At 44.2% G+C, this 56,841-nt stretch carries 48 protein-coding genes and 1 tRNA gene (1 of these 49 running past the window's edge); 13 read left to right on the plus strand and 36 right to left on the minus strand.

Annotated elements, in window-relative coordinates:
* A protein-coding gene (ettA, locus tag MN199_RS08930) for an energy-dependent translational throttle protein EttA (protein ID WP_335739165.1) crosses the window boundary here: on the plus strand, positions 1-368 show its 3' portion. Its footprint begins 1,294 nt before the window's first position; the window shows 368 of its 1,662 coding nt (coding positions 1,295-1,662); its start codon lies off the left edge, out of view; the stop codon is at positions 366-368.
* Positions 369-396: 28 nt separating this feature from the next.
* Here the strand turns inward: ettA and MN199_RS08935 are convergent, their stop codons facing one another.
* On the minus strand, positions 397-1,140 hold the full coding sequence (locus tag MN199_RS08935) for a substrate-binding periplasmic protein (protein WP_335739166.1): 744 nt from the start codon (positions 1,138-1,140) through the stop codon (positions 397-399).
* A gap of 228 nt (positions 1,141-1,368) precedes the next feature.
* Entirely contained in the window at positions 1,369-1,521 is a 153-nt protein-coding gene (locus MN199_RS08940) for a hypothetical protein (protein WP_165907396.1), read from the minus strand.
* A 420-nt stretch (positions 1,522-1,941) separates the two neighbouring features.
* Here MN199_RS08940 and MN199_RS08945 point away from each other — a divergent pair, with 420 nt between their 5' ends.
* A complete protein-coding gene (locus tag MN199_RS08945) occupies positions 1,942-2,781 on the plus strand; it encodes an alpha/beta fold hydrolase (RefSeq protein WP_335739167.1) in 840 nt (279 codons plus the stop codon).
* Between the two features lie 51 nt (positions 2,782-2,832).
* On the opposite strand, the gene MN199_RS08950 is transcribed toward MN199_RS08945, so the two are convergent.
* Both MN199_RS08950 and MN199_RS08955 read right to left on the minus strand, forming a co-directional pair.
* Positions 2,833-4,029, minus strand: a complete 1,197-nt coding sequence (locus tag MN199_RS08950; protein ID WP_132584518.1) for an amino acid aminotransferase — start codon at positions 4,027-4,029, stop codon at positions 2,833-2,835.
* A 40-nt stretch (positions 4,030-4,069) separates the two neighbouring features.
* Positions 4,070-4,777: a GAF domain-containing protein gene (locus MN199_RS08955; RefSeq protein WP_335739168.1), complete on the minus strand. Its 708-nt coding sequence runs from the start codon at positions 4,775-4,777 to the stop codon at positions 4,070-4,072.
* 149 nt (positions 4,778-4,926) lie between these two features.
* Between MN199_RS08955 and yciH the strand changes: the two genes are divergently transcribed.
* Complete coding sequence (gene yciH, locus MN199_RS08960) at positions 4,927-5,325, plus strand: stress response translation initiation inhibitor YciH (protein ID WP_132584520.1); 399 nt, start codon at positions 4,927-4,929, stop codon at positions 5,323-5,325.
* Positions 5,326-5,437: 112 nt separating this feature from the next.
* On the opposite strand, the gene MN199_RS08965 is transcribed toward yciH, so the two are convergent.
* From MN199_RS08965 to MN199_RS08980, 4 genes are all read right to left on the minus strand, one after another.
* Positions 5,438-7,120, minus strand: a complete 1,683-nt coding sequence (locus MN199_RS08965; RefSeq protein WP_335739169.1) for a M28 family metallopeptidase — start codon at positions 7,118-7,120, stop codon at positions 5,438-5,440.
* Positions 7,121-7,184: 64 nt separating this feature from the next.
* Positions 7,185-8,489 carry an amidohydrolase family protein gene (locus MN199_RS08970; RefSeq protein ID WP_335739170.1) on the minus strand — a complete coding sequence of 435 codons (1,305 nt, stop codon included), beginning with the start codon at positions 8,487-8,489 and terminating at the stop codon, positions 7,185-7,187.
* An 11-nt stretch (positions 8,490-8,500) separates the two neighbouring features.
* Positions 8,501-11,611, minus strand: a complete 3,111-nt coding sequence (locus MN199_RS08975) for an amidohydrolase family protein (RefSeq protein ID WP_335739171.1) — start codon at positions 11,609-11,611, stop codon at positions 8,501-8,503.
* Between the two features lie 21 nt (positions 11,612-11,632).
* The gene (locus tag MN199_RS08980; protein ID WP_207903075.1) at positions 11,633-14,590 is read right to left on the minus strand and encodes a bifunctional diguanylate cyclase/phosphodiesterase; all 2,958 of its coding nucleotides are present in this window, start codon (positions 14,588-14,590) and stop codon (positions 11,633-11,635) included.
* 109 nt (positions 14,591-14,699) lie between these two features.
* Between MN199_RS08980 and MN199_RS08985 the strand changes: the two genes are divergently transcribed.
* Complete coding sequence (locus MN199_RS08985; RefSeq protein WP_132584528.1) at positions 14,700-15,149, plus strand: c-type cytochrome; 450 nt, start codon at positions 14,700-14,702, stop codon at positions 15,147-15,149.
* A 20-nt stretch (positions 15,150-15,169) separates the two neighbouring features.
* Here the strand turns inward: MN199_RS08985 and MN199_RS08990 are convergent, their stop codons facing one another.
* Positions 15,170-15,817 carry a cytochrome b/b6 domain-containing protein gene (locus tag MN199_RS08990; protein WP_335739172.1) on the minus strand — a complete coding sequence of 216 codons (648 nt, stop codon included), beginning with the start codon at positions 15,815-15,817 and terminating at the stop codon, positions 15,170-15,172.
* A 55-nt stretch (positions 15,818-15,872) separates the two neighbouring features.
* On the opposite strand from MN199_RS08990, the gene MN199_RS08995 reads away from it, so the two are divergent.
* Complete coding sequence (locus MN199_RS08995; RefSeq protein ID WP_335739173.1) at positions 15,873-18,218, plus strand: penicillin acylase family protein; 2,346 nt, start codon at positions 15,873-15,875, stop codon at positions 18,216-18,218.
* Positions 18,219-18,402: 184 nt separating this feature from the next.
* On the plus strand, positions 18,403-19,557 hold the full coding sequence (locus MN199_RS09000) for a chorismate mutase (RefSeq protein WP_335739174.1): 1,155 nt from the start codon (positions 18,403-18,405) through the stop codon (positions 19,555-19,557).
* Between the two features lie 57 nt (positions 19,558-19,614).
* On the opposite strand, the gene MN199_RS09005 is transcribed toward MN199_RS09000, so the two are convergent.
* On the minus strand, positions 19,615-20,070 hold the full coding sequence (locus MN199_RS09005) for a hypothetical protein (protein ID WP_335739175.1): 456 nt from the start codon (positions 20,068-20,070) through the stop codon (positions 19,615-19,617).
* A 139-nt stretch (positions 20,071-20,209) separates the two neighbouring features.
* Positions 20,210-21,616: an MBL fold metallo-hydrolase gene (locus tag MN199_RS09010; protein ID WP_335739176.1), complete on the minus strand. Its 1,407-nt coding sequence runs from the start codon at positions 21,614-21,616 to the stop codon at positions 20,210-20,212.
* 87 nt (positions 21,617-21,703) lie between these two features.
* On the opposite strand from MN199_RS09010, the gene MN199_RS09015 reads away from it, so the two are divergent.
* Positions 21,704-22,585, plus strand: coding sequence for an LOG family protein (locus tag MN199_RS09015; RefSeq protein WP_335739177.1), 882 nt, complete (start codon positions 21,704-21,706; stop codon positions 22,583-22,585).
* Between the two features lie 56 nt (positions 22,586-22,641).
* Here MN199_RS09015 and tyrA read toward each other — a convergent pair whose 3' ends face one another.
* The 8 genes from tyrA to ffh all read right to left on the minus strand — a co-directional run bounded on the left by tyrA (position 22,642) and on the right by ffh (position 29,217).
* On the minus strand, positions 22,642-23,775 hold the full coding sequence (tyrA, locus tag MN199_RS09020; RefSeq protein ID WP_132584540.1) for a bifunctional chorismate mutase/prephenate dehydrogenase: 1,134 nt from the start codon (positions 23,773-23,775) through the stop codon (positions 22,642-22,644).
* Between the two features lies 1 nt (position 23,776).
* Entirely contained in the window at positions 23,777-24,835 is a 1,059-nt protein-coding gene (locus tag MN199_RS09025) for a 3-deoxy-7-phosphoheptulonate synthase (RefSeq protein WP_132584542.1), read from the minus strand.
* Positions 24,836-25,011: 176 nt separating this feature from the next.
* Positions 25,012-25,623: a DNA-J related domain-containing protein gene (locus MN199_RS09030; protein WP_335739178.1), complete on the minus strand. Its 612-nt coding sequence runs from the start codon at positions 25,621-25,623 to the stop codon at positions 25,012-25,014.
* 57 nt (positions 25,624-25,680) lie between these two features.
* Positions 25,681-26,040, minus strand: a complete 360-nt coding sequence (gene rplS, locus MN199_RS09035; protein WP_132584546.1) for a 50S ribosomal protein L19 — start codon at positions 26,038-26,040, stop codon at positions 25,681-25,683.
* Positions 26,041-26,062: 22 nt separating this feature from the next.
* Entirely contained in the window at positions 26,063-26,851 is a 789-nt protein-coding gene (trmD, locus tag MN199_RS09040) for a tRNA (guanosine(37)-N1)-methyltransferase TrmD (RefSeq protein ID WP_132584548.1), read from the minus strand.
* On the minus strand, positions 26,851-27,378 hold the full coding sequence (gene rimM / locus MN199_RS09045) for a ribosome maturation factor RimM (protein ID WP_335739179.1): 528 nt from the start codon (positions 27,376-27,378) through the stop codon (positions 26,851-26,853). Before rimM ends, trmD begins: the two co-directional genes overlap by 1 nt.
* Positions 27,379-27,407: 29 nt before the next feature.
* Positions 27,408-27,659 carry a 30S ribosomal protein S16 gene (gene rpsP, locus MN199_RS09050; RefSeq protein ID WP_132584552.1) on the minus strand — a complete coding sequence of 84 codons (252 nt, stop codon included), beginning with the start codon at positions 27,657-27,659 and terminating at the stop codon, positions 27,408-27,410.
* Positions 27,660-27,849: 190 nt separating this feature from the next.
* On the minus strand, positions 27,850-29,217 hold the full coding sequence (gene ffh, locus MN199_RS09055) for a signal recognition particle protein (protein WP_132584554.1): 1,368 nt from the start codon (positions 29,215-29,217) through the stop codon (positions 27,850-27,852).
* A gap of 149 nt (positions 29,218-29,366) precedes the next feature.
* On the opposite strand from ffh, the gene MN199_RS09060 reads away from it, so the two are divergent.
* Both MN199_RS09060 and MN199_RS09065 read left to right on the plus strand, forming a co-directional pair.
* The gene (locus MN199_RS09060; protein ID WP_132584556.1) at positions 29,367-30,173 is read left to right on the plus strand and encodes a cytochrome C assembly family protein; all 807 of its coding nucleotides are present in this window, start codon (positions 29,367-29,369) and stop codon (positions 30,171-30,173) included.
* Positions 30,174-30,238: 65 nt separating this feature from the next.
* Positions 30,239-31,507, plus strand: coding sequence for an HlyC/CorC family transporter (locus MN199_RS09065; protein ID WP_132584558.1), 1,269 nt, complete (start codon positions 30,239-30,241; stop codon positions 31,505-31,507).
* Positions 31,508-31,548: 41 nt separating this feature from the next.
* Here the strand turns inward: MN199_RS09065 and MN199_RS09070 are convergent, their stop codons facing one another.
* Both MN199_RS09070 and gshA read right to left on the minus strand, forming a co-directional pair.
* A complete protein-coding gene (locus tag MN199_RS09070; RefSeq protein WP_132584560.1) occupies positions 31,549-32,181 on the minus strand; it encodes a transglycosylase SLT domain-containing protein in 633 nt (210 codons plus the stop codon).
* Between the two features lie 75 nt (positions 32,182-32,256).
* On the minus strand, positions 32,257-33,861 hold the full coding sequence (gshA, locus tag MN199_RS09075; protein WP_132584562.1) for a glutamate--cysteine ligase: 1,605 nt from the start codon (positions 33,859-33,861) through the stop codon (positions 32,257-32,259).
* A 220-nt stretch (positions 33,862-34,081) separates the two neighbouring features.
* Here gshA and MN199_RS09080 point away from each other — a divergent pair, with 220 nt between their 5' ends.
* Complete coding sequence (locus MN199_RS09080; protein WP_335739180.1) at positions 34,082-35,626, plus strand: methyl-accepting chemotaxis protein; 1,545 nt, start codon at positions 34,082-34,084, stop codon at positions 35,624-35,626.
* A 91-nt stretch (positions 35,627-35,717) separates the two neighbouring features.
* Here the strand turns inward: MN199_RS09080 and pssA are convergent, their stop codons facing one another.
* The 4 genes from pssA to rluD form a co-directional block, all read right to left on the minus strand.
* Positions 35,718-36,596: a CDP-diacylglycerol--serine O-phosphatidyltransferase gene (gene pssA, locus MN199_RS09085; protein ID WP_335739181.1), complete on the minus strand. Its 879-nt coding sequence runs from the start codon at positions 36,594-36,596 to the stop codon at positions 35,718-35,720.
* Positions 36,597-36,729: 133 nt separating this feature from the next.
* A complete protein-coding gene (gene clpB / locus MN199_RS09090; protein ID WP_132584568.1) occupies positions 36,730-39,318 on the minus strand; it encodes an ATP-dependent chaperone ClpB in 2,589 nt (862 codons plus the stop codon).
* 93 nt (positions 39,319-39,411) lie between these two features.
* Positions 39,412-40,152, minus strand: coding sequence for a peptidoglycan editing factor PgeF (gene pgeF, locus MN199_RS09095; RefSeq protein WP_132584570.1), 741 nt, complete (start codon positions 40,150-40,152; stop codon positions 39,412-39,414).
* 6 nt (positions 40,153-40,158) lie between these two features.
* Entirely contained in the window at positions 40,159-41,133 is a 975-nt protein-coding gene (rluD, locus tag MN199_RS09100) for a 23S rRNA pseudouridine(1911/1915/1917) synthase RluD (protein ID WP_132584572.1), read from the minus strand.
* A 123-nt stretch (positions 41,134-41,256) separates the two neighbouring features.
* Between rluD and MN199_RS09105 the strand changes: the two genes are divergently transcribed.
* Positions 41,257-42,003 (plus strand): outer membrane protein assembly factor BamD, encoded by a 747-nt coding sequence (locus MN199_RS09105; RefSeq protein ID WP_132584574.1) that lies wholly within the window; start codon positions 41,257-41,259, stop codon positions 42,001-42,003.
* Between the two features lie 58 nt (positions 42,004-42,061).
* On the opposite strand, the gene radA is transcribed toward MN199_RS09105, so the two are convergent.
* Complete coding sequence (gene radA, locus MN199_RS09110; RefSeq protein ID WP_132584576.1) at positions 42,062-43,423, minus strand: DNA repair protein RadA; 1,362 nt, start codon at positions 43,421-43,423, stop codon at positions 42,062-42,064.
* 120 nt (positions 43,424-43,543) lie between these two features.
* Between radA and MN199_RS09115 the strand changes: the two genes are divergently transcribed.
* Complete coding sequence (locus MN199_RS09115) at positions 43,544-46,066, plus strand: PilZ domain-containing protein (protein ID WP_335739182.1); 2,523 nt, start codon at positions 43,544-43,546, stop codon at positions 46,064-46,066.
* Here the strand turns inward: MN199_RS09115 and MN199_RS09120 are convergent.
* Positions 46,037-46,930: an alpha/beta fold hydrolase gene (locus MN199_RS09120; protein ID WP_335739183.1), complete on the minus strand. Its 894-nt coding sequence runs from the start codon at positions 46,928-46,930 to the stop codon at positions 46,037-46,039. The two genes, MN199_RS09115 and MN199_RS09120, sit on opposite strands and share 30 nt — an antisense overlap.
* A 2-nt stretch (positions 46,931-46,932) precedes the next feature.
* Positions 46,933-48,015: a phosphoserine phosphatase SerB gene (serB, locus tag MN199_RS09125; RefSeq protein WP_335739184.1), complete on the minus strand. Its 1,083-nt coding sequence runs from the start codon at positions 48,013-48,015 to the stop codon at positions 46,933-46,935.
* Positions 48,016-48,078: 63 nt separating this feature from the next.
* Here serB and MN199_RS09130 point away from each other — a divergent pair, with 63 nt between their 5' ends.
* Positions 48,079-48,681: an AhpA/YtjB family protein gene (locus tag MN199_RS09130; RefSeq protein ID WP_207903080.1), complete on the plus strand. Its 603-nt coding sequence runs from the start codon at positions 48,079-48,081 to the stop codon at positions 48,679-48,681.
* Here MN199_RS09130 and MN199_RS09135 read toward each other — a convergent pair.
* From MN199_RS09135 to MN199_RS09170, 8 genes are all read right to left on the minus strand, one after another.
* Positions 48,661-49,473, minus strand: a complete 813-nt coding sequence (locus MN199_RS09135; RefSeq protein ID WP_132584583.1) for a TatD family hydrolase — start codon at positions 49,471-49,473, stop codon at positions 48,661-48,663. The genes MN199_RS09130 and MN199_RS09135 overlap by 21 nt on opposite strands.
* Positions 49,464-50,102 carry a pyridoxamine 5'-phosphate oxidase gene (gene pdxH / locus MN199_RS09140; protein WP_335739185.1) on the minus strand — a complete coding sequence of 213 codons (639 nt, stop codon included), beginning with the start codon at positions 50,100-50,102 and terminating at the stop codon, positions 49,464-49,466. Before pdxH ends, MN199_RS09135 begins: the two co-directional genes overlap by 10 nt.
* A gap of 2 nt (positions 50,103-50,104) precedes the next feature.
* Complete coding sequence (gene argS, locus MN199_RS09145) at positions 50,105-51,844, minus strand: arginine--tRNA ligase (protein ID WP_335739186.1); 1,740 nt, start codon at positions 51,842-51,844, stop codon at positions 50,105-50,107.
* A gap of 12 nt (positions 51,845-51,856) precedes the next feature.
* Positions 51,857-53,443 (minus strand): peptide chain release factor 3, encoded by a 1,587-nt coding sequence (gene prfC / locus MN199_RS09150; RefSeq protein ID WP_132584589.1) that lies wholly within the window; start codon positions 53,441-53,443, stop codon positions 51,857-51,859.
* Positions 53,444-53,579: 136 nt separating this feature from the next.
* Positions 53,580-54,023: a ribosomal protein S18-alanine N-acetyltransferase gene (rimI, locus tag MN199_RS09155; protein WP_132584591.1), complete on the minus strand. Its 444-nt coding sequence runs from the start codon at positions 54,021-54,023 to the stop codon at positions 53,580-53,582.
* Entirely contained in the window at positions 54,013-54,327 is a 315-nt protein-coding gene (locus MN199_RS09160) for a hypothetical protein (protein ID WP_335739187.1), read from the minus strand. Before MN199_RS09160 ends, rimI begins: the two co-directional genes overlap by 11 nt.
* 12 nt (positions 54,328-54,339) lie before the next feature.
* Positions 54,340-54,416, minus strand: a tRNA-Trp gene (locus MN199_RS09165).
* 154 nt (positions 54,417-54,570) lie between these two features.
* Positions 54,571-56,616, minus strand: coding sequence for an alpha/beta hydrolase family protein (locus tag MN199_RS09170; protein WP_132584595.1), 2,046 nt, complete (start codon positions 56,614-56,616; stop codon positions 54,571-54,573).
* Positions 56,617-56,841: the final 225 nt, after the last annotated feature.

A 56,841-nucleotide genomic window follows, 5' to 3' on the forward strand; every position in this document is an offset into this window, starting at 1 on the left:
ACTTTAAAGGTAACGATCAGCAAAAGTTTATTGGTGAATTATCCGGTGGTGAGCGTAACCGTGTGCATCTAGCTGCGTTATTAAAGGCGGGCGGCAACATGCTGTTACTCGATGAGCCAACCAACGACTTAGACGTTGAAACCTTACGCGCACTTGAAAACGCGATACTGGATTTCCCGGGCTGTGCCATGGTGATCTCGCATGACCGTTGGTTCCTTGACCGTATAGCCACGCATATTCTAGATTACCGCGACGAAGGTAAAGTTAACTTCTTCGAAGGTAACTACTCTGATTATGAAGCTTGGTTAAAAGCCACATACGGCGCGGCAGCACTGGAGCCCCATAGAATAAAGTACAAAAAAATATAAACCACACGCCCGCTACTGCGGGCGTTTTTTATTGCACTTTATGGTAACTAGACGACATTATTTCTCGATAACGCTCGCTTTGGGCAACCTTAGTATGCGCTAACTGCAGTTGGCTTACTAAATCAGCTGAGGTGTTAAGGCTTGCCGCTAGCCAAGTGTGTTGTTTAAGCTCGGGGATGGCATAAACAAAACTAACGTACTTTTCGGGTAGATTTAACGATACCGCCATATCAATTAGTGCGACCGGATCGTCAACAATCAAGTCAACGTTACCTTTGAGTAACAAGCGCCAAGATTCAGCAATATCGGCGACCATTATTAGCTGCGTGCCTGCTTTAAAATTATTTTGCTGTAAAAAATCTGCGGCTAAATCGTTACGCTGCACCGCCACGGTATATTTAGTCGCATCACTTAGCGAAGCAATGCTCACTTCATCTCGGTGGCTTAACTTAACAAAACCTAACTGATAAGCCGCAACTTCACCAATCCAATGAAACTGGTTTTCCCGCTCTTTAGTGCGCGCGATATTATAAATCAATACATTGGGCTGGTTTTGCGCAATATGCAGCGCTCTTGCCCATGGGTATATCTCAATAGCGGTATGCAATCCAGCTTCAGCCAACGTAGCCTGCACTAACTCGGTACTTAAGCCTGCTACCACACCGTTAATTAAGGTTTGATGTGGCGGTGATTGTTCAGTAACAACTCGCAACGGTGTCTGTGCCAAAAGATGAAAACTTAAGCAGCAACTTATTACTAGAAACCATTTCATTTTAATTGCCTATATTACTGCCCGGCCAAACCGTCAGTTAACAACTCGCTGAAACGCAACTATGAACCTTTATTTGCTAATAAACAGCTAATTAGGGATCTAAATTTTGTCTTCAGTCAAACGAATAGTAATTAATGTGAAGCAAGCAATATGTGTTGGCAAGGGAGTAGAAATAAAAAAGCCACGCGGGTTGGGGGCGCGTGGCTTTTCTACAAAAAACGGGATATTTTACTTGCTGATAACCATTGAGCTAGTGTTTAACGCACGGCCCATCATCGTTAGCCAGTTGTTAAGTTTACGTATAAATAATGCTCGGGCAACGGCATTGCTGCCTTTAGCGCTAACATCATGTTTATCTGCTGTGGTATTTAATGTTGTCATGCTGCACCTCGGTTTTGCTCTGTTACTTTATGCTGAGTATTATGCCGATTTTTTACACAACTGACGAACGAGTTAAATTAGCACCAAGCCATTAGATATTCTAATGAGTCAGTCATTTTGCATTCATATTCACAAACCTTAAATTTATTAAACATTGCGCTTAAATCGCAAAATAAACTCATTAATATGCACATTTAAGCAATCATTATTCACAATGAGGTTATTAAACCAGCATGAAACCATGGTGTAGCCTAAGATAAGCAGTTTTAACGCGCGACAATAACGGTTAGTTATTCTAATTAAAAACAACTACACTATACACCAACTTTTCAAGACAAAAATAAGCCAACAGCCGCCAATCAAAGTCAGTATGCTATTCTAGGTGCGGTTTTAAAACTCGACACTATGAAACGGAACACTATGCAGTACTCATTTAACTTTAATAGTGCTGGCAGCAGTTTGGCCGCGCTAAGCAATACCGCCGATTTTACCCACCTAACCCCAGTGTTATGTTTACATGGCTGGTTAGATAACGCTGCCAGCTTTATTCCATTGACTCAACAGTTTGCTAATCTGCCAATGTTGGCTATTGAGTTTCCCGGTCATGGTCATTCAACGCACCGCAGTAACGACGCTCATTACTATTTTTTTGATTGGATACAAGATATCGTGCAGCTGTGCCGCCAACAACATTGGCAACAACTGACCATTATTGGTCACTCGATGGGCGCCATGGTAGCGACTGCGCTAGCTGCCGCATTTCCTGAATTGGTTGCGAAGCTGGTACTGATAGATAGTTTAGGCTTTGTTACCGATACGCCAGCGCATAGCGTGAAGCAATTAAGAGACGGTGTACTGTCACGGTTAAAGCCCACAACACGCAAGCCTAACTACGCTGACATTAATGAGGCAGCTTTCGCTCGGCAAAAACAAAGTGATTTTAGTTTGGTTGAAGCTATGTTACTTGCTAAGCGTGGCACCATTGCTAGCGACAAAGGCATAACCTGGCGGGCGGATATGCGCCTGCGATACAGTTCGGTGTACCGCTTAAGCCCAGAGCAAGCCATAGCGCTAATGTCAGCGGTAACCTGCCCTACGCTTGCGGTCATTGCCCAAGACGGTCCGTTTTATTCCAAAGTAAACGCATTAGCTAAACATTACCAACAGCTGCAAATAGCACTGGTAATGGGTGGCCACCATTGTCATATGACTGAAGCGGAAGCTGTTGCCGAACATATACAGCAATTTTTAGCGCAATAAAAAACCGCAGCAAGCTGCGGTTTTTATTAGCTTATATAGTGCTAAAAACAATTAGCCTTTAAGCACTGTGGCTACCGACTTAGCAAAGTAATCAATATTGCTATGGTTTAACCCAGCAATGCTAACTCGGCTTGAATCAACCATATAAATACTAAACTCACTACGCAGACGAGCAATTTGGGCTTTATCAATACCTAAGAAGCTAAACATACCGTGCTGACGGGTTATAAAGCTGAAATCTTGAGTTACACCTTCACCGGCTAGCTTATCAATAATTAACTGGCGGTAATTGTTAATACGATTACGCATTTCTGCCAACTCTTGGTGCCATAACGCTGTTAGCTCGGCGCTATCCAGAATATTCGCCACCACAATAGCGCCATGCGCTGGTGGCATAGAATAAATGCTGCGCACGACACCTAGCAGGTTACTTCTAACAATATCGCTTACTTTGCTATCAGCTGACATAATAGACACTGCACCTATACGCTCACGGTATAAGCCAAAGTTTTTTGAACATGAGCTACACAGCAGCATTTCATCAACAGTATCAGCTAGATGACGCAAACCTTTGGCATCTTCTTCAAGCCCAGCACCAAAACCTTGATAAGCCATATCAACCAAAGGTGTAAAACCGCGCTCTTTAGCTACTTGGGCAAAACGCTGCCACTGAGCAAAGGTTAGATCCATACCGCTAGGGTTATGACAACAAGCGTGTACCAGCACCACATCACCCGCTGGTACGTTGGCTAAATCAGCAAACATACCCTCCTCATCCAGCCCCTTAGTGCTGTAATCGTAGTAGGTGTATTCTTTTACGTTTAAGCCAGCGGCTTTAAACATAGAAATATGGTTAGCCCAAGTGGGTTTGGTTACCCAAATAGTGGCGTTAGGGTTAGCTTTTTTTATAAATTCGGCAGCAACACGCAGAGCGCCTGTACCGCCTGGGGTATGGGCACTGGTTATACGGTTAGCTAGCAACGCCTTATGGGCGTGACCAAAGGCTAACTTTTCAATATGCGCGTTAAAGCCTAAGTCACCAGCCATACCTATATAGGTTTTGCTATCTTCGTTTTTTAAACGCAGTGCTTCTGCTTCTTTTACGCATTTTAATACTGCGGTATGGCCTTGCTCATCTTTATATACGCCAACACCTAGGTCGACTTTATTCGGGTTCTGATCTTCTTTATACGCTGCCATTAAACCTAAGATTGGATCAGTGGCTACCGGTTGTAACTGAGCAAACATAATGTTCTACCTGATTAAAGTTACATGAAAAAGACTGCGCTTATGGCAAGTATGCCGGTATGGTTAAACATACCGCAACCAACAGTGCCATAGCATCAGCAGTGAATACGTGTTTATTAAAATCTTCAGCATCAACAATGCCGACTATTTTGCCTGATTGGTCAAACAGAGGCAAACACGCTTCAGCTTGTACCTTAGGATCGCAGGTATAATATTCGCCGCCAGTGCCTAAATACGCCGCAACATCGTTAATCACCTTTGCGCGACCACTTAAACCTACGCTGCTGTTATTGCTGGCTTTAGCAAATTCCGCCGTTAACGGAAACTCTGCACGTGATGGCGCACCGTAATAGGCTAATTTCACCAATACCTGCTGTGCATCAACATTAGGCCTAGCCTGATAAATACCAAACCAATCTAAACCTGAATTCTCACGATAAAACGTGACTATTTTAGTTAATTGTTGCAATGCAATGAGGTTTTTTTCAGTTTGCCCACCTAAGATAGCGCTTAAGTCATAAGGCGTATCAGTTAGTTCACCAAATAGTGAACACGCGCCTCCCTCACCTAACTCTGGAACTTGATACTGCCATTGTACTTTGGGTGCAGCAACACACTGCAAATAGCTGCGCAGTGTGACTAATATTGCATGTACCTGTGGTGATAAATCACCATACTGGGCTACTAAACCGGAGCGCTGAAGATAGTCAGAAACAGATATCGATGTTGGTACAGAAACGTGCATCATTATAGCCATCCAGATTTCTAAATTTGGTAAGCATTTTACCAGAAGCCATTAAAAAACCAAGCAGGCTCGGCTAATTGCACACTAATTGTTGCCCCAACCGGCATGGACCATTAAGCTGACACTATTGTAACGTAACCTGCACTATTTTTATGGCATCAAATAAAATTTCACTGGCTGACTGGCAAGCAAAACTTAATCCGAGCGGCAATACCACTACGCTAAAAGATGACCCTAACTTGGTATTTAGCACCGCGACAGGTCGCATTAACAATAAACCCAGCGACAAAGTTGTTGGCCAAAATTATGAAGATGGCGCAGTGCGTATTCGCCGAGAAACCAAAGGCCGTGGCGGTAAAGCGGTGTTAACCATTAGCGGTATTGCAAAAACAGCGGATGAATTAGAGCGGCTTGCCGCCAAACTGAAAAAAAAGTGTGCCTGCGGCGGTGCAGTAAAAGATGGCGTAATTGAAATACAAGGCGATAAACGCGAGTTAGTTGAGCAGTTATTGCAAGCAGAGGGTTTTAAAACCAAATGGGCCGGAGGCTGATACCTGCGCCTTGGTGCTTAGAAATGAACCGGCTTACCCACACCAACACGCCGTCAACGGTTGGTTTAAGGTAAGTCGATTCTCTTGATGTATTATCAGTACAATTTGCAGGCTACTTTACCGCTTCACTATTATACGGCTGACCAAACACTTTATTAAAAAAGCTGTCTTTCAACCAATAAGGTCGCTGTTTGGTGTTGGCGATATCTAGGGCAATATTAAAGTTAATATTGGTAAATACTGCGCCTGCATCATAACGAATTGGCCCATATTCTTTGGTTAGACTTGGAATGTCATCCGATGGCTTATGATAATGCTTAGCAAAGAAACTACCCCAAATTTGTCCACCGTCTTGCTTTGGATCTTGCGATTTAAAGCCTGTCATTAAGAATACGGCTGGGATGCCTTTTTTCACCAAAGTATAGTGATCTGAGCGCGTAAAAATTGCTTGCTCTGGCATTGGATCAGCACTTAACGCAATGCCTTCTTTAGCTGCAGCCTGTTTTACCACATTACCTAATGACGAATGGTTAGCTCCAAACGCAATCATGTCAGCAAAGGGGTACAGCAATACTGGCATATCTAAATTAACGTTAGCGACTAACTTTTCAATTGGCCGGGTTGGGTGGTTGGCAAAGTAATCTGCACCTAATAAACCCTTTTCTTCACCCGTTACCACAACAAATAAAATAGAACGTTTAGGCGCCTCTGGTAACTGTGCAAATAAGCGTGCGGTTTCTAATAAAATAGATACACCGGCGGCGTTATCCATTGCACCATTGTTTATTTTATCGTCGCTGCGTAAATCGTTGCTTAAGCCAATATGGTCAGAGTGGGCAGTAATAACCACATATTCGTCTTTTAATATGGGATCTGACCCCGGCAATACGGCAATCACGTTAGGGCTAGATATTTGCTCATAGTTAGATTTACGGTTTAGTGATGCTGATACACCTAAATCAAAACCTTTCGGGCTGTGTTTATTATCTAACTGAGTAAAAATATCGACTAGCGATACGGGCGCTTTAGCAAACAATGCCGCTGCCGCGTCAGGATGCATATAGGCACCAGCTTTTAAGTTAGGATAATTATCAGCGGGTACACCATCGGCATTTAACCACTGCATGCTAGGCGTATTTAAATATAGCAAGCTAGTCGCGTACGGCCGGTTTTTTTCTTGAATGGGTGTGTGCACGGTAATAACACCTACCGCACCGCGCTCAGCGGCCAATTTAGTTTTTAAACTATTTAAATGTGCCGCTTCTTCGCTAGGTAAACTGTCTGGGCGGCCAGCAAGAATAACGACAATTTTGCCCTTAACATCTAAGCCAGCATAATCGTTAATACTAAATTCGTCTGACACCATGCCGTAACCAGCAAACACTAAAGGCGCAGTAACATCGGTGGCCGCATGCTGCATATTAGGCCCGGTAAAAAAAGCTTTCGGGTAACTTAGCTCAGTATTTTTGCCATCAACATGTAGCGTAAATTTTGCGCTATTGGCGGCTAAACGCGCTTTACGCATAGGTACACGCTGGTAATAACTGTCATTTTCACCAGCTGGTTTAAGGCCTAATGCTTGCAGCTGCGTGGCAATATAAATAGCAGCAATTTCATGTTCTTTGCTGCCAGTGTCGCGGCCCGCTAAGGCATCGGCAGACAAAAACTGCATATGCGCTTCTATTGCTTGTGCATTCGCAGCGGGTGCTAACACCGCTGAAGTTTGTGATGCGGTGCCAACGCACCCCGTTAACGCACTTAATGTTAGTGCGGCGGCAATAAGTTTTAGCTTCATTTAACGTCCTTAAAATAGCAGTGCCAGCATAGGCTGGCACTGGTTTTATACTTAAGCGGCGCGCTTAGTTAATGCGCTGCTGGTATTTATCGTGCATTTGCTTGTGGTGGTTATTTAAGTCAACCGCCCTACCATCGATCCACAAATGGGTAACCTTGTGGCCCAGATAATCGAAAATATCACCGTCAGATACCACTAGGCTGGCAGCTTTGCCTACCTCAATGCTACCTATTTTATCAGCAACACCCGCAATTTTCGCAGCATTAATGGTAACAGAACGTAACGCTTGCTCTGGAGTTAAACCAAAACTAATGGCCTGACCTGCCGCAAACACCACGTTACGGGTATCCCAATAGCCATCTAGTGATAAGGCATACTCAACACCGGCATCTTGTAATACTTTTGGCGTAATAAAGGCTTGGCTATAATTTTCGTCACCGCGGGTTGGTAAACCATAGGGCGCAGTATAAATTACCGCCACCTTGGCTGCGGCCAGTTCATCCGCCATACGCCAGCTATCACGCCCACCAACAATATTTAGCTTCACGCCATATTCTTTGGCTAATAGCATGGCTTGGCGAATTTGCCGTGCATCATCGGCGTGAACAAACAACGGTCGCTCACCTTTAAACACGGGCAACATGGCTTGCCAACGCGAGTCTATGCCTTTGTTTAATCCGGCTTGTTCCGCATCAAAGTAAGCTTTAGCTGATTTAAAATGCTGCTGTAGTTTTTCTAACTGTGCTGCATTGGCTTTACGCACTTCGTCGGCCGGTTTTGGGTTCCAGCGTGAGCCTAAGCTATCAGCATTAGGCCAGCGCACATGCAACCCCGTACCATCAGCAACCACAGCATCTTGGTAGTTCCAGGCATCTAGCTGCATTAAACTTGACTGGCCCATTAACATGCTGCCCGATGGATACACCATCGCATAAGCAAAACCATTGCTGCGAATAGTTGGAATAACTTCAGAATCAGCGTTATAAGCCACTTTCGCCCGAATATCAGGGTTAGTTTGCGTTACTTCGTTCGTATCATCGGTTGAGCGTACGGCATCAATTTCAGTTAAACCGAGTTGGTTAGCCAGTGCGATAAGACCTGGATAAACATGCTTGCCATCAAGTGCCAATACAGTAGCGCCCTCTGGTGCAGTTAAACCTTGGCCAATAGCCGCAATTTTACCATCAACTATTAACAAATCAGTATTGCTGCTAACACCAGCAGTTACCGTGTGCAAGGTAACACCAGTTAATAATAACGGTCCGGTTGCCGCTTTTGCTGGCACCATATCGTTTGCTAAGCTTTGCCCTGCACTAATGCTGCCAGCTAAGGCAACAATCAGACTTAAACAGGTATTAGATAATTTCATTCTGCTGCTCCTTAGTGTGCACGGCCGTTAGCATGGATGTGAGTGGTAATGTTCCACCAGTCACCCTGATCTTCACAGTGCCATTCTGGCTCATCCTGCTTATAAGCGTCTTTGTCACCGGCTTTTGCAGAGTCATCGGCTCCAAGCACTTTTTGCACTAGCGCGGCCTTTTCTGCCTCTAAGTTTTGCTGAAGCTGTTTGTCGGTGTTGATATCAAAGTACTTAGTACCGGCAATCCAGGTTTGCTGCGCTTGGCTATATACTGACAATGGGTTGGTATTCCACAACACGAAGTCCGCTTGTTTGCCTTGCTTAATAGAGCCAGTAACACCGTCTATTTTCAGCTGTATTGCTGGGTTAATGGTAACCATTTTCAGGGCATCATGTTGGTCCATACCACAATACATTACTGATTTTGCTGCTTCTTGGTTTAAACGGCGCTGCAAACCGGCATCGTCAGAGTTAATACTAACCAACAAGCCTTCTTTAGCCATTAAACAGGCGTTAGTTGGAATGGCATCTTGCACTTCCATTTTATACGCCCACCAATCAGCGAAAGTAGACGCGCTAGCGCCGTGCGCTTTCATTTCTTTAGCAACTTTATAGCCTTCTAAAATATGCGTAAAAGTTGTGATGTTAAAGCCCATCTCTTCGGCAACATCCATTAGCATTAATATTTCCGATGCCACGTAAGAGTGAGTATGAATAAAGCGCTTTTTATCTAGTATTTCAACTAACGTCTGCAGGCGATAATCAGTGCGCGGTGGCGCTACATCATCACGCTGACGTTTTGACAGCTTGTTATATTCAGCCCAAGTCGCTTTATATTCTTTAGCTGCTTGGAACGCATCACGCACTGTAGTTTCAACACCCATACGCGTTTGCGGGTAACGTGAGGTAAAAGAGTCACCCCAGTTAGACTGTTTAACGTTTTCACCCAAAGCAAATTTGATACTTGGTGGTGCCGCTTTCATTTTTAAGCCATCAGCCGACTCACCCCAGCGAAATTGCACAACTTGCGCCATGCCGCCAATAGCGTTGGCACTACCATGTAATAACTGTGCAGTAGTAGTACCGCCAGCTAAACCACGATACAAGTTAATATCTTCTGGGTTTAGTACATCACCAATATGCACTTCTGAGGTAACCGAGTCGGTGCCCTCGTTTACGCCAGCTTCAATAGCTACGTGCGAGTGCTCATCAATGATCCCTGGCGTTAAGTGCATGCCTTTAGCATCGATAACGTCAAAACCACTTGGCGTAGCAAGGTTTTTACCTATTTTGTCGAATTTACCGTTGCGTACAATAACGTCGGTATTTTCTAACACGCCCTCTTTTTCTGCCGTCCAAACCGTAGCATTTTTTATATGCACGTTTTGTTGTTTCGCCTTAGCTGGCAAACCATAAGCACGGTTAGGGAAAGTAAGTTGCGATAACATCGTCGTGTCAACGTTTGCTACCTTGGCTGCTTCTGATTTTTTATCAGTAGCTTGGCGCTGCGCAGTTACCGTTTCAGTGCGGCCTGATAGCTGCCATTTACCGGTTAAGTTGTTATCAACTAATTGACCGCTAAATTGCGCAATCTGCTTATCACCCGTTAGTTCGGCTAAATTAACATTGAACTGCAATAATTGCTGTGCGGCAGTAACATTGTCTAATTTAACGCCCTTAGTATCTGCTGCTGATACTAACTTGGCATTGCCAGCTAGCTTATCGCCACTACCGTCTAGTTTAATAGTAACGGCCTTTCCTGCGATATTAAGCTGGTATTCGCCAGCAAAATTAACCGGATTAACCGCAGTAATAAGATGCTGCTGCCCGCGGATCCAGGTTGCGACTATGGCACCATCGGTAAATAAGTCACCATCAGCCAGTACTAAGTCTGCCTGATAACCTGGAGCAATTTTACCTAACCTATCGGCAACACCCGCGATACGCGCAGGTTCAGTAGTTAGGGCGGCCAAGGCTTTATCAGCCGATAAACCGTATTTAACCGCTTTACGTAAGTTAGGCCAAAATTGCTTGGTATCTTTTAGTTTAAAGGTAGTTAAAGCAAAAGGAATACCCGCCTTTGCTAGCTCGCCCGGGTTAGCTGGTGCACGCTCCCAATGACGTAAATCCGCTAAACTAACGTCGACTTGATCAGCAACTTGCTCAACAGACGGCGCAGCTGGGAAATTCAACGGCAGTATAATGCTACGGCCAGTGGCTTTTATTTCATCACGGCGCACATATTCAAAACCCGAACCTACTATTACTGCATTAGTTAGTTTGAATTCACTCAGTAACTGATGCGCACGTAGTAATGATTTGTCGTCTGAGGTTTCAAAAATTGCCCCTGACTGATCAATATGACTTAAATTTTGTAACGCCGCATTAAACTCGATTGGCGAGTTAAAATAACGCGTGTCAGTTTTACCATAAGCACCGTTATACCAGTTGGCATCGCTTAGTGTTTGGCGAATAAGTGCAATACTGCCCATTAACGATGAAGGGTAGCTTTGCTTTGAGGTGCCTTTACTAAAGGCCATAAACTGCGGACCATTAGCCTTTAATACCAGCTCATTGGCGATGCCATCACCTAATGAGCTAACAAACGCCTGACCACGAAAAATACCGTCAAAACGCGCAGACTGGGCGGTAGTAAAGCCCAATTTGCGTAGCTCTGCTGCCGCTTTACTATCAGGTTTAAATTCTGATACCCACTGCTGTTGGGCATGAATAGCATCATTACTGGCGTTGCCACCTTTACGATCATTTTTATACACCGGCGCATCACGGTAACTACCCGGAGCTGAACGCTCTGCAGGTTTAATACCATATTGGGTGTAAGGGTCAATAAAACCTGGGTATAGGGTGTAACGGCTAGCATCAATAGTTTGATAGCCGGCTGGCACTGATATCTTGGTACCCACTGCGCTAATACGACCGTCCGCAATAAGCACGGTAGCATTGCTAAGCTTTTTGCCTGGTTCGGTATAAACAGTAGCGCCAGTAAGCGCAATCAGGTTAGGGGTTTTATCAACAATACCTTGTGTGGGTGTGGTCTGGTCGGCGTGGCTGCTAGCGGCAAAAGCACTAATCAGCGCGGCGCTTAACAGCGACAAACGCTCTGAGGTCATAACTTATTCCTGGATTAAGAATTATCTGTTAATAACGTAGTTCAGACGACCAAGCTCTTGCTCAGCCAATGGCGTACTAAAATAGTAGCCCTGAACCTGGTAGCAAGCATTTCTTCTTAAAAATTCGACTTGTTCTGCCGTTTCAACTCCTTCAGCCACAACACGAAGATTCATCTTCTGTGCCATGGCAATAATCGCCGCCACAATATTCATGTCGTTACGATCATCCGGAATATCTTTGACAAACGAGCGATCTATTTTTAGCTCATCTACCGGAAAACGCTTTAAATAACTAAGCGAGGAATAGCCTGTACCAAAGTCATCAATAGATAAAGACACACCGAGACGCTTTAACTGATTTAATTGGTTAATAGCCGCATCGGTATCACCCATTAGCATACTTTCGGTAATTTCAAAGGTAATACTGGCTGGGTTTGCACCGGTACGAATTAAAATCCGTTCAATAATTTCAGGTAAGTTATCATCATTAAACTGGCGCGCTGACAGATTAATCGACAAGGTGACATTATGGCCACGGCTATGCTGTCGTGTTAAAAAGCGACAACCCTCCCAAATTATCCATTCACCAATTTGTACTATTAAGCCGGTACTTTCCGCTACAGAAATAAAACGTAGCGGTGGTATTAAAATATTATCGGGTGTTAGCCAACGTAATAAGGCTTCATAACCAGTAATACTATTGTTACGAATATCAATTTTCGGTTGGTAGTACAATAAAAACTGTTGTTCGCGAATGGCTTCACGTAGTTTATTTTCTATTAATAGCCGTTCGTTTGCCGCATCATTTAAATCTTGGCTGAAAAAATGAAAGGTGTTTTTACCACGCGCTTTAGCTTCGTACATCGCTAAATCGGCATGCTTTAACAGTAATTCTTCTTCTGATGCATCTTCAGGGGCAATAGTAATACCAATGCTGGCACTGATAGAAACCTCGTGCTGGCCCAACTTTACCGGTGTACTAAAGGCTTGCTGTAAATTAGCCGCTATGGCTGATGCTTGGGCTCTGTCTTTGATACCACTTAATATTACCGCAAATTCATCACCACCTAAGCGCGCGATAGTATCCTCTTCACGCAGCCTCGCCATTAGTCGGTTTGACACCTCTTTAAGCAGCTCATCTCCGGCGTCATGCCCCAAGGTGTCGTTAATACGCTTAAATTCATCTAAATCAAAATACAATAACGCAAAGTTGTAATAACCACGGTGCGCCATGGCAATGGCTTTGCGCAATTGGTCACGAAAGTAACTTCGGTTAGCTAACCCAGTAAGTGCATCGTAGTAAGCCAGTTGTTCCATTTTTTTCTGGCTTTGCTTAATAAAAGAAATGTCCTGCATTGCACAAACATAATTAGTAATACTGCCCTTTTCATCGCGAATTGGCGCAATAGCCAGCGACACCCATAACTGGCGGTCTTGGTGCTGTAATAGCATATCCCCGCGCCAATGCTGTCGAGCACTGATGGTGCCAGTAATTTCCTCACTAACGTGGCGCATTTCATCAGCAAACAAACTATGCAACGGCTGCTGCAATTGTTCGTTATTACTGCCAATCATCTCAGTTAAAAAAGGGTTAATATACTCAATGTTAAGCCGCTCATCGGTTAATACGATGCCAGAACTAGAAAATGAAACGGCTTTACTTAACTTGCGAGCAGAGTGCTCGGCAACTTCTTTTTCTTCAATACGAATATTAAGGCCAGTAACTAGCTCAGAAATTTCCTCCGACATTCGACCAAATGCCTGATTCAGCAAACCTATTTCATCATGTTTGTTATCCAGCACCACTTTTTGCAAATCGCCACGGGATAAGCGGTTTATGGCGCCAGATAATCTATTTAATCGCTTAAGTATAAACTGATGCACAACCAGCTGTAGCACCAACGCCACCGCTAATGCGACAATTAAAAAAGTTATTAATAAATTGCGCCGAAAACTCTGTAAAGCCGTTAACGCCCGTTTCTTTTCGTTATATACCGCGACGTACCAATTAAGGCCACTAATTGGCGCAGCAGACAGCAAGTATTCCGGAGCTACCGTTGCTGCTTGGTTTAACTGTTTTGGCTTTGCGCTAACCTGGGTGGCGTAGGCTTGTAGGCTGGCACTTTCGAGTTGGATTCTACTGTCAGGCGCCTTTATCGCTGGTGATTGCACTTGCTTATGGAATAACGCGCCGAACACCACGCCATTTTCATCAAATAATAAAGCGTGGCCTTGTTGTAAGCTATTACCCAACGCTAATTTATCAATAAGATCATTGAGCACATAGTCAGTACCGGTAACACCAACAAATTCGTCATCGATATATACCGGAATAATCAGGCTAGTCATCCATTTTTGCCAAATAGCATCGTAGTAAACCGGAGTCCAGCGTGGCTGGCGCACCGGATTATTCTCTGGTGTGGCTATTTGATAAAAGTTATCGGCGTGAAAATCATGAGTTACATCAACAGACATAGCCCAGTCCGCTGGCGAGATACGGATAAATTGCTCTTTAGCAATAAAGTAGAAATTAAAAAAGTCGTGTAACATCAACGGCGATAATTCTTGCCATAATGTTGCCGTGCGCTCAAACATCGCCGCAGTGCGCTCAGTATAATTAGCAGCGGAAATAAAGGCGGCAGAAAAGTTATCTTGCACCCGTACACTACCATCAACTAACGGGCTTAAGCGTTTTTTGCTATTTAACTGCTGCGCACTCAATATTCTTGTAACTGCAAGATTTGCTGTGATGGCTTTTTGCTGTTTTTGCGCAATATCGTGGCTTAGTTGCCGAGCAAAGCTTCTAGTTTGTTGTTCAACTACGGCTTGCTGATGCTCAAGCACCATACTTTTTTGCAACGTAAGCGCAACGTAACCAATAGCAACACCAGCAATAACTATTGCCAAAAACACAACTAGTGCAAATTTTTGCCCTAAAGAATACATTCCATGTAATTTAGCTATATTAACGTCCTTCACTCACTCTGCCTAATTGCGAAAACTAGAGGGTTATTGGCAAGGTTCTACTTTCTGGTAAGATACCCTATTTCCATTATTGCATGTAATTTCATCAAAAGAGAATGAATCAATGAAAAAGCCCCTAACTGCCTTACTTTGTCTCGCTGTGTTATCAGTACCTGCAATAGCGGGTAACGCTTTTGTCGATGCCGAAGATAGCATTGAATACCGTCAAGCAGCCTTTCAGCTTATTCGCCATAACGTGGGTGATATTGCCGCTATGGTAAAAGGTGAAATAAACTACGACGCCGCTCGTGTTAACAAGCGCGCTACCGCACTAGCAACGTTAACCACCTTACCTTGGGAAGCGTTTAGCGTGCCAGGTGCAGATAAAGGCGGTAACGCGAAAGCGGCTATTTGGCAAAATTTGGCAGATTTCACCAGTCGTAGTGAAAAACTCATTGCGGATGCGGCTACACTGAAAGTGGCCGCAGATAGCAACGATCAGGCGGAAGTTCGTAAAGCCTTTGGCAACTTTGCCCGTAACTGCAAAGCCTGCCACGATCAGTATAAAGAATAAGTAGCTAAAAATGGCACAATTTAAAGCTGTGCCATTAGTTTACTACCTTGCCACCAATAAAGTAGCGCCAGCATAAAGACGAATAAGACAAAAAATGCGGCGCTATTTTTTAGTTTAATACCTTTGTTTAGCGGCTTATCTTTTCCCGTTAGTAAAGGCCAAATAACATTATGCACCCGAGCGCTATGCCACAGTGCAGCAAAAACATGCACCGCCACCGCAATTAATAACACATTAATATTCATTTTATGAAAATCAGACGCCAGCTCAACCCAGTAATTAGGTAATAGGCTAACTAACGGGCCATCATTAATATAATTATTATCAAGTGTTGCTAAACCACTGAGTAATTGCAGCACGACCAGCACAATAAGCAGCACTATCATATAAAATGAAGCCGGGTTATGCCCTGTTACCGGATAAGGTTTACGCAAATAATTAATAGCGGTTACTGGCGTTGTCGCAAACCGACTAAATTTCGCGGTGCTACTTCCTATCACACCCCAAACAAGGCGCGATACCACCAATGCAGCTAGGCTATAGGCTAGCAGTTGATGCAACGCTATCATGCCTTCTTCGCCGGTATACCAAAGCCCAGCGATTAATAATACCTGGCTCCAGTGAAAAAAACGTACTGCTAAATCCCATATTTTTACTTTTTGTGACATTACCTTTAGCCTCCGCTATGCTAAGTTTTTGATTTTATACTAGAGAAGCATAAAGATGAATTGGTGGAAATGGACTCTAAGCGCACTAGCCTTGCTGTTGGCCTTATTTGCCGCGCTAATTTATGGCGCACTACGGCTAAGTTTACCCGTATACGACGGCGAGCAAAAAACGAGCATTGATAATACGGCGCGCTTAGAGCGCGACGCTCTGGGTTACCTAAGCATTCATGCGGCTAATCGCACTGATGCCGCGTTTGCCTTAGGCTTTGCCCATGCGCAAGAGCGTTTTTTTCAAATGGATATTTTACGTCGTAATGCTGCAGGTGAGTTATCCGCCTTATTTGGCGAACGCGCGCTTAATACCGATAAAGCCCAGCGCCAACATCGCTTTCGCTTTCGGGCAGAACGTGCGTTAGCGCAACTTAGTGCTAATGAACAACAACGGCTTAACGCATATACTAATGGCGTTAATGAAGGCTTGGCATCACTAAGCTTGCCACCTTTTGAATACAGCCTGTTAGGGCAAACGCCAGAACCATGGCGCACCGCCGATTCGTTTTTAGTGATCTACAGCATGTACCTCGATTTACAAAGCAAGCTAGGCCGCGATGACTATGCAATGACAGTGCTAAAACAGGCATTACCTAGCGACTGGTATCAGTTTTTACAACAGCATTCTGATATTTGGCAGGCTGCACTGGATGGCAGTGTGGTTGCACCAATAGCTATGCCGGAGTCGGAATATCCAGCCGCACTGCGCCAGCAACGTAATGCCTGCCGTCAATGCACACTTATGGACAGTGCCGATATTGGGAGTAACAACTTTGCTGTTGCCGGTAACCTCACTAGCCATGGCAGTGCAATTTTAGCTGACGATATGCATCTAGGTATTCGCGTACCTAGCACTTGGTATAAGGCCCAACTTAATTGGCGCGAAAACGGCAATTTGCATACTGTTACCGGTTTAACCTTACCCGGTACGCCAGCGATAGTAGCCGGTTCAAATGGCAAAGTAGCTTGGGGCTTTACCAATAGCACCGGCGATTGGCATGATTTAATTGCTTTAAAATTGTCAGATGATAACAAACGCTATTTAACCACAGACGGTTGGCAACCACTAACCTATCAGTATGAAACGATTAAAATTGCTGGCCAGCCAGATCAGACGCTTGAGCTTACAGAAACCCAATGGGGCCCAGTGGTAAAGTTTGGCAATAGCCCCGTTTTTGCCCTGCGTTGGGTAGCGCATGATGATATCGCAGTAAACTTTAACCTACTGCAACTAGAGCAAACCAATACGGTAGCCGAAGCACTTAAGCTAGCGCCCTCGGTCGGTGTACCGGTACAAAACCTATTAGTTGCCGACCACCTTGGTCAGATTGGTTGGAGCCTAATTGGCCCTATTCCAGTAAGGCAACTAACCGATTTTGATACCGCACAAGATTGGAGTAGCGGCACCGAGCGTTGGCTTGGCTATCAGGAAGCTGATTTACAACCACAGTATACCGATGCTGACAGGCTATGGACCGCCAATGCCAGAATGATTGGCGGTGAAGCTTATACTCTTATGGGTAATGGTGGCTATGATTTAGGCGCCAGAGGTTGGCAAATTAAGCAAGGATTAGACGAATTACAACAGGCCGACGAACATGCTCTGCATCAAATTCAGCTAGATAATCGGGCATTGATGCTTCAGCGCTGGCAACAACTGTTACTTCAAGTGTTAGACCCTGCTGCAGTTACACAACATCAGCTACAAGCCTATCGACAGCACGTAGTTAATAGCAGCACTCATGCTAGCACCGATGCAGTGGGTTACACACTGGTGCGCGCCTTTCGCCAGCAATTATTAGAACTGCAATTCGCCTCGCTGTCGGCATTACTTGAGCAACATGATGCCCGCAGCCAAGATTTAAAGTTCTCGTTAGAAACCCCCATGTGGCAACTGTTACAACAGCAGCGTAGCGATACCCTGCCGGCACCATACAGCAGCTGGTCGGAACTCATGCTGGCCGCCGTGCTACAAAGTAAAGCCGAGCTTGAGCACCAATATGGCAACTTAGAACACAGCCAATGGGGGCAAGTTAACCCGGCGAAAATTAATCATCCGTTAGCATCAGCAATTCCGTTATTCGGTGATTGGTTAAATATGCCGGCAACGCCAATGAACGGCGATCGCCATATGCCTAGAGTACAACTACCTGGTTTTGGCCAATCAGAGCGTATGGTGGTAGCACCTGGGCAAGAACAGCAAGGTATTTTAACCATACCTGCAGGGCAATCTGGCCACCCATTATCGCCCTTTTACCGTGCAGATCATCAGTATTGGCTAAACGAAGTGGCACTGCCGTTTTTACCCGGTGAGAAAAAATACCAGCTATTGTTAACGCCTCAGGGTTGACTTTAGCCATCTAGACCAACTATGTTAGCGACTATGAAACGAATAATTATTGCGCTCAGCTTTTTTAACTTTACCACCCGACTTGGGAGGCGGTAAGCTGCGCGCGCAGTAAAACCTAAAAACCTCCCATAATGGGAGGTTTTTTTTTGCTTATTTTTAATGCTTAAACCAAGAGATAATTAACATGGAACTGGATGAAATACGTCAAGCAATTAGTGATATCGACCGCCAACTACTGAGTTTATTGTCACAACGTCGACTACTTGCGCTGGCTGTAGCCGACGCCAAACTAGCCACTAACAAACCGATTAGAGATCAGAAGCGTGAGCAAGAGCTGTTAGTATCTTTAATCGAACAAGGCAAGCCGTTAGCACTGGATGCGCAGTACGTTACTCGGTTATATCACGTTATTATTGAAGACTCGGTATTACAGCAACAAGCCAAAATTCAGGGCCAACTTAATGGCACTAACGAACCGACCGTGCGGGTAGCCTTTCTTGGTGGTCAAGGTTCTTACAGTTACTGGGCGGCACAAAAATATTTTGCCCGTCGTGCTGGGCGTATTATTGAACACGGTTGCGATAGCTTTAACGATATAGTGCAAGCAGTAGAAACTGGTCATGCCGACTATGCGGTATTGCCAATAGAAAATACTTCTTCTGGCAGTATTAACGAAGTGTATGATATTTTGCAGCACACTCGGTTATCTATTGTTGGCGAGCTTACCCACCCAATTGCCCACTGTTTACTAGGCTTAGCGCAAACCGATCTGAGTAAAATTCGTCAAGTGTGTGCCCACCCACAAGTTATTGCCCAGTGCAGTCAATATTTACAGGGCTTATCACAGGTAAAAATTGAATATTGTGATAGCTCATCAGATGCATTTAACCGCATTAAACAGCAACAAGACCCCACGATAGTTGCTATTGGCGGTGAAGAAGGCGGCCAGTTGTATGGCCTAAATGTACTAACGCGTGATCTTGCCAATCAAAAAGATAACGTCAGTCGGTTTATTGTCGTCGCGCGTAAACCAGTAACGGTTGCCAAAGCCCTGCCAGCAAAAACCACTTTTATTATGTATACCGGCCAGCAACCCGGAGCCTTAGTAGACGCCTTACTGGTGCTAAAACAGCATGGCATTAGCATGGGCAAGCTAGAATCACGCCCCATAAATGGCAACCCGTGGGAAGAAATGTTCTACGTCGATGTATTTGCTAATTTAAACGACTACGCCATGACCCGCGCTTTAGAAGAGTTAAATAGAATTACAAAGTTTATTAAGGTACTCGGCTGTTACCCAAGTGAAGATATAGAACCAACAGTAGTAACGACCAATTAGGTTAAAAGCAGTAATAACTCATTGCATAAAGTTCCAGCCAGCCCTAAGCTGCTGGAACTACAGTAACTCTAGCAATATAGCTAATTGCGCCTCAACATCCCCAACCAGAAGCAATTGTCTGGTATAAACCTGTGGATCAGCTGATAAAATGAGGTAACCCTTTCTTGGGCCTAACGGTTTGATAATATCCAGTTGCCCGAACTGACCATAATAACGAAGCGCCATTACAGCCAACCTAGCCCGTTCAAAATCAGTTTTAGCTTTTAGCTGATTAAGCTGGTAATTTTTTGAAAATATCACATGAGCACGCAGCTTTACTTGAATATCCGGCTCATTAATTAACTTGCTGACTTCACCTTCTGTTTGAAACTGTGCCAACCTTTTCACTATCAGTGCTTTATCTGTTTTATATGCGGGTAAATCTATTGTTATTAGCTCGTGTTGCTGTGCAGACACAAAGCCATACGGTAGCAGACAAAATAACAAGTTCACGAGATAGATTATTTTTCTCACAACATTTTCCTTACGTAAAAAAATGATAAGTTACCCCAGCGAAGATATAGAGCCAACATAATTACAGAGCGGCTAATTTAACCATAAGGGCCTAAGCTAGGATCCTAGGCCCAGTGCAAACACTAGGTATTGTCTAACCCTAAAGCTCAATCACATCGCCTTTTTCTGGTATTTGCGTATTAATGCCCAGCTCAGCTAATTTTTCTTGTAATGCCAATTGTGCTTCAGACTCACCATGCACTAAATAAATACGCGGCTGACCACCTATTGCCTGCACCCAATTTATGAGCTCAGACTGATCGGCATGAGCAGAAAAACCACCTATCGTATGCACCTTTGTTTTAACAACAATATCTTGGCCAAACAACTTAACTCGGCGCTCTCCATCAACTAAACGTCGGCCTAAGGTGCCCTGAGCTTGAAAGCCAACAAAAATCAGGTGATTAGAGCTTTTCCATAAGTTGTGTTTTAAATGGTGCACGATGCGCCCGCCATTACACATACCGCTACCAGCGATAACAATGGCGCCTTCGGTTACACGATTTATAGCCATAGACTCTTCAACACTTTCAGTAAAACGCAGTATGGGCAATAAATCTTGTAGCTGCATGCTAGGTTTAAAGCCTATAGCTGCAAGATCACTTTGTTCTAAACAACGTAAATACTCATTATAAATACCGGTAATGCTAATCGCCATTGGGCTATCAAGAAATACCACGCGTTGTTTTAACCGGCCTTGGTGATGTAATAAGGCAAGGTAGTATAAAATTTCTTGCGTTCGGCCCAGTGCAAAAGCCGGAATAAACACATTCCCGCCATCTTTATGCGCTTGCTCTAGAGCAGCAGTTAACTCTGCTAGCGAGCTATCAAGGTCCTGATGATTTCGATTACCATAAGTACTTTCCATTAGTACTATATCAGCTTGACCAATTTCAGCAGGGTCATACATTAAAACAGTTGATGGATTACCTAAGTCACCTGAAAACACCAGCTTTCTCATACCTTGGTTGCCTTTAAGCCACAGCTGCACAATGGCTGAACCCAGAATATGCCCTGCATCTGCAAACTCTAATTCTAAGCCAGGTAAAGGCAGAACACGTTTTTTATAAGGTACTGGCTGACACAGTTGTACTGCGCGTTCTGCATCTTGCAACCTGAGCACGGGATCTTGTAGTTTCTTTCCTGCTCTTGCTGCTTTTCGGTTTTGCCATTCCAAATCTTTTAAATACAAATGCACTGAGTCTTTCAATAAAACGGGGAGTAATTCTGCCGTGCCGGGCGTACAAATAATTTTGCCATCAAAACCGCGGGCAACTAATAAAGGTAACAAACCGCTGTGGTCGATATGTGCATGCGATAAAATAACCAAGTCGATATCTTTGGGCTTAAATGCAAAACGAAACTTGTGCCACTCGCGTATTTGGTCTGCGCCCTGCACCATCCCGCAATCGAGCAATATCTGTTTGTTACCTAATTTGATAAGATAGCAAGATCCCGTAACTTGTTGCGCCGCTCCAATAAACTGTAATGTTGCAGATAACGACATACTATATCCTTATTAACCAAACCATCTAGGCTACAGATTATCACTTTTTCTTTTGCTTAACCTGTAACAATCAAGGAACCGAGTATCATGGCTTCAGACCCACACCAACTGCACGACCGCCACCTAGCCTCTGCCAAACAATCCGCTGAGGCTATAGCTAGGTTGCAAGACAATGTATCCTACCGCTTAGCCTTTGCTGATAATGATTTTCTAACACAAGACGAATTACGCCATGTCCGCTTGCAGCTTGAGTATTTAAAGCCACAGATGGTGTTAGAACACCATAATATTAATGCCACCATCGTGGTATTTGGTAGCGCTCGCTTTTTAGCTCCAGAGCAAGCCGAGACAGAAGTGATAAAAGCTAAACAACATTTAGCGCAAAATAATTCAGCAGAAAACCAACTCGCGCTGCGAGCTGCAGAAAAACAATTTCGCAACAGTAAGTATTATAGCGCGTCACAAAAATTTGCCGAGCTCGCTACCCAGTTTAGTTGTGCGAATACCGATTGTGCGATGACGATTATTAGTGGCGGTGGCCCAGGCGTTATGGAAGCAGCGAATCGCGGTGCCATGAATGCCGGCGGTAAGAGTATTGGTTTAAACATTGTTTTACCAAAAGAACAGCAACCTAACCCATACATTACACCAGAGTTTTGTTTTCAGTTTCATTACTTTGCTATTCGTAAAATGCACTTTTTACAACGAGCTCGCGCTCTAGTAGCCTTTCCGGGTGGTTTTGGTACGCTAGATGAACTGTTTGAAACGCTAACCCTGATTCAAACTAAAAAGGCCGAACGGGTACCGGTTATCTTATACGATAAAGCATTTTGGCAGCGCTTAATCAATTTTGACATGTTGGTAGAGGAAGGTTTAATTAACCCTGAAGACATAAACCTGATTCAGTATGCAGAAACCCCTGAAGATGCATGGCAACAAATAACTGAGTTTTATAAACTTAATAAGTAAACGCGCATATATTGGCAACGCTGCCGCTGATCTTAACGCTAACTATATGTTTTAGCTTAACTTCGACTATCAGCGGCTTTTTGTAATAGCTGTTTACTTTCTTGTAAAAATTGCTCAGCCAGTTCACCAAAAAATTGCTGCCCTTTGCCAAACTGTGCCATTAAGCCAGCTTTATCTTTGCTTTCTAACAGCTGCAGCAGTTCATTAAAACGCTGCTGATAACGCTGTAAAAGTGCCGCTACCGCAGAAGATGAAAGCATAATATCGGCATATAGCTCAGCATTTTGTGCGAACAAACGCCCAACCATAGCAAGCTCTAATCGATATATTGGCGAACTTAGTTGTAATAACATTGGCAAGTCTGCTTTTTCGTCAGCCAAATGCACACCATAGGCTAAAGACGAGAAGTGTCGCATTGCCTGAATAAGCTGCATGGCACTATCGTGCTCATGCGCAACTTTTTCAGTTAGCTCTGCTCCCCATACTTTTAGCTGCTCTAGCAACCATTGATACTGCTCAGCGTGTTGGCCATGGCATACCACCACCACCTGCTTAACTAAATTAGTAACATCAGCGCCAAACATTGGGTGCAAGCCAAGCACGGGGCCAGTGTGCTTATTTAGCATCACGTTTAACGGCTGAACTTTAATACTGGTAATGTCTGCCAACACACAATCTTTAGCTAAAGCAGGTAACTGGTTAATTAATTGCTCAGTTAAGGTAATTGGCACTGCCATTAGCACCAGCGCCGCATCAGCACAAATTGCTTTAGCATTAGGCCAGTCTTGCTGCTCTAATATTGCAACCTGATAGCCAGAGCGTTGAAATAAGCTAGCAAACCGAGCACCTAGTGCGCCGCCTCCGCCGACAATAACCACCTTGCCGCCAGTTTTGCGGCAACAAACAAAACCGCTTTCTTGGGTTTGGTATGATTCACGCATTATACGCCGCAGAATATCTTCAGTAAGATCAGCAGATACACCAAGCTGCATCGCTTGTTGCCGCCTTGCCGCAAGCAATTGTTGCTCGCGCTCTGGCACATACACCGGCAGCGCATATTGTTGCTTCACTACGCCAACCTGGGCAGTAACTTGAGCGCGCGCAGCCAGTAGTGCAACTAACTGGCTATCAATACTATCTATTTGCTGGCGTAAAGGCGCTAAGGCTTGCTGAGCTGTTGGCTTAGTCATGTTAGGCTGCAACTACTACGGGTTGCATTTTTTGATGCAAGCTGGCTAGCAACACGGCAGTGGTGTCCCAATCGATACAGGCATCGGTAACTGAAACACCGTATTTTTCTGCTTTGCCATTAGTTAACTCCTGCCGTCCTGCATTAAGGTGGCTTTCTAGCATAATACCAATTATGGCCTCATTACCCGCTTGACGCTGAGCAATAACATTTAATGCTACTTCACCTTGGCGGTTATGATCTTTATTAGAATTGCCGTGGCTACAATCAACCACAATACCACGTGGTAATTTTAGCTTATCTAGTTTAGCCAAGACATCACTAATACTTTGTTCATCGTAATTTGGCGTCACACCGCCGCGCAAAATAATATGGCCATCGGGGTTACCGGCCGTTTGCACTAAGCTCACCTCCCCGCGTTGATTTATACCAATAAAGCTATGGCCACTTGCCGCCGACTGCAAGGCATTAAAAGCGACATTTAAATTACCGTCGGTGCCATTTTTAAAACCAACCGGCATAGATAAACCACTGGCCATTTCACGGTGAGTTTGCGACTCTACTGTACGCGCACCTATAGCAGACCAGCTAATTAAGTCAGATAAATACTGTGGGCTAATCGGGTCTAGCGCTTCGGTCGCCGTTGGTAACTCTAGCTCAACCATTTTTAACAACAGCTCTCGACCCCAGGTTAACCCCGTTTCTAAGTCAAACGAATCATCTAAATGTGGATCATTAATAAAGCCTTTCCAGCCTACCGTAGTACGTGGTTTTTCAAAATACACTCGCATCACGATATATAAGCTGTCTGCATATTGTAGCTGCAGCTGCTTTAGTTTTTTTGCATACTCAATAGCTGCAATTGGATCATGAATTGAACAAGGGCCAGCAACTACCAGTAAACGTTTATCACGGCCATGCACTATGTTGGCAATATCGCGACGAGCAAGTTGCACAAATTTCGCGCCCTGTTCAGATAATGGTAATACCTTTTTTAGTACTGCCGGCGGGCTAAGTGGTTTTGCTGACACCACGCGCAGATCGTCTACTCTTTTACTCATACCACAACCTCAACACCGAGTGTAAACTTTAAATTACACATCGTATTAAATAAATTACAAATGTCGATAATAAAGATCTAAGCAAAGCGCGTCAACCCAATGCAAGCTATTAAAAACAAGATTAAGGCATTTTTTCGCTATGGATATTTTTGTACACAATTACATACAAAATGCGATTAAAATTTCTGCAATAGCTGCTGGTAAGCTTGGCGTAGCAAAATAAATTGCTGTTGATCACCACCTCGATCAGGGTGCAGCTGCAATGCTTTAACCCGATAGGCCTTTTTTAGCTGAAGTAGGTTAAAACTAAGATCAAGTTCCAGCAGGTTTAGTGCCTCTGCCGTTGGTATATAAGTAGTAGAAGATTGACGATTAACATTCTGCCAAAATGCTTGCAGCTGTTGATCCAGTATTTGCTCGGTCATAGCATAAAAATTATGCCAATTAAGGTAGTAAGCACGCCGGCTAGCGTCCGCTTGTTGTTCTGGGGCGTCACTAATGGCTAAACATTGCACTTTGGCTAAGCCAATATTGAGATAGATTTGTTGCTCTAGTATTAGGCTATGTTGTAGACGATATAGCAGATGATACAGCACAAAATGCTGCTGAAACCGCGCCAGATCAGCACTTATTACTTCGTCTGCTTGTAATTTAAGCCCAAGCCGTTGCAATAAATATTGTTCTTCAATCACGCTATTTTCTGGTTGATGCGCCAAAATAAGGCTGTGTAACTGACCTTGTAGCAGGGTAAGAATAGATTCAGCTAAGGGCGCGTTAGATATTGTCATAGCGACACCATGCCAGAAAGAAAAAAGGCCGACAAGTGTCGGCCTTTTAAGAATTGCTTAGTTAAGCTTTTCGCGGATACGCGCTGATCTACCTGAACGATCGCGTAAATAGTAAAGCTTAGCACGGCGAACTGCACCACGACGTTTAACAGTGATGCTGTCTACCATTGGGCTGTGCGTCTGGAATACACGCTCAACACCTTCGCCATTAGAGATCTTACGTACAGTGAACGCAGAATGCAGACCACGGTTGCGCTTAGCAATAACAACGCCTTCGTATGCCTGTAAACGAGTTTTATCACCTTCTTTAACTTTAACTTGAACGATTACAGTATCGCCCGGCGCGAACGCAGGAACGTCTTTCTTTAACTGCTCGTCTTCAAGCATTTTGATAATGTTTTGGCTAACTTTGCTCATAACAATCTCACTTTACCTGGAATTAACTGTCTTGTTGCTGCCCCGTCCGGCACTCTTGCTGATGTTCTTGTTGAAACTCAGCCAGTAACCGTCGTTGCTCCTCAGTCAGAGCCAGGAGATTTAACATATCCGGTCGTCTAAGCCAGGTTCTCCCAAGAGACTGCTTTAAACGCCAGCGTCGTATATTTTCATGGTTACCACTCAGTAATACTGATGGCACCTGTTTATTCGATAACACTTCAGGCCTTGTGTAGTGTGGACAATCAAGCAAACCGGATGCAAAAGAATCCTGTTCAGCTGACTGTTCATGCCCAAGTACACCAGGTACTAAGCGAGAAACTGAATCAATCAGTACCATCGCCGGCAATTCACCGCCACTTAATACGTAATCACCAATTGACCATTCTTCGTCAATTTCGCTTTCAATTACGCGTTCATCAATGCCTTCATAACGGCCAGCTACTAATAGTAGCTTAGAATGTTGCGCCAGTTCAGCTACACCTTGTTGGTCTAGTTTGCGGCCTTGCGGCGACAAATATACCGTGTGTACCTTTCCACCTGCAGCTTGCTTCGCGGCGCGTATCGCGTCACTTAACGGCTGCACCATCATCAGCATACCTGGGCCACCACCATAAGGCCGGTCATCTACTGTGCGATGTTTGTCCGTGGCGTAATCCCGCGGGTTCCAACACTGCAACTGTATAATGCCCTGCTTCACAGCTCGGCTAGTGACCCCATATTGCGTTATTGCTTCGAACATCTGCGGAAATAACGATACAACGCCAATCCACAATTTGTTGTTCTCAGGCATTAAAACGCTGGATCCCAGTCTACGATAATGCGACGCTCGATTAAATCGACACTTTTAATGACAGAAGTCATTAAAAACGGCAACAACCTTTCTTTCTGACCAAATGCATCGGTACGGTTGGCTTTAACCACTAATACGTCGTTAGAACCGGTTTCCATTATGTCGATAACTTCACCTAGGTGATAACCCGCTTCGTTTATTACGGCTAAGCCCATTAGGTCTTTCCAGTAATAATCACCGTCTTCTAACGAAGGCAGTGCGTTGCTGGTTATGGCAATTTCAGCATTTACATAACGCTGAGCCACATCACGATCATTAACGCCGTCCAGTTTTGCTATCAGGCCATTACTATGGCGCTTCCAGCTAGACACTTGCACTGGTTGCCAGCTACCTTGGAATTTTATTTGCCAAGGTGTGTAATCAAAAATCCCTTCCGGGAAGTCGGTGTAAGCGTTAACTTTCAGCCAGCCATTGATACCGTAAACTGCACCAAATTTGCCAAGAACGACTAAATCTTTCTCACTCAAGCTGACTACCCCACACGACCATTTGCTAATTAAGCAGCTGCTTTAGTAGCGTTTTTCACTAAAGTTGTAACGCGATCACTCAGTGAAGCACCTTGTGCTACCCAGTGATTAATGCGGTCTAGGTCCAGACGCAGTTTCTCTTCAGTACCGCCAGCGATTGGGTTAAAGAAACCCACGCGCTCAATAAAGCGGCCGTCACGAGCAAAACGGCTGTCCGCTACCACAACTTGGTAAAATGGACGCTTTTTTGCGCCACCACGTTGTAAACGAATAGTTACCATAAGGCCCTCTAATTTTATCGTTCAGGTTTTAAAAAATAACAACACCTCCAGTCGGACTGAAGGGCTGCAGCATTTTACTGATTTGACGCATAATTGCAAGGCATTTCGGGCTTTGCAGGCAGGGTTTGTCAATATAACGAATAACAGAACCCCTGCCTAATATAAGCAGGGCTTGAAACGCAGAGGAAGCCTAACGCGGCGGCAGTATACCCGGTGGCATTTTGCCGCCCATACCACGCATCATTTTCATTAAGCCGCCTTTACCCGACATTTGCTTCATCATCTTTTGCATCTGGGTAAATTGCTTTAGCAGCTGATTAATATCTTGCACCTGTGTGCCGGAACCTGCCGCAATACGCTTTTTACGTGAGCCTTTTAATAAATCGGGAAATTCGCGCTCTTTTTGCGTCATAGAATTAATAATGGCTTCCATTTTTACAAATTGCTTATCGCCCATTTGATTCATCGCACCTGCTGGCAGGTTTTTCATGCCGGGCAGTTTGTCTAACATTGACATCATGCCACCCATGCCGCGCATTTGTACCAATTGCTCACGAAAATCTTCTAACGAAAAGCCTTTGCCTTTCATTACTTTTTGCGCCATTTTCGCAGCTTTATCTTTATCTACTTTTTGCTCTAGCTCTTCAATTAAGCTAAGCATGTCGCCCATGCCTAAAATGCGCGATGCAATACGATCTGGATGAAACGGCTCAAGAGCATCGGTTTTTTCACCGGTACCAATAAACTTAATGGGCTTGCCCGTTATGTGGCGAATAGACAGCGCTGCACCGCCTCGAGCGTCACCATCGGCTTTAGTTAAAATAACACCGGTAAGTGGCAAAGCATCGTTAAACGCCTTAGCTGTATTGGCCGCATCTTGCCCCGTCATAGCGTCTACAACAAACAACGTTTCAATCGGCTTTACCGCAGCGTGTAAGGCTTTAATTTCATCCATCATTTCGCCGTCGATGTGCAAGCGACCAGCAGTATCTACTAACAACACATCAAAAATACGGGTTCGAGCAAAAGCTATTGCTGCATTAACGATATCAACTGGTTTTTGCGAAATATCACTAGGGAAAAACTCTACACCAACATCTTTGGCCAGCGTTTCTAGCTGTTTAATCGCTGCAGGGCGATAAACGTCGGCCGACACGACCAGCACTTTTTTCTTTTTGCGCTCGGTTAAAAACTTCGCTAATTTAGCAACCGATGTGGTTTTACCGGCACCTTGTAAGCCAGCCATCATTACTACTGCAGGCGGTTGAGTATTTAACGCTAGCTCTTCGTTCGCTTCGCCCATGGCATCTTCAAGCGCTTTACGGACAATTTTTAAAAACTCTTGCCCCGGCGTCAGGCTTTTACTTACTTCAAGGCCGACTGAACGCTCTTTTACTGTAGCAACAAAATCACGCACCACTGGCAAGGCAACGTCAGCTTCAAGCAGCGCCATGCGCACTTCGCGTAGCGTGTCTTTAATATTGTCTTCAGTTAAACGTCCGCGGCCGGTAATGTTTTTTAACGTAGCACTTAAACGATCGGAAAGATTCTCAAACATGGTTTTACACTCAACTGCAATAATGCGTCTGATTATATCAAATACAAACGCTATGCGCAGCCGTTAAGAAACTGTTGCTTCTGATGCTGGGCATATGACGAAAGTTGCAATACAATATCAAACCATTTAAATGAAAGGAAATACCACTGATGTCCACGGCGCTGTTAACTGCACTGGCTTTAATTGCTTACTTGGTTGCCACCGGCTCAGTACTGCTGCGTATTTTCCACCCGCAAGGGCCTCATTTTAAAACTACCTTTACAGCTGCCGTTGTCGGTTTAGTTATCCATATGCTGGTACTGGCAAATATATTATTTACCGCACAAGGCCAAAACTTCAGCCTATTAAATGTTAGCTCATTAGTTTGTTGGTTAATTACTGTCGCAGTAACGCTTACGGCAATGCGCACCCCTACTATTTTACTGTTACCGGTAGTCTACGGTTTTGCCGCACTGGTGCAGCTAGCGGTGCTTACTTTGCCTCACTCGGTACAACTGCAGCATTTCGAACAAGATGTCGGCCTGCTCGTGCATATTATGCTGGCCTTTATTGCCTACGCAATTTTAATGATGGCAATGCTGTATTCATTTCAAGTGAGCTACATTAGCAATAAGCTAAAACAAAAAAACTTTGCCGCCATGACCCGCTATATGCCGCCTTTAGTGCAGGCAGAGGTGCTGCAATTTCGCTTACTAATGGCAGGCACGGCAATATTGGGTTTAGCATTAGTCGTATCCGCACTATTTATGGATAACTGGCTAGCCAAAGAAAACCTGCATAAAAATGTGTTTAGCCTACTTGGTTTTGTGGTATTTGCCATTTTATGTTGGGGCCATGCACGTAAAGGTTGGCGTGGTAAAACAGCAAACATTTTAACTATCACTGGCGCGTCTCTACTCACACTGGGTTACTTTGGTAGCCGTTTTGTACGAGAAGTGCTGCTAAATACACTTTAATCCTTGACTCAACCGACACTTCGTAATATTTAGTACGGGTGTTTGGCAATACAGGTATTTAACTTTTGGACGACATATCAACAAGTACGCTATTTATCATTCTTGGCGTGCTGTTATTCATATCTGCCTATTTCTCCGGATCGGAAACAGGCATGATGTCTGTAAACCCTTATCGTTTAAAACATTTAACAAACGAGAATCATAAGGGTGCCACTAGAGTTAGCGAGCTACTAAAGCGACCTGACCGGTTGATAGGCCTTATCCTTATCGGCAACAATATGGTTAATATCGCCGCTTCAGCTATCGCCACTATCATTGGCATGCGCTTGTATGGCGACCTTGGTATTGCTATAGCAACCGTTGTCTTAACGATGGTCGTGCTGGTGTTCGCAGAAGTAATGCCAAAAACTATAGCGGCGCTGCATCCTGAACGGATCGCATTTCCAAGCTCTGCCTTGCTGAAGTTATTGCTTAAAGTATTTTATCCTCTGGTATGGTTAGTTAACGCTATTACTAACGGTATGCTGGCGATTATGGGTATCAGCTCAGAAAAGCATCAAGGTAATAGTTTAAGCGCTGAAGAATTACGTACCGTGGTACATGAAGCCGGCGCACTGATCCCTGAACAACATCAAAGTATGTTGGTTGGGGTACTCGATTTAGAAAACGCAACCGTTGAAGATATCATGGTACCGCGCAATGAAATTGTGGGTATTGATATTAACGATGAGTGGAAAAACATTGAGCGCCAGCTAGCAAATGTACAATATAGCCGTATTTTGCTGTACCGCGATAGCATTGATGACGCATTAGGCTTTGTGCATCCGCGCGAACTAATGCGTTTGCTAATAAAAGAGCAATTAACTAAAGCTAATTTGATGCGTGCAGTAAGCGAGATTTACTTTATTCCGGATGGTACGCCACTAAGTACTCAATTACTTAAATTTCAGCGCACTAAAGAACGTATCGGCTTAGTAGTAGACGAATATGGCGACATTCAAGGCTTAGTAACACTTGCCGACATATTAGAAGAAGTGGTAGGTGAATTTACGACCGACATTGCCGAAGATAGCCACGAAGATATTAGACAGCAGCCCGATGGCTCTTTCTTAATTGATGGCAGCATTAACTTGCGTGATCTTAACCGTGAAATGCGTTTAGAGTTACCCACCGACGGCCCTAAAACCTTAAATGGTTTAATTCTGGAATACCTAGAAGAAATCCCACATGGTAGCCTTAGTATTCGTCTATCAGGTTACCCAATGGAAGTTATTGATGTGCAAGATAATATGATTAAAACCGTACGTATCTTGCCACTATTAAAAGTGAATTAGTACGATTCAAAAAACCGGCTTTGCCGGTTTTTTTTAAGCTTTTAACCAAAGAACATTCGCCACAGCCAGCCACGTTTTAAGTCTTCTTCACAGCCCTTTAGCTGCCCTGCATACAAGGTTGCACGGCTATCTACTTTCTTTGCTACCTGTATTAACCAACCTTTCTTGTTATAGGTCCCGCGCTTATAGCCACCCCAACCTTCGTGATAGTTAAGGTACTGCGCATAAGCGTCCCATTTTGATACACCGTTTAGGCGCTGACTTTTGCTGATATACCAGCCCATAAAATCGATGGCATCATCAAAGTTATCTCGGCTGGCCCAAAAACGATTCGCTTCTTTAACGTACTCATCCCAAGTAACGGTTTTAGCCTGTGAATAACCATAAGCAGAGCTAGCACGGCCGTAAGGAATAAAACCTAAAAACCAGCGCATGGGTGGTCGAGCATTATGTTTAAAGCTACTTTCTTGATACATCATGCTCATTGGCACATGAATAGGCACGCCCCATTTATCGCGAACTTTTGCGGCGGCATCATACCAACTGCGGTGTTCGGAAAAAATTTCACATAGATTTGAAGTGTTTTTCGGCGGAGGAGTAGCACAACCGCTAAGTAATAAGCTTACTATAGCGGTTGTAATCAGGGGTTTAATAACACGTTGAACTTTATTCATTCGGGTGATTCTAACAAGGTGCACGGATGCAACCAAGTTTTATTCTCCCTAGATATCATTTATGGCTACTTTTAATCAGGTAGCCATTTTTTTATCTTCACATTGCGGCACTTCGGCAAAGTACTGCGTAATATACTGATCAAAATTAACGTCGTCTAGCTGCTCAATATGCTGCTGCTTTAGCAACGATTCTGTCGCTACCGTAACAAGTTGCTGCTCGTTATAATATTGATACGGTTGCTGGGCTAACTGCTGCTTATACTCAGCAGATAATTGTAAAATAAAACTGCCGTTATCTTGCTGCGTGGTCAATAGCTTATGCAGTAATTGGCCAGACAACGTTTGCGCAGGATCTAGCAAACAAATATAAAACTGTTTTAGCGTTGTACTGTAGCTATCAACACCATAAGCAGAGTCTAAATACTGCGCTATTGGCATCATATCGGCAAATAGCTCTTCGGCCCAGTCCAGCATTAGTCGCGGTGTGCCTTGCTGCATAATGTTCAAGTTATTGCGCCGACCTTCGGTAACGACGGTTTTTAAATTTTGCTCAGTAACAATTTGCTCTGCCACCGTCAATTCAGGACTATCTCTTAGCAAGCAGTATAATAAGAAAATATCTAAAAAGCGCATTTGCTCTGCGGTAATGCCGACAGGGCTAAACGGGTTAACGTCTAGCGCGCGCACTTCAATATATTCTACGCCCCGCTTGGCTAAGGCGCAGGTTGGTCGCTCGCCAGACTCGGTAGTGCGTTTGGGCCGGATGGTGGCGTAAAATTCATTTTCAATTTGCAGTATATTGGCATTTAATTGCTGGTACTCGCCGTTAACCTTAACGCCAATCTTTTGATAATCGGCTGATGGTTTGCTAATAGCAGCGTGCAAACCTGAAATGTATTCATCTAAGCTATTATAGGTAATATGCAAGTCAGATTGCGCACTGCTGGTATAACCTAAATCACTCATTCGTAACGATGTCGCATAAGGCAAATACAACGAACCTTTGCCTAGTGACTCGAAGCTGTAGCGGCTTTTTCGTCCTTCTAAGAACGACTTACACATGGCCGGTGAGGCACCAAACAGATAGACAATTAACCAAACATAGCGCTTGTAGTTACGAATAAGTGCCAAATATTGCTCTGAGATAAAATCTTGCAGCTGGCCATCTTGCCCAAGCACTTGTTGGTATTGTTGCCAAAAACTTTGCGAAAACGAAAAGTTAAAGTGCACACCACTAATCGCCTGCATCATGCTACCGTAACGATTAGATAACCCCTTACGATATAGTGTTTTCATCTGTCCAACGTTAGAGCTACCATATTGGGCGAACGGGATCTGTGCTTGATCATTAATAAAACACGGCATACTGCCAGCCCAGAACTGCTCGTCACCAATATTTTTAATAGTGAACCGATGAATATCACTCAACTGCGCCAGCGTAGTATCAATGCTGTCTGTCGCCGGGGTAATAAATTCCAGTAATGACTCAGAAAAGTCGGTTGTGAGCAAAGGATGAGTTAACGCTGATCCTAATGCGATGGCATGCGGCGTTAAGGCTAACTTACCATCTGGTTTTACTCGCAACGTCTCTCGCTCAATACCGCGCCGAATACCCACAATTGCTTTTTTATCAGTTGCTGAATTCAGCTTTGCCAGACGTTGTTGTAAAATTGGGTCCAAGATAATTCCTTATTGGTGCTCGAGTGAGTTAAAATTGGGGGCGTTACGCAAAAACTCAAGACCGAGATTTACTTTAGCCTGCTATTTACGGTTGAACAATCAATTATTACCCCGACTAACGAGCGGTGTAGTAAAACCGCCGGATTTCAAGCTGTAATTGCACCTTTACTGATTTACAATCTACCTATTAGGTAGTAATCCAAATTTCTAAGTCAATAATATGAATCGTCGTAATAAACACATAATAAATGAAGAAGTTGTATACGGTAAAGAACAGGAATTGGTTTCAACCACTGACTTGCGCGGTGTAATTACTTATGCCAACCCCGCATTTTGTGCAGTATCTGGCTTTAGCGCTGAAGAGTTAGTAGGTAAAAACCATAATATTGTTCGCCATCCCGATATGCCAGCTGCAGCCTTTGCCGATTTATGGCAAAAGCTTAAGCAAGGTCAATCGTGGCGGGGTTTAGTAAAGAACCGTTGTAAAGATGGCCGCTATTATTGGGTTGATGCCTTTGTTACACCTATTTACCAACAACATAAGCTTATAGGTTATCAGTCGGTACGGATAAAAGCCGACGCCAAGTTAATTGTCCGTGCCGATAAGAGTTACCCACAAATAGCTGCAGGTAAAATTCCCTCTGATTGGCGCAGCCAGTTTATGCGTAAGCGCATACTAGCGCTTACAGCTAGCCTACTATTAGCCGCTGGCGGCAGTGCACTTTTTGGCAGCCATTTTTTACTTGCATTATTATTGCCCATGGTTTGGGCTTTATGCTGCTTTGACGAACTGTTTATAATTCCTAATAAATTACAGCAAACTAAATTACAGTTTGATAGCGTGTCGCGCTGGATTTACTCGGGTTTTGGCCCGTACGGTATTGTCGATTTTCAACAACAAATGGCGCAAGCAAGGTTACATACCATTTTAGGCCGCACCCTGGATAGCACAACCGCACTAAGAACCATTGCCGAAACGCAAGCCGAAGCCGTGCACCTAACCGAACAAGGCATTAATCAGCAGCACGACAGATTAAAGCGTATTGTCGCAGCAACCTCTGAGCTGTATAGCACAGTGCAAGAAATTGCTGGCCGTACTCAAGATACGCATCAACAAGTTAATAATACCCATCAAATTTGCCAGAATGCCAGAATCAGCATGCAGCAAACGGCGAATACGGTGAAGCAGCTCGCCACTGAGGTACAAGGCGCTGCGGCAACGGCAGATAGCTTAGCAGTAGAAGCCGAGCGTATTGGTGCGGTAATGAGCGAAATTCAAGGTATAGCTGATCAAACTAACTTACTTGCATTAAATGCGGCCATTGAAGCCGCGCGTGCCGGTGAACATGGCCGCGGTTTTGCTGTAGTGGCGGATGAAGTAAGAGCATTGTCATCGCGCACGCACAACGCAACTGAACAAATTAAGCAATCAATTGGTGAAATTCAACAAACCTTATTAAGTTGGGGCAAAGTGATGCTGAACAGCCGGCAAAGAGTTGAGGTTTGCGTTGAAGAAACTGAGCATAGCCAACAGCAGCTAGCTGATATTTCTCGCATGATTGATCATATTGCCCAGTTATCGTCACAAATTACTACAGCAGCTACACAGCAAGGTGCGGTAGCGCAAGATGTGCAACAAAGCGTTGAACAAATACAGCAGATTGCGCAAAGTAACCTAAGTAATATTCAGGTAGTTGCTGATAACAGCCATGCGTTACAACAACAAGCTGGTGCCATTGCTGATTTAAATAAGAGTTTTAGCTAAAAAAAAAGCCGGGGTACATACCAATGCCCCGGCTTTTTTATATTTGTATCTCGATTAAGCGTTGTCAATACAGCTTTGCAAGCAAGGCATACTACTCTGGCTTATCGGTATTTTTCTCTGCAGTATTGTTTTCAGCGTCGGCTTCGTTATCAGTTACATCATCAACAAAATCTGCATCATCTGAATCACCAACGATATGCTCTAACTTTAATTTTCGTACACTGCGTATCGTGGTAATTGGCCCCGAACACGCGTAAATTAAGAAAATACCAAATAACATTTCAGCTGGACGATACGCGATAACAACGAAAGTTAGCACAACCAATAAGATAGCTAAAAATGACACTCTATCGCGCCAGTTAATATCTTTAAATGAATTATAACGGAAGTTACTTACCATCAGCAAACCAGACACAATGGTAATAATGCCGACAATATATCCATATTGATGACCATTAAAATCATAGCTACTGCCAGTCCAAACCATGCCTGCAACTAAAGCCGCAGCTGCTGGACTAGCCAAACCTTGAAAGAAACGCCCATCGGTAACACCTAAATTTGCATTAAAGCGAGCTAAACGCAGTGCAGCACAAGCCACAAACACGAAGGCGGCTAGCCAACCAAATTTACCTAAGCTTGATAAACCCCAATTATAAGCAATTAGCGCTGGCGCGACACCGAATGACAACATGTCAGACATACTATCGTACTGTGCACCAAACTCACTTTGGGTATTGGTAAGCCGTGCCACGCGACCGTCTAGGCCATCAAATATCATGGCAATAAAAACCGCAATCGCCGCATTGATAAAATATTCATTTGCCAATACTGCGTCAGCACCCGCAAGACGACCTTGCATTGATGCCACAATGGCATAAAAACCAGAAAATAAACCACCTGTTGTTAGCAAGTTAGGTAATAAGAAAATACCCTTACGTGGGGCGGTATCGTTCATTTTTGACTCGTTCATAAAGCAACTTCTGCGTTGTGTAATTACAGTGGATTATAAGTGACATACCTTAACATGAATAGCCTAATGGCAAAAGTGACCGCATTGCGGTCACTTTTTATTCTATGGTTACTTAACTTCTGCAGTGCTTGGTTTAAGTAGCTTGGGGTTTATTACTCACAACAAACTTTTCACCGTTATGATCTAGTACTACTGTGCTGCCTGGAGGCACATCGCCTTGCAATAATGCCTGAGCTAACGGGTTTTCTAAATGTTGCTGAATTGCCCGTTTTAATGGCCGTGCACCATATAAAGGGTCAAAACCTATTTCCGCCAATTTATCTAGCGCTGCATCAGTAATACTGAAGTGATACTGACGCTCTGCCAAACGTTGCTCTAATCGCGCCAGCTGAATTTTCGCAATACTGTGTATTTGCTTACTATCCAGCGGATGAAATACCACGGTTTCATCTAAACGGTTTAAAAACTCTGGCCTGAACTGTTTAGACAATACCTCCATTAACATGTCTTTCATTTGATTATGGCTATATTCAAGATAGTGCTCTTGAATTAAATCAGAACCCAAGTTTGACGTCATAATAATTACGGTATTTTTAAAATCTACCGTACGGCCTTGACCATCAGTTAAGCGGCCATCGTCCAGTACCTGTAGTAAAATATTAAACACATCTGGATGCGCTTTTTCTACTTCATCTAGCAGGATAACTGAATAGGGCTTACGCCTAACGGCTTCAGTTAAATAGCCACCCTCTTCATAGCCCACGTAGCCTGGTGGGGCACCCACTAAGCGTGATACCGCATGCTTTTCCATAAACTCCGACATGTCGATACGCACCATGGCATCGGGGTTATCAAACAAAAAAGCAGCAAGTGTTTTGCTTAATTCGGTTTTACCCACCCCGGTTGGCCCTAAAAATAGGAACGAACCTATAGGTCTATTCGGGTCAGACAAACCCGCACGTGAGCGCCGTATAGCATGAGCCACCGCTGTTACCGCTTCATCTTGGCCTATTACTTTTTCGTGTAATACCTGCTCCATCCGCAGTAATTTATCGCGTTCGCCCTCTAGCATCTTACTTACTGGAATACCGGTAGCTTTAGACAACACGTCGGCTATTTCTTGCTCGGTTACTTTATTACGCAATAACGGGTTTTCATGCATTTCGGCTTGTGACGCTAAATCGAGCTTTTTTTCTAGCTCAGGTATACGACCATATTGCAGCTCTGACATACGTTGTAAATCACTGGCGCGGCGTGAAACTTCTAAATCTAACCGAGCCTGCTCTAACTCAGCTTTTATATGCTGCGTACCTTGTAAGGCAGCTTTCTCTGATACCCAAATTTCATCTAGCTCGTTGTATTTAACTTCTAGCTCGCTAATTTGCTCCTGAATTATCTCACGCCGTTTTTTCGTGGCTTCATCGGTTTCTTTAGCCAGCGCGTTATCTTCTAGCTTTAACTGAATAATACGTCGCTCTAAACGGTCAAGCTCTTCAGGCTTAGAATCCATTTGCATACGAATACTCGACGCCGCTTCGTCTATCAGATCGATAGCCTTATCAGGTAATTGCCGGTCTGAAATATAACGATGCGATAAGGTTGCTGCAGCAACAATTGCTGTATCAGTAATTTCTACTGCATGGTGTAACTCATAGCGCTCTTTTAAACCGCGCAATATAGCGATAGTGTCTTCAACGGTAGGTTCTTCTACCAATACCTTTTGAAAACGACGCTCTAAAGCGGCATCCTTTTCAATGTATTTACGGTATTCATCAAGCGTAGTGGCGCCAAGGCAATGCAATTCACCGCGCGCTAATGCGGGTTTTAACATGTTGCCAGCATCCATAGCTCCTTCGGCTTTACCAGCGCCGACCATGGTATGAATTTCATCAATAAATAAAATAACTTGGCCTTCTTCTTTGGCCAGTTCATTGAGTACCGCTTTTAAACGTTCTTCAAACTCGCCACGATATTTAGCGCCGGCTAGCAGAGATCCCATATCTAGCGATAATACCCGCTTGCCTTTTAAGCCCTCGGGAACTTCATTGTTAATAATACGCTGTGCCAGCCCTTCGACTATGGCGGTTTTACCCACACCTGGCGCGCCAATTAGCACGGGGTTATTTTTGGTGCGCCGCTGCAACACTTGAATACAGCGACGAATTTCTTCGTCACGACCAATAACAGGGTCTAATTTTCCTGCTTCTGCCCTTGCCGTTAAATCGATAGTGTACTTGGTTAGCGCTTGACGCGTATCTTCTGCATTGGCATCGTCAACCTTTTGTCCACCACGCATTTGCTCAACCGCTTGCTCTACGCTTTCTTTGCTTACGCCAATTAAACGTAAAATTTTGCCTAAATCCGATTTATCGTCCGTTGCTGCTAAGACAAATAATTCACTGGAAATAAATTGATCTTTACGCTTTTGCGCCAACTTGTCGCACTGTTGTAATAGCTGTGCGGTAGCTGACGATAGCTGTAAATTAGCGCCCTCACCTTCAACCCGTGGTAAGCGGTCAATAGCTTGGCTAACCTTAGAGCGTAATTCATTAAAGTTAATGGCTAAGCGATTAAGCAATTCGCGCACCGTGCCGCCTTCTTGGTTAAGTAAGGCAAACATTAAATGTACAGGCTCAATAAATTGCTGATCACGACCCAACGCTAGCGATTGCGCATCGGCTATCGCTTCTTGAAACTTACTGGTGAATTTTTCTAGACGCATTTACGCCTCCTATAACCACAGTGCTGATGTGTTATAAGATTGGGTGTTGCTGGCGGAAATTCAAGCAGCTAAACGTCAAAAATTTGACTTGGATCAGTCTAACCAAATCGAACTGGCCATACGGCCGGTTTGTCCGTCACGACGGTAAGAAAAAAATAGTGAGTTTTGTTGATGAGTGCAGTAATAGCCACCATATATTTGCCGAACACCGCGTTGTAACAAACGCTGGCGCGCTAACAGATACAAATTAGCTAACCATTTACCATTAGCAGCCGGTTGAAACGCTAACTCTGCCTCTGTAGCTTGGGCAATAAAAGCAGCGCGTACTTCAACGCCAATTTCAAAAGCAGTAGGCCCAATTGCCGGCCCCAAGTACACCATAACTTCGGCTGGTTGGGCAAAATGCGCCAAGGTGTTTTCAATAATGCCATTACACAAACCGCGCCAGCCAGCGTGCACTGCCGCAACACGGCTACCTGTGCTGTCACAGAGCAATATAGGTAAGCAATCGGCGGTCATTACTGTGCTAACCACGCCTTTAGCACTAGTTATGCTAGCATCGGCGGTAATAATAGAATTATTCTGCGCCAACAACTCTACTACTTCAGTGCCATGCACCTGATTTAACCACACCGGTGCTGATGGCATTTGTGCTAATTGCTGGTAACGCAAGCGGTTTTCCAGCACATGCTCGGCGTTATCAGCCACATGCTCGCCTAGGTTAAGGCTGGCATAAACGCCCTCGGAGCAACCGCCTTGGCGTGTGCTGCAAACCGCATGCACATTTTTCGGTGCTGGCCAGTTGGGTTTAAGTAATAACGTATTAGCTGACATTTTCGATTAAACGTAATCTAAGCCATGCTCAACCGTATCAGCTCTAAGCGCCGCATTTAACTGCACCATGTCATCAGGTAACGGTGCATGCCACTCTAAAATTTCTAAGGTTATCGGGTGGGCTAAACGCAACATTACCGCGTGTAGCGCTTGACGTTTAAAGCCACGCAATACCGTTAGCAAATGCTCATCAGCTTTGCGCGGAGGTCTTGGCCGGCCAGCATACACCGGGTCGCCAACTAGCGGGTGATTAGCAAACGTCATATGCACACGAATTTGGTGAGTACGACCAGTTTCTAAACGTAAACGTAAACGCGTATGGGCGCGGTATTTTTCCATGACACGAAAATGCGTGGTAGCTGGTTTACCCGACTGAGTAACCGCCATATGTGTACGCTTAGTGGCATGACGGCCTATAGGCTCATCTATTGTGCCGCCTCCGGTCATGCTGCCATGACAAACAGCTTCGTATTCACGCGTTATTTCGCGCGCCTGCATGGCTTCAACCAAATGGGTTTGTGCTGGTATCGTTTTCGCAATAACCATTAAACCGGTGGTATCTTTATCTAAGCGATGCACAATACCCGCACGAGGCACTTCGGCAATACTAGGGCAATGGTGTAATAGCGCGTTTAACAAGGTGCCATCGGCGTTACCCGCTCCAGGATGCACGACCAAACCCGCCGGTTTATTAATCACCATGATGTGTTCATCTTCAAACACAATATTTAGCTCAATAGGTTCTGCTTCAAAGCGCACTTCGTCTGGGATCTCTGCCAGAATGTCAATTTGCTCACCGCCAAGCACTTTTTCCCGTGGTTTATTATGCAATACGCCATCAACCTGCACGGCATCGGCTAAAATCCACTCTTTTATTCGTGAACGCGAATAATCGGGGAACATTTCGGCCAGAACCTGATCTAAGCGTTTACCAAAAAGATGGTCTGGTACAATTTCTGAAAGTTTTAGCTGTTTTGTCATAACGGAAGCAGTTATCCTGTGTGCAACCCCGGCAGGTCTGGGGTAAAATCGCAATAAGGTGTATTTTAGCGATTTTACGTCAGACTAGACAGCCATTTAGCTCAAGTAGTAACGGATTTTTAAATGAAAGTGAATTTTTTAGTGATTTTTCTGCTAGCAATGACATTAACTGCCTGTGCTGGTAAACCAAAAGACGACCCAAATGCTATTCAAACAGCGCAAACCATGTACCAGCAAGCCAAAGAGGTGCTGGATAATGGGTTATATAACCGCGCCATTGACTTGCTAACGACGGTAGAAAGTCGTTATCCATTTGGCCCATTAGCGCGCCAAGTGCAACTCGATTTAATTTACGCCCATTACAAAGTGGGTAATACACCAAAAGCTCTGGCCGGTATCGACCGTTTTATTCGGCTTAACCCGAATCACCCTGAGTTAGATTATGTATATTACATGCGCGGTTTAAGTAACCTGCAGGCGGATGAAAATGCGCTGCACAATATCGTAGGTATTGACCGTGCAGATAGAGACCTTGCCAGCACCCGCCAAGCATTTGATGATTTTAAAACGATGCTAACCAGCTTTCCGCAAAGTAAATATGCGCCAGAAGCAAAAAAACGCATGTTAAGTATTAAAGATACTCTAGCACGCCATGAATTAATTATTGCTGACTACTATATGCGTCGCGGTGCTTATTTAGCCGCAGCAAATCGCGGTAAGTATATTGTAGAATTTTATCGCGACTCACCAATGGTAGAGCAAGCGTTAGAAATTATGGTTGAAAGCTACGACAAGCTGGGTTTAGCGAAACTAAAAGATGATACTTATCAAGTGTTAAAGCTTAATTTCCCGCGAAACAGTAAGTTTTAATACCGATATTAAAGAACCGCTTTAATTTTGTTACGACGAATTAAAGCGGTTCTTTAGCTTAAATTGCTTCTAGTGCTTCTGACAATTTTGTTACCGCAATAACTTCCATGCCGGCAATTGGCTCTTTCGGGCAATTAGCCGCGGGCACTATGGCACGTTTAAAACCATGCTTAGCCGCCTCACGCAAACGTTCTTGCCCGCTTGGCACTGGGCGAATTTCACCGGCTAGGCCTACTTCACCAAACACGACTAAATCGTTGGGCAAGGGTTTATCACGAAAACTAGATACTAGTGCTAATAATGTCGCTAAATCGGCGCTGGTTTCGTTTACCTTAACCCCACCTACCACGTTGACAAATACATCTTGATCAGCCATTTGAATGCCCGCATGGCGGTGCATTACCGCAAGTAGCATCGAAATTCTATTTTGCTCCATACCTAGGGTAACGCGGCGTGGGTTATTCAATGGCGAATGGTCTACCAAACCTTGAATTTCAACTAATAGCGGGCGAGTACCTTCCCATAACACCATGACAATGCTGCCAGATTGATCTTCTTTACCACGCGTTAAGAATATTGCTGACGGATTTTTAACTTCTTTCATACCGTGCTCAGTCATGGCAAATACGCCCAACTCGTTAATCGCACCAAAACGATTTTTAGTACCACGCAAAGTACGATAACGGTTATCACTGTCGCCATCTAGCATTACCGAGCAATCGATGCAGTGTTCTAGCACCTTGGGGCCAGCTAACGAACCATCTTTTGTTACATGCCCGACCATAATAATGGCGATATTATGTTGTTTAGCAAAACGGGTTAAATACGCCGCACTTTCACGTACTTGCGACACACTACCAGGTGCTGATTGAATGTCAGCTAATTGCATTACCTGAATAGAGTCAATGACCATAATGCGTGGTTTTTCTTGCTCAGCCAAATGACAAATGGTTTCAATGTTGGTTTCTGCCAACATATTTACGTTAGCCGTGGGTAGTTTCAGCCGCTTAGCACGCATAGCCACTTGCTGAAGTGATTCTTCACCAGTGACATAGAGCACGCCGCCAGCACCGGCTAAACCACACATAATTTGTAACAGTAAGGTACTTTTACCCGCACCTGGATGGCCACCAATTAAAATGGCCGAACCAGGTACAATACCGCCACCGAGCACGCGGTCGAACTCCGCAAAACCACTGCTAAAACGCGGCACAGCTTGTAAATCAACCTGATCTAGCGGAATAACTTTTGCTACCGTTGCACCAGCATACCCTGTGCTTCTGTTTGATTTGGTACTGTTAGTACCTAAGCGCACTTCACTTACCGTATTCCAAGCACCGCACTCGGTGCACTGCCCCTGCCAGCGCATAAAATCTGCACCGCAGTCGGTACAAACATAAGCCGTTTTAACTTTTGCCATAATTTATTTTCTCAAACTAAATGAAAGGCATGGATATTGCTTTTCAATTTGTAACAACGTAGCGTACTACGGATTATAACCCTAAGATGCCAGCATTTTGGCATTTAACCTGACTGAATTATGACGGCAACCGATTTACAACAATATATTGGCGTAATTGACCGCATGAAAAGTTTGCTCAACTCAGCAGACTTCGATCAGGTATTCAGCTTATTAACGTCAGATTTACCAAAGTCGAAACAGTTTCTGTTAAAAATGGAACTGAAGCGCATGGCCCAGCCATGCAATTATTATATTGATTTACGCGGTCACGTTGATGCGGATGTTAAACCCTATGACTATATGGGTAAAACACACTATATGGACGACAACGCGGTTAAAATATTTGAAACCGGTCTTAAACAATACGGCAGTTTTACGCTGGGTTTATATGAAGAAGTACTGAATACCGAAAATAACTTTCGGGTTATGCACCGCAAGCAAACCGAAGAGCGTGTACGCAACGCGTTAGAAGGCGATGTTGACAATATAGATAGCGATTCAGACCCAGACTCCGAAATACCCGCACTCTATGCCAAGTTAATTAATTTTGGTCAGCACACGGCCCGCCGTGATGAACGCATGCACTTTAGTATTGATGTTGCACTAGAGATCAACGAACAACGTATTTCAGCAAGCACCAGCGACTTATCGGTATCTGGCTGTAAACTAAAGTTACAACAGCCAGTTAAGGCTGATATTGGCCAGCTGGTAAAGTTACATTTTACCGCGTTAGAACAAGAATTTGTGTTAGGTTTAGCCGATGGCGTATTGTATAAAACTATTGATATTGAACAGCAAGCTACAAATAGTTACTGGCGTTTAGAGCGCCAGCAAAGTGAAAACGAAGTACAATTTGCTGAGTTTTTAAAACGCTTTATTAGCGGTAATAAACGGCGCTATAAGGTTAACTTAGACCACGTTAGCCAAAGCTTGCTCAGTAAAGGCTACGAACAGTTTTATGTACCTCGCACCAGTAGTTTGCCGGTATTTATCGCCGTTAAAAATGGCCATCCAGCACCTTTTTGTGCCCTGACAACAGAATATAACAAACCGGTTTGGCAGTACTTTCTTGACGAGCAACATCAAGCGGTGTTTATCAGTATTCTGAATGTTAAACGGCTTAAAACCTTGTTACAAAAAACATCTGTAGAAATGTCGACCATCTTATACAGCTTTACGCATGCGGTTCAGGGCAAACTGTTTTTCTATTCTGCAACCAGTGAAGAGCTAGCTGAGTCTGAACAGTTAAAAGAATTATTTCTTGGTTTTGGTGCCAGCAAACCCAGTTGGCGTGTGTTCCATCTTAACTTACAACGCACCCGCGCAGCGCTAGCAGAAATACCAGTTACTATTCCGGAACAAAGCTCAGTTAAGACGCCCGCGCCGTTAAGTAACTTGATAAAACAGTTTATTCAAGATGTGCGCTACATTGTTAGCCTAAGCGATATAACGGGTAACGAAAATACATTTTGGTACCAAAGTTATCCGGTAGATCAGCAACAGCTAAAACTATTAGCACAATTTGGCCATAAGAAATTACTTAATCAACCGCCGTGCGAAGCTGTGGCGGTGCAATATGTAAACTTGCGCTCAGAATCACGTTATTTATACAAAACGGCGGTAACAGTAGCTGAACGCGATAGCCCTTTGGCATTTAGCGGTCACAGTCGTGATTTTTCGTCTAAAGGGTTGCAGCTCGAAACCACCTTGCCGGTGCGGTATAAAAAAGGTGATGTCTTACTATTAAGCCTGCCCGATATGCAAAAAATCAGCAATAAATATGCATTGAGTGCATTACCTTACGAAGTAATGGCCGTAAGTAAAAGCCGCACTATTATGAATTTACGCGCGATTGAAGGCAGTGAGCCTCATACGGGAAGATTGTTTTTTCAACAGCTGATTCAAAATAATCGCGCTAAATTAACCTTAGCCGAAGAAAGCCCTAAATATCCTGGTCTAGCTTTAGCCCTGCGCAACCTATACATGAATGCGCACAGCCATTTTACACTTTACGTGCATCGCAAGGGCCTTCGTTACGAAATTAGTACCCTCGCTAAAGGCAGCCAAGGTAATAGCTTGCACCAATTACTTAGTATTTATAGTAATGATCCGCAGCAATTAGATTTGGCGTTAATTCTACAAAATAACGCAATTAGCCTACACTTTGCACAACAACTAAAACAAATGAAGCGCTTTGATGCTCCTCGTGCTTTTGAGCTATTTATTGTTGTTGACCGCACATCTGCCATGCCCACGCTAGAATGCCGCTACGATTATGAGTTTATCTCCGAGCAAGCTAAACAACAGTTTGTGTTAACGGCTTTACAAAATAGCATTTTGTTTTGTTATAAAATGCTGTTGTCGCGTACCGGCCGACCCGATACTGAATTTATCGCGCCAGAGCTTACTTACATCAGCACTTACGCTATTCATAAGGCCAAGCAGCTAGAAGAAGAATTGTGGAGTGTCGCGGGGGTAATAGATGTTATAGATATTTCTGCCGAAATACCTTGGCGCTTCGGTGCATCAACTGAGCAAAGCCAGCAACAAAACGCAAAGCAGCAGGCATTACTAGCTCAATTGCAGCAGCCAGTCACGTAGTTCAACAAAGTGATCGGTTACCGCTAAAGGATGCGTTAACATCGAAATATGATCATAGTTGTGCTGATAACCATTACTGGTTGCTAACAATCTAAAATTTGCCTGAGGTGTGGTTTCTGCAATAAAGGCTTTCACATCATTTGGGTGGCCAAGTAAACGGTCGTTTTTCGCAGCAAAGTGCAGTACTGGTGGCCACTGTAACTGCTGGCTAGCTTGGGCATAGTTAAAGTTATCGCTAAGATCGACAAAGGGTTCACCCTTTATCCAATGCACGGTATCTTGCAAAAACTGGCTTGGTTCATCATCTGCACCAAGTCGTAATGTACGCGCCGGAAAATAATCACATTTTTTACTTAACCAAGGCGCAAGGGTGTTCCAGATCAAGTTTACTTTTAGATAGCGCTCTAAGCTCTGAACACTGATCACCCGCTTAGAACCGAAACATACAATACCGGCCACCTTTGCGGCACTAGCAGGACATCTAGCTAAGCTTGCCATCGCCAATACGCCGCCCCAAGAATGCGCAATCAATATTAACGGTTGTTGCTGCAACTGATAAACATAGTCAATTAACGCCGGTATATCGCGTGTAATCATTTGCTGCTGGCTTTGATTAAAGCCAGTAGAAACATGCGGTTTAGATAAACCTCGGCCAGCAAAATCAGCGCAATATACTGTAAAGCCTTGGTCTGCCAGGTAACAGCCCAACCCTTTACCCGAATGATTATAAAAAATACGGCTGTTTTCTATGGCACCGTGCAGCATCAGCACCGGCGCCTGCATCGGTTGATTCGGTAATAAATGGCGAATATGTAATTTATAGGGTGCTAACTCAAGGTATAACGAGCTTTGTTTATGTTTCATACCTAGTTGATTAAATACAATAACTGTAACAATGAGCCATGGCGAATAGCGGCTTTGGCTTGCGCCTGCACCTTAGGTTTAGCGTGAAATGCCACACCTAACGCCGCTACATTTAGCATCGGAATATCATTCGCACCATCGCCAATAGCAATGGTTTGGCTATGGCTAATATTATAAGCCGTGGCCAACTGCTGCACCACACGCGCCTTAGCATTGGCATCAATAATATTGCCAAGCACCTTGCCCGTTAACTTGCCATCAATAATTTCAAGTACGTTAGCAAAGGTTGCCGTTAGCCCCAGTTGCTGCTGCAGTGCGTTGGTGAAATAAGTAAAGCCACCTGAAGCAATAGCCACCTGCCAGCTATGCGCCTTTAAATGCGCTACCAGTTCGGTTAAGCCTGGCATTAACGGTAAGGTAGCTAACACTTGCTGCAGTACTTGCTCTGGCGCGCCTGCAAGTAAGGCTACACGCTCGGTTAGGCTTTGCGTAAAATCTAGCTCACCATTCATCGCGCGCGCGGTCACTGCGGCTACCTGTTCGCCGACCCCCGCCAGTTTGGCAATTTCATCAATACACTCGATGGCAATAGCGGTTGAATCCATATCCATTACCAACAAACCGGGCTGACAAAGTATAGGCCTTACCGGTAAGTAAACTACCTCAATTGCCAAACGAGCAGCCAAGTCGTTAAGCTGTTGTTGCAACTTAAACGTTAACGGTTGCTTTAGTTGCAACTCTAACGCCCCCGTCAGCGCTTTATGGGGTTGATACACTCGACAAGCTAATGTGGCATCGGTTTCAACCACTATTTGCAGCACCTCGGCTAAAGCAGACCAATTTAACTTTGTACCAAATAGCCGTATAACATTAGAGAAGTCACTAACCGTGTTTAGCACAAAGCTGGCCCCCTGTTGCAACGGTAACACATGCTGAGCATGCAGCGCTAAACCTTGCTTTTGCCTCTTTAATTGATAGTTATTACCAGCAGCTAACTGGCCGAAAAGTGGCTCAGTTGACGGTTGTGCAAGACAAACCTGATAGAAGAACGACACGAAAGTACCTATACTTGGTAACACAGCCATGGCATGCTAGCCGCAATTACGCTGTTAACTAGGCGTAATAACGACTAACTTAGCCGGTGTTTTATGGACATTATGCAGAACGATATCGCAATACCCAGCAGCACTTCAAGCACTATTAAGTTAGCGCAAGTTGCTATTTCTATTCTAGGTATTTGGCTGTTGCTGCATTTATGGGTATTAACACAACAACAAGGTAAGCAACTGCTGCAACAACAAAGTAGCCAGCTGATGCGCGAAACTACCGTTGCGTTAGCACACACCGCGGCTTACTTAATTGAACATGACCAGCTAGATGGCCTAGAACAACTAACACAAAACCTCGCAGATAATCCCTATGTGTATGATGTTGTTGTATATGACGCGAACGGTGTGCGTATGAGTTGGTCTGAAAATAGTGCTCCCGCACGTTTACTTTATGCTCCTAGTCAAAAACAACCACTACGGCCGATGGTGCAGCCAATTATTAAAAATCAGCAGCTATTAGGTTACATAAAATTAAGTTTACGCCAGGATACGACGTTAAATGACATTAGTTTGTCGTGGCAACGTTTAATGCAGCAACTGCTGCTAATGCTGATACTGGCCGGTGCTATTGGCTTTTTATTGCGCCGTGGTTTTTCTCGCTTCTCTCGGCAATCAATACGGCTACGTCACCCTAAGTCGTAAAACGTCAACGCTGTTTTGCCACAACTGAGCGGCAATCTGTTCTCGAGGTTCAGAACGTAACTGACAAAGCACGTTAAATACTGCCACTAACTGTGCAGGGGTATTTACCTGCCCTTGAAACCCAGATAACGGCATAGCGGGAGCATCAGTTTCTAACACCAAACAACTAAGCGGTAATTTTCGAATGCTGTTGCGGGTTTTCCCTGCCCGTTCATAAGTAATGGTGCCACCAATACCCAGCTTAAAACCTTGTTCAATAAAGGCATGCGCTTGTTGCTGACTGCCAGAAAATGCATGCAAAATACCACCTTGGTTAAATTGCTGCTGCTTTAACGCTGCCAATAACTGAGGCTGACTTTTTCGATGATGTAAGACCACCGGTTTATTATATCGAGCAGCGACAGCTAATTGAGCACTAAACAGCAGTTGTTGCTGCGCAAAGGTATCGGTAGGTAGCATAAAATCTAGGCCTATCTCGCCCACCGCGCATACTGCGTCGCTATGTTGGCTAAGTAGTAGTTCTAAAGTATCAACTGAGGTCAAGGTATAGCTTGCAGCCCACCACGGGTGAATACCCAGTGCAATATGCCAATAAGGGTGCAACGCCTGTAATTTTAATAAATTAGGCCAAGCTCTCGCTTCAACTGCAGGTATTAATAGCGCAGCAACACCAGCGGCTTGGGCTTGCTGCCATATAGCGTCTTGCGAGCTTGCCAACTCAGGCAAGTCAAGATGACAATGGGTATCAAACAACCGTAGCCGGCTATTTGATTCCGCTGCAGCTACGGACATAACCTTGCGATGTTCCAGCTGCCATCGGCTTGCCTGGTATACATAAAGCGATCATGCAAACGGTGTTCTCCACCTTGCCAAAATTCAATTTTGTGTGGGCGCACCAAAAAGCCGCCCCAAAACGAGGGTAAAGGTATTTCACCCTCTGCAAACTTGTGCTTAATTTCAGCAAATTTTTGCATTAAAGCCAAACGAGTTGATACCGGTCGACTTTGCTCTGACGCCCAAGCCGCCAGTTGGCTTTCTTTGGGTCGTGACAAAAAATATTTCGCTACTTGCGCCGACGACACGCGCTCAGCAGTGCCATAAACAATAACTTGCCGCTCTAACGGATGCCACGGGAAATGCAAACAGACTTTGGGATGAGCCGCAAGCTCAGTGGCTTTACGGCTGCCCAAATTGGTATAAAAGGTAAAACCGTTAGTGTTTACATCTTTAAGTAATACTAAACGTTGCGACGGCTGGCCATCGGTATCAACACTCGCCACGCACATTGCAGTCGGATCAGGCAACTCAGCCGCGATTGCGTCTTTTAGCCATAATTCAAACTGTGCTATTGGATCAACATTCAGCTTATCTTGCTCAAGTTTATCTTTAGTGTAGCTGCGGCGAATATCATCGATTTTCATCTTTACATACGCTCCATCGTTTCTATACCTAACAATTCTAAGCCCTGCTTAAGCATGCGTGCGGCAAAAATACTTAGCATTAAACGGCTATCACGCTGCGTTGGTTCAACACCATCTTTAAGTATTGGGCAAGCTTCATAAAACGTCATATACAAGCTTGCTAGCTCATATAGGTAATTACACAGTAAGTTAGGCTGCGCATCTTTAATAACTTGTTGCAGTATTTCTTCAAAGCGTAGCAGTTTTACTGCGAGTTGTTTTTCTTGCTCTTCAACTAACTGTACTTTTGCCATAAAGCTGTCGCTAATATCTGCACGACGTAAAATACTGCGTACTCGGGTATAAGCATATTGCAGATAAGGTGCGGTAGCGCCTTCAAAGCTCAGCATGGCATTCCAGCTGAAAATATAATCGCTAGTACGGTTTTTTGATAAGTCAGCAAACTTTACTGCACCGATACCGACTTTACGCGCTACTTCTTCAACTTCTGTATCCGTTAAATCACTGGCTTTTTCTTTCACTACCGCTTTGGCTCGCACTACGGCTTCGTCTAACAGTTCAGCTAATTTTACCGTACCACCCGTTCGTGTTTTAAACGGCTTACCATCTTCGCCCATCATGGTACCAAAGGGGCAATGATCGTACATGGTGGCATCACGCAGGTAGCCTGCTTTACGTGCTACTAACTCAACTTGTTTAAAGTGTAGGGCTTGACGTGCATCGGTAAAAATAATCACCCGGTCAGCGTTTAATGTGTGACTTCGGTATTGGCAAGCGGCCAGGTCAGTAGTTGAATATAAAAAGCCACCGCCGGTTTTTTGTATAATAAAGGGTGACGGATTACCGTCTTTATCCGCCAGCTCTTGTATAAACACTACCAACGCACCCATGCTTTCTTCGGCTAAGGCTTTGGTTTTTAAATCTTCTATAATGCCTTGCAACATATCGTTATAAGCACTTTCTGGCTTAATATCAGCATTGGTTAAGGTGACATTGAGCTTTTTGTAAAGCTCTTCGCTGTGTTTTACTGAGGTATCAATAAACAGTTGCCACAGCTTTTTACAATGTGCATCACCACTTTGTAGTTGCACCACATAATTACGTGATTTATCGGCAAAACCGGCTTCATCGTCAAAACGTTTTTTCGCTTCACGATAAAAATCTTCTAAATCGGCTAACCCAACTTGCTCTAAATCTACACCAGCGGCGAGCTTATCTTCCAAATGCGCAATCAGCATACCAAACTGTGTGCCCCAATCGCCCATATGGTTTTGCCGAATAACCTTATCACCCCAAAACTCAAGCGTGCGCACAACCGCATCACCAATAATGGTGGAGCGTAAATGGCCAACGTGCATCTCTTTGGCTAAATTCGGCGCCGAATAGTCTACTACTACAGTTTGTGGTGTGACGTTGGTACTAACACCTAAGCGAGTATCTATGGCAGCAGTTTCAAGCTCTGCAGCTAACCAAGTTTTGGCTAAAGTCACGTTAATAAAACCGGGACCTGCGATCTCAGTTTTTTCGGCAATCCCCTCTAGCGACAAATGTGCTAACAACTGTTCGGCCAGTTGTCGTGGGTTAGTTTTTAATAATTTGGCCGCTGCCATTGCGCCATTAATTTGATAATCACCAAACTCGGGTTTGGTACTTACAGTAACCGCGGCATTAGTATCAGCAGGTAAACCTAAAGCGACAAAAGCCGCTTGAGTTTTTTCCGTTAAAAGGTGCTTAATATTCATCAATCTTACCTGTTAATGTTCACGGGTTTTTAAGAATTTAATCTTCGGATAACGTTCTATGGCCAAGTTCAGATTAACCATAGTTGGCGCAATATAGGTCAGCGTATCGCCACCATCTAATGATAAGTTCTGGCTAGCTTTATTTCTAAACTCATCTAAAGCTTTGGCATCGTCGCTGTATACCCAACGCGCGGTAGATACGTTTACCGACTCATACAAGGCATCAACGTTGTATTCTGATTTTAAGCGATGCACAACTACGTCAAACTGCAGCACGCCTACCGCACCAACTATCAGATCATTGTTATCTAATGGCCTAAATACTTGTACCGCGCCTTCCTCAGATAACTGTACTAAGCCTTTTAGCAATTGTTTTTGCTTTAGCGGATCACGCAAGCGAATACGACGAAACAGCTCAGGGGCAAAGTTTGGAATACCAGTAAAATGCATATTTTCACCGGTAGTGAAGGTGTCACCAATTTTTATCGTGCCATGGTTGTGTAAACCAATAATATCGCCAGGGTAAGCTTCATCTAAATGCTCACGATCGCCAGCAACAAAGGTTAACGCTTGCGGGATCAATACATCTTTACCAATACGAACATGGCGCACTTTCATGCCTTTTTCGTACTTGCCCGACACTATGCGTAAAAACGCGACACGGTCACGGTGCTTAGGGTCCATATTTGCTTGAATTTTAAAGATAAAACCAGAAAATCCAGCTTCAGTTGGTTCTACCGTACGCGTAGTGGTTTGGCGCATCTGTGGTGCAGGAGCCCACTTAGTAAGACCATCTAGCATATGATCAACACCGAAGTTACCTAACGCAGTACCAAAAAATACCGGTGTCAATTCACCCTTTAAAAACAGCTCTTGATCAAATTCATGGCTAGCGCCCTGCACTAACTCCATTTCATCACGTAGTTGTTGGGCAAAGTAACCAATACGCTTATCTAGTTCAGGGTTATGCAAACCTTTAATGGTATCAACGTCTTGAATAGTGTGGCCCATACCAGACTTATACAAAATGATTTCATCGCGCAGTATGTGATAAACACCTTTAAACTCTTTGCCAGAAGCAATCGGCCAAGTAATAGGAGCGCAAGCAATCTTAAGTACACTTTCTACTTCGTCTAATAAATCAACTGGGTCGCGAATATCACGGTCCATTTTATTCATAAAGGTAATAATCGGCGTATCACGCAGCCGAGTTACTTCCATCAGCTTAATAGTTCGGTCTTCAACACCTTTAGCGCCGTCAATAACCATTAAACAAGAATCGACTGCGGTTAACGTACGATAAGTATCTTCAGAGAAATCTTCGTGGCCGGGCGTATCTAATAAGTTAACTAAACACCCCTCGTAAGGAAATTGCATTACCGAGGTGGTTACTGAAATACCCCGTTCTTTTTCCATTTCCATCCAGTCCGATGTGGCAAACTGGCCCGACTTTTTACCTTTTACGGTTCCGGCTTTTTGAATTAAGTGGCCGAATAACAACACTTTTTCAGTGATGGTTGTTTTACCGGCATCGGGATGCGAAATGATCGCAAAAGTGCGGCGGCTGTTCACTTCTGCTAAAAAAGTATCAGTGCTCATAATATCCAATAGTTTGTTGTCACTTTAGCTGCAGTACCGCAACCTAAGTAGTGAATATGGCTAAAGCCAAGTATTTAATAATGGGGGCGATTATAACAGCTTGAATAGCGCGGGCACAGAGTAGAAATAACAGTGTTTAAATTAGTGCACGATGCATTAACAACGCGTCTTCTGTACCGGTTGCTGCAGTATAGTAGCCTTTTCGTACCCCGTTGATGGCAAAACCAAGATTTTGATAAAGCGCAATAGCGGTAAAGTTAGAGCTGCGCACTTCAAGTAAAGCTTCTGCCGCGCCCTGCGTTTGGCCTTGGCTTAGAAAATGTTGCAGTAAAGCTTTGCCAAAACCTTGCCCTTGTGCTGCTTTTGCCACGCAAATATTAAACAGTTCAACTTGATCAGCCATCAGCTGGGCAATATAAAACCCCAGAATATCATTTTCAGCGTTTAATAATTTAACGTTGAAATAGCTGTTGGTAAAACTGCTAGAAAACGCATATTGCGTCCAAGGGTAAACATTAGCGGCCTGCTCTAATACAACAACAGCAGGGATATCTGCAATAGTAAGCGGTTTAAATATCATCGACAGCACTTAGCAAAGCCCACAAGGCTTTTTTTTGTTCAGGCAATTCTAGCATTGCCAGTGGCGGTGTTAGTAATTGGTTATCTACGAGCAGTGCTTGAGTTAAATCTGCTTGCACCCACCACTGCAACTTATCAGCAAGTAATAGCTCGATATCTTGAGCTAAGGGAAGTGTTAAATCAGGTAAAGATAACTTAGAGCTAGTCGTTTTAGCTGGAGAACTAGAAAAACGTTGATTCAACGCCAAAGGCGCTATTTTTAGTACATCTAGTAAGTGTTTCTGAGCAGAATAAAATTTATTCATAATAAAAAGAAGTGGCAGGGGCGGAGGGATTCGAACCCCCAACCATCGGTTTTGGAGACCGCTGTTCTACCAATTGGAACTACGCCCCTGTTGATGCCGCCATTATACAAAAGCCTGTTCAAAGGTAAAGCAAAAAGCTGCACTAACTCATTCAACTGCATAGAAAACGAGCACCCTGCGTAATTATTAGCTTAGGCTAACATAAGCTCGGCAGTGTTCCCACCGAGCTTACTGATTAATTAGCTACTTTTCTACACTATCTTTGGTTTCACGGTATTTCTCAAACCAATATAGAATATAAGCTGTTTTCGCCATTAAATTACTTGGTCGACTATATATCGAGTGTGAAGCTTCAGGAATTCGCACCATAGCGGTATCAATACCACGCAACTGCAACGCTTGATAGAACTGCTCAGATTCAGAGATAGGGGTACGGTAGTCTGCTTCGCCAGTCATCAGCATAGTGGGTGTTTTAACATTACCGACATAACTAATAGGCGAATACTTTAAGTAATGTTCTGGCTTTTCCCATGGCATGCCAGGGAACCAGTACTGCGAAAAGTAACTATACATATCGGCATTTAACACAAAACTAAACCAGTTGATTACCGGCTTTACCGACACCGCTGCAGCAAAGCGGTCCGTATGGCCAACTGCCCACGCTGTTAACGCGCCACCACCACTACCACCGGTAATAAATAGCTCTTTTTCATTGATAAAGCCCTTAGCTATTACGGCATCGACACCATCCATCAAATCATTAAAATCTGAGCTTGGATAATTATGGTGAATTAAATTAGCAAAATCTTCGCCATAACTCGTGCTACCGCGTGGGTTGGTATATAGCACCACATAGCCCTTAGCGGCCATCAATTGCAGTTCCATACCAAAGTGCGGGCCATACGCTGTATGTGGGCCGCCATGGATCTCTAAAATTAATGGGTACTTTTTGCTGCTATCAAACTGCGGCGGATAAATAATCCAGCCTTGGATCTGACGTTTATCTACTGAGGCGCTGTACCAAAACTCCTCTACTTTGCCGATATCACGCGCAAGTAGTAAATCCGCATTTAACGAGGTTAAGGTTTGCTTTTTACCTTTATGCAGCACCGCCAACTCAGCTGGGTGTTCCGCACTCATCTGGGTATAAGCGACCAAGCCGTTATCCGCTGCCGCAAACTGACCGCCACTATAAGGGCGACTATAAGAACTGCCACCTATATCATTCGCTAACTGTGTACGCTTACCGCTTAGGGCTTGTTCTGCTAGTACGCCTTTACCTTCGTTATCATAAGAAATATACAGTGCTTTGTTATTAGCTAACCACTGAAACTCTTCAATACCGCGGTCTAAGTCCTCGGTTAAATTCCGAATATTACTGCCATCGCTATTCATAACATATAAACGATTTGCTTGATGCGCTAATTTACGATCGTCAAAGCCAACATAAGCAATCAGTTTTCCATCTGGTGATAACAAAGGTTGTGCGTCTGGGCCATCGCGATCAGTTAGTTGCGTGAGTTTTCGATCTGACAAATTAAGTTTAAATAACTCACTATTCATTGGCTTTGATTGCCAATCAGGGTGGCGGTTAGCAGAAAAATATACAGATGCACTATCTTTAGACCAGCTAATGGCACCTGAATGATTAAAATCACCTTCGGTTAACTGTATTGCCGAGCCTCCATCAGCCGACATGATATACAAATGTTGAAAGCCTGATTTTACGTAACCAGCGCCATCAACTCGGTACTGTTTACTATCAATATAGATTGCAGGCTTAGCCCATTCCGCTTTTTCTGGCTTGCCGGATAAGGTTACTGGCGCTTTAGCTGCCTTAGGTGTAAACATACTAAAGGCTAGCCACTTGCCATCTGGTGACCAACTCAAATTACCAGGGCTTTGCTGTAATTGGCCCAATTGTGACGTGCGGCCGCTATCTAACCATTTAACATGAATTTGCCCATTGGCAATAAAGGCTAACCGCTTATTATCGGGGGCCCAACGTGGTGAGCTGGCATTAATATCTTTATCAGTTAACGGTTGCAGTTGTTTACCATCTGCTGAGCTTAACCATAAAGTCATGCGCCGACGGTCAGTTTGTTTATCCATCCAGTTTCGGACAAAAACAACCTGCTCGCCTTTAGCATCGGGCTGGGGATCAGAGACAAACTCGAGCTCGAATACATCTTCGTACTGCAGCGGTGTAGCCGATAGGCCTAAACTGCAAGCACTAACTAATAATGCTGTAGTGAAGCACAGACGGCTTTTTATTATATTTATATTCATCTAGGTGTCCATTTTAGTTATAAACGCCAATGGATACTAACTGAATTACTGCGCCTGACGATAGGCTTGCGTTTAATCGAGGGTAAAAGGAGACAAAACTCTAAATCGCAGACAGTAAAAAAGCCCGACTCATACGAGACGGGCTTTCTTGAATTGGGAGCCTGGCGGTGAACTACTCTCGCATGGCGAATGCCACACTACCATCGTCGCAGCTGCGTTTCACTT

The organism is Rheinheimera metallidurans, assembly GCF_036983985.1.
GTDB lineage: Bacteria > Pseudomonadota > Gammaproteobacteria > Enterobacterales > Alteromonadaceae > Alishewanella > Alishewanella metallidurans.

Coding starts and splice junctions, on each gene's coding strand:
- MN199_RS08935 (WP_335739166.1), bottom strand. CDS start 1,140: ATGAAATGGTTTCTAGTAATAAGTTGCTGCTTAAGTTTTCATCTTTTG.
- MN199_RS08940 (WP_165907396.1), bottom strand. CDS start 1,521: ATGACAACATTAAATACCACAGCAGATAAACATGATGTTAGCGCTAAA.
- MN199_RS08945 (WP_335739167.1), top strand. CDS start 1,942: ATGCAGTACTCATTTAACTTTAATAGTGCTGGCAGCAGTTTGGCCGCG.
- MN199_RS08950 (WP_132584518.1), bottom strand. CDS start 4,029: ATGTTTGCTCAGTTACAACCGGTAGCCACTGATCCAATCTTAGGTTTA.
- MN199_RS08955 (WP_335739168.1), bottom strand. CDS start 4,777: ATGATGCACGTTTCTGTACCAACATCGATATCTGTTTCTGACTATCTT.
- yciH (WP_132584520.1), top strand. CDS start 4,927: ATGGCATCAAATAAAATTTCACTGGCTGACTGGCAAGCAAAACTTAAT.
- MN199_RS08965 (WP_335739169.1), bottom strand. CDS start 7,120: ATGAAGCTAAAACTTATTGCCGCCGCACTAACATTAAGTGCGTTAACG.
- MN199_RS08970 (WP_335739170.1), bottom strand. CDS start 8,489: ATGAAATTATCTAATACCTGTTTAAGTCTGATTGTTGCCTTAGCTGGC.
- MN199_RS08975 (WP_335739171.1), bottom strand. CDS start 11,611: ATGACCTCAGAGCGTTTGTCGCTGTTAAGCGCCGCGCTGATTAGTGCT.
- MN199_RS08985 (WP_132584528.1), top strand. CDS start 14,700: ATGAAAAAGCCCCTAACTGCCTTACTTTGTCTCGCTGTGTTATCAGTA.
- MN199_RS08990 (WP_335739172.1), bottom strand. CDS start 15,817: ATGTCACAAAAAGTAAAAATATGGGATTTAGCAGTACGTTTTTTTCAC.
- MN199_RS08995 (WP_335739173.1), top strand. CDS start 15,873: ATGAATTGGTGGAAATGGACTCTAAGCGCACTAGCCTTGCTGTTGGCC.
- MN199_RS09000 (WP_335739174.1), top strand. CDS start 18,403: ATGGAACTGGATGAAATACGTCAAGCAATTAGTGATATCGACCGCCAA.
- MN199_RS09010 (WP_335739176.1), bottom strand. CDS start 21,616: ATGTCGTTATCTGCAACATTACAGTTTATTGGAGCGGCGCAACAAGTT.
- MN199_RS09015 (WP_335739177.1), top strand. CDS start 21,704: ATGGCTTCAGACCCACACCAACTGCACGACCGCCACCTAGCCTCTGCC.
- tyrA (WP_132584540.1), bottom strand. CDS start 23,775: ATGACTAAGCCAACAGCTCAGCAAGCCTTAGCGCCTTTACGCCAGCAA.
- MN199_RS09025 (WP_132584542.1), bottom strand. CDS start 24,835: ATGAGTAAAAGAGTAGACGATCTGCGCGTGGTGTCAGCAAAACCACTT.
- MN199_RS09030 (WP_335739178.1), bottom strand. CDS start 25,623: ATGACAATATCTAACGCGCCCTTAGCTGAATCTATTCTTACCCTGCTA.
- rplS (WP_132584546.1), bottom strand. CDS start 26,040: ATGAGCAAAGTTAGCCAAAACATTATCAAAATGCTTGAAGACGAGCAG.
- trmD (WP_132584548.1), bottom strand. CDS start 26,851: ATGCCTGAGAACAACAAATTGTGGATTGGCGTTGTATCGTTATTTCCG.
- rpsP (WP_132584552.1), bottom strand. CDS start 27,659: ATGGTAACTATTCGTTTACAACGTGGTGGCGCAAAAAAGCGTCCATTT.
- ffh (WP_132584554.1), bottom strand. CDS start 29,217: ATGTTTGAGAATCTTTCCGATCGTTTAAGTGCTACGTTAAAAAACATT.
- MN199_RS09060 (WP_132584556.1), top strand. CDS start 29,367: ATGTCCACGGCGCTGTTAACTGCACTGGCTTTAATTGCTTACTTGGTT.
- MN199_RS09070 (WP_132584560.1), bottom strand. CDS start 32,181: ATGAATAAAGTTCAACGTGTTATTAAACCCCTGATTACAACCGCTATA.
- MN199_RS09080 (WP_335739180.1), top strand. CDS start 34,082: ATGAATCGTCGTAATAAACACATAATAAATGAAGAAGTTGTATACGGT.
- pssA (WP_335739181.1), bottom strand. CDS start 36,596: ATGAACGAGTCAAAAATGAACGATACCGCCCCACGTAAGGGTATTTTC.
- clpB (WP_132584568.1), bottom strand. CDS start 39,318: ATGCGTCTAGAAAAATTCACCAGTAAGTTTCAAGAAGCGATAGCCGAT.
- pgeF (WP_132584570.1), bottom strand. CDS start 40,152: ATGTCAGCTAATACGTTATTACTTAAACCCAACTGGCCAGCACCGAAA.
- rluD (WP_132584572.1), bottom strand. CDS start 41,133: ATGACAAAACAGCTAAAACTTTCAGAAATTGTACCAGACCATCTTTTT.
- MN199_RS09105 (WP_132584574.1), top strand. CDS start 41,257: ATGAAAGTGAATTTTTTAGTGATTTTTCTGCTAGCAATGACATTAACT.
- radA (WP_132584576.1), bottom strand. CDS start 43,423: ATGGCAAAAGTTAAAACGGCTTATGTTTGTACCGACTGCGGTGCAGAT.
- MN199_RS09115 (WP_335739182.1), top strand. CDS start 43,544: ATGACGGCAACCGATTTACAACAATATATTGGCGTAATTGACCGCATG.
- MN199_RS09120 (WP_335739183.1), bottom strand. CDS start 46,930: ATGAAACATAAACAAAGCTCGTTATACCTTGAGTTAGCACCCTATAAA.
- serB (WP_335739184.1), bottom strand. CDS start 48,015: ATGGCTGTGTTACCAAGTATAGGTACTTTCGTGTCGTTCTTCTATCAG.
- MN199_RS09130 (WP_207903080.1), top strand. CDS start 48,079: ATGGACATTATGCAGAACGATATCGCAATACCCAGCAGCACTTCAAGC.
- MN199_RS09135 (WP_132584583.1), bottom strand. CDS start 49,473: ATGTCCGTAGCTGCAGCGGAATCAAATAGCCGGCTACGGTTGTTTGAT.
- pdxH (WP_335739185.1), bottom strand. CDS start 50,102: ATGAAAATCGATGATATTCGCCGCAGCTACACTAAAGATAAACTTGAG.
- argS (WP_335739186.1), bottom strand. CDS start 51,844: ATGAATATTAAGCACCTTTTAACGGAAAAAACTCAAGCGGCTTTTGTC.
- prfC (WP_132584589.1), bottom strand. CDS start 53,443: ATGAGCACTGATACTTTTTTAGCAGAAGTGAACAGCCGCCGCACTTTT.
- rimI (WP_132584591.1), bottom strand. CDS start 54,023: ATGATATTTAAACCGCTTACTATTGCAGATATCCCTGCTGTTGTTGTA.
- MN199_RS09160 (WP_335739187.1), bottom strand. CDS start 54,327: ATGAATAAATTTTATTCTGCTCAGAAACACTTACTAGATGTACTAAAA.
- MN199_RS09170 (WP_132584595.1), bottom strand. CDS start 56,616: ATGAATATAAATATAATAAAAAGCCGTCTGTGCTTCACTACAGCATTA.